Origin of the sequence: Bacteroides sp. AF25-5LB (genome assembly GCF_003602965.1) — a bacterium.
In the GTDB taxonomy this organism is placed as follows: domain Bacteria; phylum Bacteroidota; class Bacteroidia; order Bacteroidales; family Bacteroidaceae; genus Bacteroides; species Bacteroides uniformis.
The window spans coordinates 374,977-432,647 of the sequence record NZ_QTMC01000001.1 but is presented as its reverse complement, the minus strand read 5'-3'; the positions used below and the strand labels follow the sequence as shown (position 1 = coordinate 432,647).

Sequence of the window (57,671 nt, the reverse complement as noted above, 5' to 3'; positions counted from 1 at the left end):
CGGTGCTTATTACGGTCCCGACAAGCAAGTGCACCGTGCGGAGAGCTGGACAAATTACAGTACTTTCTCCTTGTGGGACACTTACCGTGCGGCTCATCCTCTCTATACCTTTATTGAGCCGGAACGGGTGAACGATATGGTGAAGTCCTTCCTCGCCTTCTTCGAACAGAACGGTCGCCTTCCCGTATGGAATTTTCAGGGGAGCGAGACAGATATGATGATAGGTTACCACTCTGTACCAGTTATTGTAGATGCCTATCTGAAAGGTATTGGGGACTTCGATGCGAAAAAGGCCTTGGAGGCTTGTGTAGCTACTGCCAATATCGATTCTTATCGTGGCATTGGGTTATATAAGAAATATGCTTATGTTCCTTATAATGTGACGGATCAGTATAATTCGGAAAACTGGTCACTTTCTAAAACACTGGAATATGCATACGATGACTATTGTATAGCCCGTATGGCAGAGAAACTGGGCGATAAGGAGGTAGCGGACGAGTTTTATAAGCGTTCCCGTAATTACCGGAATGTTTACAATCCGGTAAGTTCTTTCATGCAGCCCCGTGATGACAAGGGAGAGTTTATCCGGAACTTCTCGCCGGACGACTATACTCCGCACATCTGCGAGAGCAACGGCTGGCAGTACTTCTGGTCTGTACAGCAGGATATTGACGGCTTGATAGCTTTGACCGGAGGTAAGGAACGGTTTGCCCAGAAGCTGGACAGTATGTTTACCTATAATCCTTCTGCAGATGATGAGCTGCCTATTTTCAGCACCGGAATGATTGGCCAGTATGCACATGGAAATGAGCCTAGCCATCACGTCATTTATCTGTTCAATGCTGTGGATCAACCTTGGAAAACCCAGAAATATGCAGCCCGGGTGATGCATGAACTCTACCTGAACACTCCTGCCGGTTTGTGTGGCAACGAGGATTGCGGACAGATGTCTGCTTGGTATGTGTTCAGTGCGATGGGCTTTTATCCGGTAGACCCGGTTGGCGGAAAATATGAAATCGGTACCCCCCTATATCCGGAAATGAAGATGCACCTGCCTGGTGGAAAGACCTTTAAGGTACTGGCACCGGCGGTGAGCAAGGAAAATTGCTACATTCAATCTGTCAAACTCAACGGTAAGAGCTATGACAAAAGTTATATTACGCATGAACAGATAATGGATGGAAGTGTTTTCGAATTTGAAATGGGGGATAAGCCAGGTGATGCATGGTACAGCCCCCGATAACCGGCTAAAATATGGATGAACATTTCGACTTGACATATAAATCCCTTTTCCGCAGGTATTATACCAATCTGCTGTTCTACGCCACACGCATTGTGGGGGAAGAAGATGCGGAAGATGTGGTGCAGGATGTTTTCGTGGAGCTGTGGAAGCGGAAAGATACCATGAAGGTGGGAGAGCAGATTCAGGCTTTTCTGTATAGGGCGGTGTATACCCGTGCCTTGAACGTTCTGAAGCATCGGGACATTGTAAGTGGCTATGAGGCTGTCATGCTCGAAATCCATAAAAAGAGGGTTGAGTTCTATCAACCCGACAGCAATGATGTGGTGAAACGGATAGAGGATGCCGAACTCAGAAGGAAGCTGTCCGATGCCATCAATGAATTGCCGGACAAGTGCCGGATGGTATTCAAACTCAGCTATTTGCATGATATGAAGAATAAGGAGATAGCTGATACGATGGGAGTGTCATTGCGTACGGTGGAGGCTCACATGTACAAAGCTTTGAAGTTGCTGCGCGATAAACTGGGGTATCTGAACCTGATGTTGGCTCTGTTTTTCATCGGGAAAGTAAGTGTTTTTGCGAGCAGCGTTGTTTTATTATCATAATGAAGGAAAGAATGAATAAGTTGAATGAGGAGATATTGGCCAAGTTCCTTATGGGTGAATGTACGGAAGATGAACTTCGTGAGGTGAACGCCTGGCTGGAAGGGTCGGGTGAGAATGCACGCGAATTGTTCAGGCTGGAGGAGATTTACCACTTGGGGAGACTGGGGGATACTTCGAATGCACAAGACATAGAAAAGGTCGAAAAGCGATTGTTTAAAAGGTTGGAACAAGAGAAGACGAAACAATACAAGGTACGGAGGATGGTTGGATGGATGCGGTATGCGGCCGTATTTGTGGGCTTCTTCCTTTTGGGTACTTTCGGCTATCTTTTTTATCAGACTTATAGCCAGCCGGAAACATTACTGGCTGTCACCACTCATGATAAGATTAAGGAACTGAAACTGCCGGATGGCACAAAAGTCTGGCTGAATAAAAATACTACCTTGAAATATCCGTATGAGTTTGCAGGGAAGGGAAGAAAGGTTTATCTGGAAGGAGAAGGATATTTTGAGGTAATGAGGAATCCGGAAAAACCGTTTGTCGTACAGAGTGAGGCCATGCAGGTCAGAGTATTGGGAACTGTTTTCAACCTCAAGTCTGACAAGGCTAAGATGTCTGCAGTAGCTACCCTTCTGAAAGGCGAAGTAGAGGTGAAAGGCAATCATGGCGAGGGTATGATTATCCTTGCCCCCGGACAGAAAGCCGAGCTGAACGGAATGACTAGGCGTCTGGTGGTGAAGCAGGTGGATACGGGAATCGAAAACTGGCACAATAATGAGTTTGTCTTTGAGAAGGCTGACCTATACACCATTGCGCGTACATTGGAGAATTCGTATGGGGTGAGGATAATTCTGGCACCGAACATAGATGTAAGCAAGACCTACTCGGGTACACTGAAGAAAAAAGAGAGTGTGGGGGCTGTGCTGAATCTGATAAAGAATGCCATTCCATTGGAGTATAAAATTGTGGGGAACAGTGTTTTCCTCTCCTCAATGAAGTAGGAAGGCCGCACAAATCCGAGATATGACGAGAAGAATTTATTTAATACTAACAACTTTCTAATATTATGCGAAAATTAATCCTATTGTTTCTTTTTGTGAGCAGTTCCTTGTGGCTGCATGCCAAGGACTTTACCCAGTATGTCAGTCCTCTTGTCGGCACGCAGTCTACTTTCGAGCTTTCCACCGGTAATACCTATCCTGCGATCGCACGTCCCTGGGGTATGAACTTCTGGACTCCTCAGACTGGTAAGATGGGTGACGGCTGGCAATACGTCTATACCGCGAACAAGATCCGTGGTTTCAAGCAGACACACCAGCCCAGTCCCTGGATTAACGACTACGGGCAGTTCTCCATCATGCCGGTGGTTGGCAAGCCCGAGTTTGATGAGGAGAAGCGTGCAAGCTGGTTCTCCCACAAGGGCGAAGTGGCACTTCCTCATTATTATAAGGTATATCTTGCCGAACACGATGTGGTTACCGAGTTCACCCCTACCGACCGTGCCGTATTGTTCCGTTTCACTTTCCCTGAAAATGATCATTCATACGTTGTTGTTGATGCCTTTGACAAGGGCTCTTATGTGAAGATACTTCCGGAACAGAATCGTATTATCGGTTATACTACCCGTAACAGCGGCGGTGTTCCCGAGAACTTCAAGAACTATTTCGTGATAGAGTTCGACAAGCCTTTTACTTATAAGGCGTCTGTAGCCGATGGCGTCTTGACCGAGAATAAGGTTGAGCAGGAAGCCGGACACGCCGGTGCTGTTATCGGCTTCAAAACCCGCAAGGGTGAAGTGGTACATGCCCGTGTAGCCTCTTCTTTCATCAGTTTTGAGCAGGCTGACCGTAACTTGAAGGAGCTTGGCAATGACAATTTGGAAACATTGGTTCAGAAAGGTCAGGATGCCTGGAACAAGGTGCTGGGCCGTATTGATGTGGAAGGCGGAACCCTTGACCAGTACCGTACTTTCTACTCATGTTTGTATCGTTCCTTGTTATTCCCCCGTGCATTCTATGAACTGGATGAGGCGGGAAGTCCTATTCATTACAGCCCTTACAATGGTCAGGTGCTGCCCGGTTATATGTATACGGATACCGGTTTCTGGGATACTTTCCGCTGTCTCTTTCCATTCCTTAATCTGATGTATCCGTCAGTGAACAGGCAGATTCAGGAAGGTCTTGTCAACACCTATAAGGAAAGCGGTTTCTTCCCCGAATGGGCAAGTCCGGGTCACCGTGGCTGTATGATTGGCAACAACTCTGCTTCCGTACTGGCAGATGCCTATCTGAAAGGTGTGAAGGTGGAGGATGTGCAGACGCTGTACGAAGGTCTCATCAACGGTACAAAGAATGTCCATCCCGAGGTCTCTTCTACGGGTCGCCTCGGCTATGAGTATTACAATAAGCTTGGTTATGTTCCCTACGATGTGAAAATCAACGAGAACACTGCCCGTACTTTGGAGTATGCTTATAATGACTGGTGCATCTACCGCATGGCAAAAGAGTTGAACCGTCCGAAGAAGGAGCAGAAACTCTTTGCGGAACGTGCCATGAACTATAGGAATGTGTTTGATAAGGAAAGCAAGCTGATGCGTGGTCGTAATCAAGACGGCCAGTTCCAGGCTCCTTTCTCTCCATTGAAGTGGGGTGACGCCTTTACTGAAGGTAACAGTTGGCACTATTCCTGGTCTGTATTCCACGACCCTCAAGGTCTGATAGACTTGATGGGTGGCAAGGAATCTTTCGTGGAGATGCTTGACTCTGTATTTATTGTTCCACCCTTGTTCGATGACAGCTATTACGGCCAGGTAATCCATGAAATCCGTGAGATGACAGTGATGAATATGGGTAACTATGCCCATGGCAACCAGCCCATCCAGCACATGATTTACCTTTATAATTATGCCGGGGAGCCTTGGAAGGCCCAATATTGGCTTCGTCAGGTAATGAACCGCATGTACACTGCCGGTCCCGACGGTTATTGCGGTGACGAGGACAACGGTCAGACTTCTGCGTGGTATGTCTTCTCTGCACTTGGTTTCTATCCGGTTTGCCCTGGTACGGACGAGTATGTACTGGGCGCCCCTCTGTTCCGTAAGGCTACCCTCCATTTCGAGAACGGTAAGTCCCTGACAATTGACGCTCCGGATAACTCACCGGAGAACATGTATATCGAGTCTCTCAAGGTGAACGGCGTGGATTATTCCAGGAATTATCTGACGCATGGCAATTTGCAGAATGGCGGTACCTTGAGGTTTGATATGGGCAGCCAGCCTAATATGAAGAGAGGTACGCAGCCGGAAGATTATCCTTATTCTTTCTCGAATGAACTGAAGAAGTAAAGAATAGTAATAATATAGTAAGAAAAGGGTTGCCTCGAAAATAAGTTGATATATCATTTTGTTATTTACTATCTGTATTATAGGTGTTTTTCTTGAATCAGGTGGAAATAATTATTTACTTCGTTAGTAATATTGAGCAAAATGATATATCAACTTATTTTCGGGGTAACTCTTTTTTTTTAGGATTAATGATAAAAAAGATACTTTTTCAGTAAGTGTATTTTCATTGTCTGTTGTTTTATATAGGAATGCGAGAGAATGAATCTCTCGAAGTAATTTATTGTATAACCTATAAATTGTGTTTATGAAAGACAATTATGCTTTTCGGAGTTCGACGTTCATGCGGGCTTTATTAGTTTTGTTGTTCATGGCAGTTTCTATCCAGTGGGGCTTTGCCCAATTAAACCTGAATGTGTCTCGCGGCACATTGAGGACAGTCATTGAACAAATCAAGTCTCAATCCAAGTATCAATTTTTTTATGACGACAAACTGGCTGCGTTGCCGGTAGAAAACGTCAAAGTGAACAATGCGTCTATAGAAGATGCTTTGAATGTTATTCTCAAAGGGAAAGACATTTCCTATAAAGTGGAGGATAACATCGTTTATCTTTCTGAAAAGTCTGCTGCTCCTCAAGAGGGCAACCAACAAGGGAAAGAACGGACGATTACCGGAGTCGTGTCAGATGACATGGGACCTCTGATTGGTGTGAATGTATTGATAAAAGGTACCAGCAACGGGTGCATTACCGACCTCGACGGTAACTTTACGTTGACCACTACGGAAGCGAATCCGGTGATCGTATTCTCTTATATCGGTTATACTACTCAGGAAATTCCCGTGAAAGGTAATGCACCGATTAATGTGATGATGGCCGGAGATACCCAACAGCTTGAAGAAGTTGTGGTTACTGCCCTAGGTATCAAGCGTTCGGAAAAGGCATTGTCCTACAATGTACAGCAGGTGAATACAGATGCCATTACTTCCAATAAAGACGCCAACTTTGTGAACTCATTGAGTGGTAAAGTAGCAGGTGTGAATATCAATGCTTCTTCATCCGGTGTGGGTGGCGTGTCAAAGGTAGTGATGCGTGGTACGAAATCCATCATGCAGTCTTCCAATGCACTTTATGTAATTGACGGTGTGCCTATTTTCTCTGGCCGTGGTACTGCCGGAGGTAAGGAGTTCGACTCCCAGGGATCTTCAGAACCGATTGCTGACATCAACCCGGAAGACATCGAGTCAATGTCGGTCTTGACTGGCGCCGCCGCTGCTGCCTTGTACGGTTCGGAAGCTGCCAACGGTGCCATTGTCATCACTACAAAGAAAGGTAAAGAAGGTAAGGTGAGTCTTACTGTCAGCAGCAATACTGAATTCACCAATCCGTTTGTGATGCCGAGCTTCCAAAACCGGTATGGTACGGGAACCGGTGGTGTGATGAGCACTTCAGGAGCCATGAGCTGGGGAGCTCCTTTGTCTGCAGCCAATAATTACAATTACAGTCCGAAAGATGATTATTTCCAGACGGGTATTGTAGGGACGGAAAGCATCTCTTTGTCAACTGGTACAGAAAAAAACCAGACGTATGCATCGGCTGCTGCCGTAAACTCTAAGGGTATTGTTCCCAACAACAAATACAACCGTTACAACTTCACGGTACGTAATACCACTACTTTCTTGGACGACAAGATGACTTTGGACTTCGGTGCAAGCTATATTCTGCAGAATGACCAGAACATGACGAACCAGGGTACCTACAATAACCCGTTGGTGGGTGCTTATTTGTTCCCGCGCAGCAACGACTGGTCGGATATCAGCATGTATGAGCGCTATGACGCTGCCCGTAAGATTTATACGCAATATTGGCCGGTAGGGGACGAAGGTATGGTAATGCAGAATCCTTATTGGATTAACTACCGCAATTTGCGCCAGAACAAGAAGGATCGCTATATGCTGAATGCCGGTTTGAGCTATAAGATTCTGGACTGGCTGACTGTTTCAGGACGTGTACGTTTGGATAACTCCAATAATGACTATACAGAAAAGTTTTATGCTTCTACCAATACTCAGCTCACCGAGAGTTCTTCACGAGGTCTTTATGGTATTACTAAGACGCAGGACAAACAGTTGTATGCTGACTTCCTGGTGAGTATCAACAAATATTTCGGTGAAGACTGGTCACTCCAGGCCAACGTCGGTGGTTCATTCTCCGATATACGTTCGGATGCAATGAAAACACGTGGTCCGATTGCTGACGGTGGTGATGCTTTCGGTGGTGAACCGGTAGGTCTAACCAACTACTTTGCTATCCAGAACCTGAGTGCCAGCAAGACACAGCGCTTGCAGGAGGGATGGCGTGAACAGACTCAGTCTCTCTTCGCTTCGGCTGAGCTTGGTTACAAGAATACTTACTTCTTGACGCTGACCGGACGTAACGACTGGCCTTCACAGTTGGCAGGTCCCAACTCCAACAGTAAATCATTCTTTTATCCTTCAGTCGGTGGTTCTGTTGTACTGTCTGAACTGATGCCTAACTTGAACAAAGATTATCTTTCTTTTATAAAGGTTCGTGGTTCATGGGCATCTGTTGGTAGTGCTTTCTCCAGATACTTGGCTAATCCTCACTACGAATGGAATTCAAGTTCCGGTCAATGGAGTATCACGACTCAATATCCGTTGTATAATCTGAAGCCTGAGCGTACCAATTCTTGGGAAATCGGTTTGAACATGCGTTTCCTCAAAAATTTTGAATTGGATGTGACATATTACAATGCCAAGACTATGAATCAGACATTCAATCCGCAGTTGCCTGTCAGCGGTTGGTCGGCTTTGTATATCCAGACCGGTGCCGTACGTAACTCCGGTATTGAGTTGTCACTGAACTATAAGAATACTTGGAAGGACTTTACATGGGATACTGGTATAACTTTTTCCAGCAACAAGAATAAGATTTTGACACTGGCAGACAAAGCCATCAACCCCGTTACCGGTGAGTTGTTCTCTTTGAGCACGTTGAATATGGGTGGTTTAGGTGATGCCCGCTTCTTGCTGAAAGAGGGAGGAAGCATGGGGGACCTTTACTCTCTGAGAGATATGAAGCGTGATGCCAATGGACAGATTTTTGTAGACCAGAACGGAGCAGTTGCTACGGAAACCATTACCGATCCTGACAAATACATCAAATTGGGAAGTGTACTTCCTAAGGGGAATTTGGCTTGGCGTAACAACTTCATCTGGAAGAATTTCACAGCAGGCTTTTTGATTTCAGCCCGTTTGGGTGGTGTGGTCTACTCACGTACACAAGCCATGTTGGATTACTATGGTGTGTCTGAGGCTTCTGCGGATGCACGTGATTTAGGTTACGTATTGGTGAATGGCAAGGACAAGGTAAATCCCGAAACATGGTATGGTGTAGTCGGTAGTGGTACAGCTGTTCCCCAATACTATACTTACTCTGCTACCAACGTTCGCCTGCAGGAAGTTTCCTTGGGTTACACTATTCCCAAAAAGTTGTTGAACGATGTGTGTGATATCAAGGTTTCGTTGGTAGGCCGCAACTTATGGATGATTTACAGCAAGGCTCCTTTCGATCCAGAAAGTGTGGCTTCTACCGATAACTTCTATCAGGGAATCGACTATTTCATGATGCCGGCTTTGCGTAACATCGGCTTTAGCTTGAGCTTTAAATTTTAATACCAAACGATATGAAAAAGAGAAATATAATAAATAAATTGATTATTGCTCCATTGGTTATGGGCTTTATGTCCTGCACCGGCAATTATATGGATATCAATTCCAATCCTTATCAACCGGGCGATTTGACTCCCGATGATTATGCACTGGGTTCTGCCATGAGTAACTTGGCAAGTACGGTTATTTCGTCAGACGTCAATACGGCACAATTTACCGATTGTTTGTTGGGCGGACCGTTGGGAGGTTATTTTGCCGATTCAAATGCCGGCTGGTCCAATACAATATCCAATTTTAATGCTACGAATGACTGGACACGCGTATTCTTGATGAGTGACCGTATCATCTCGACATTATATGCTAACTTGAGCACAGTGAAACAAGTATCGGAGAATACCAACAATCCGGTTCCCTATGCTATTGCACAAATCATAAAGGTTGCTGCCATGAGCCGCGTGACTGATACATACGGTCCCATCCCTTATTCCAAGATTGGTCAGGATGGCAAGATAACTATTCCTTATGATACGCAGGAAGAAGTCTACAATGCATTCTTCAAGGAACTGGACGAGTCCATTGAGGTGCTGACCGAGAACAGAAACGCGGCGTTGGTCGCTTCTGCAGACTTCGTATACAGCGGTAATGTACAGAAATGGGTGAAATTTGCCAACTCGTTGAAGTTGCGTCTGGCTATCCGCATTGCCAATGTAAGTCCTGCCAAGGCCAAAGAGATGGCTGAAAGCGCAGTGAATCATGAACTGGGCTTGATTGAAACAAATGCAGACAATGCTACATGGAAGTATTTCGGAACAATCAGCAACCCGCTGTTTATGGCAGTGCGTTATAATGAAGAAGCATCAGGCGGTGATACCCATCCTGCTGCTGACATCATCTGTTACATGAACGGTTACAATGACAATCGCCGCGCCAGCTATTTTGAAGAATCCAAATGGGAGGGAGAGTCTTATGTAGGATTACGCCGTGGTATCGATCTCAGCAAAGCGAGGGAATCTTTCATAAATTATTCACGGGTGAAGATTTCCTCTTCAGACCCTGTGCTTTGGATGAATGCAGCGGAAGTTGCCTTCTTGCGCGCTGAAGCTACTGCAGTCTATGGTTTCAGCATGAAAGGAACTGCGGCTGATTTTTATGAACAAGGTGTCCGCCTTTCTTTTGAACAATGGGGAGCTACGGGGGTAGATAGTTATCTGGCTGATGAAAGCAGTGTCCCTGCCCTTTATAAGGATCCTGCTGGTCTTAATACGTATGAAAAGAACCTTTCAAACATTACCATCAAATGGAATGAGGGAGCATCCAAAGAGGAAAAGCAGGAGCGTATCATTACTCAGAAATGGATTGCTAACTGGCCGTTAGGCAACGAGGCTTGGGCTGATTACCGTCGTACGGGTTATCCCAAACTGTTGCCTGCAACCAGCGAAGGCAATAAGAGTAATGGAATTGTTGACAGCGAGAAAGGTGCACGTCGCATGCCTTATCCTTCTGAAGAATATACAAATAATACTGAAAACGTGCAGGATGCAGTAAGCAATTATCTGGGTGGACCGGACAACATGGCTACTGATGTATGGTGGGCACGTAAATAATAACAATAAATGCTGAATAATTATGAAATTATATAAGAAATCATTTAAAGGAATTGCGCTGGCAGCTTTTTCCGTATTGGCATTGTCTGCCTGCTCCGACTGGACAGATACAGAAAGCATCAATTTGGCAGAACCCGGAATCGACGAACAGTCTCCCGAATTGTATGCCAAGTATCTGAAGAACTTGCAGGAATATAAGAATTCTGACCATAAGATTGTGTACGGCTGGTTTGATAATAGTGAGAAAGTTCCTTTCAGTCGTGGGCAACACATGTCAGATGTGCCTGACAGTCTGGACGTAATTATTGTGACTACTCCCGATTTAGTGGAATTCGAACTGAAAGACATTGTAAGTGTACACGAGAAAGGAACAAAAGTATTCTACTCTATCAGTTATGACAATATCTTGAAGGAACATACCGACAAGGTGAAGGAAGGAACGGAAACGTCCACATTCTCGGCTTATCTTTCTGCTGAGTTGAACAGATTGATTGCTCTGGAAGCTCCTTTCGACGGCATTGTTGCTGAATATCGCGGCAGCAATCCTATCTACATGTCCGAAGCTGACAAGGCTGAAGCAAAGGCAAATCAAGATACCTTTTTCAGTGTGATAGCCAACTGGAAGAGCGCCAATTCGGGTAAGAAGCTGGTGTTCCAGGGGTATCCTGCCAACCTGATAGGTCAGTCTGTACTGTCTTCTTGTGACCATATCATCTTGATTACAAATGATGTCACGGATGTTGCCCAACTGGGGATAGAAGCGCTTCAGGCCTTGATGGCAGACGGTGTTCCGGCTGACCGCTTCATTGTATCGGCATCTACCATCTCTCTGGATACAACTGATAAGACTACCGGATATTACAATGCTTTGAGAGCTCTGTCGGAAGCCGCTTATTGGGTGACAGAGCCGTCTGCTGAGTTTATAAAAGCTGGTTTGGCTATTGAGAACATGCAGAATGATTACTACAATGCAACCAATACCTACCAATACGTGAGAGAAGCTATCAATATTATGAATCCTGCTCCTAAAAAATAAAAGAATATCATGAAACTGAAAAGTATATATTTAGTATCGATGGCATTATTGGCAGGTGTATTTGCTGCTTGTAATGATAATGACGTTGAGAATTTCGATAATCAGGTGTATATCAACAGCTCGGCGATGACCAGCACTGTGTTGTTGAAAAACACAGTTTCCGATACGGAAGGTTCATTCCGGATTTCAATGGCTCGCCCTGAATCACGGGACATAACTATTTCCTTGAAGGCGGACCCTTCCTTGGTAGCTACTTATAACGCCACCTATTATGACACAGCCGAGGCGCTGCCGGAAAATTATTATACGGTAGAAACTCCGCAGGCTACCATTTTGGCCGGTGCTGTCATTTCAGATGACATCACTGTCAGCTTCAAGAACTTGACGGAACTGGACCGTGAGAAGGTATATGTATTGCCGGTTACGGTAGACCAGGCAAGTATCGGAGTCTTGAAGAGCTCCGGTACTATGTACTACGTGCTGAAGGGTGCTGCATTGATTAATACGGTTCCTGATATTACCAAGAATCTGGTTTACGTAACTTGGACCAATCCGGATGTAGCCAATAATATGAATAAACTGACGGCAGAAGCGTTGATTCGCGTAAGCAAGTTCGACAAGATGCTGACTTCCATTATGGGTATCGAAGGCAAGTTCCTGCTCCGTATCGGTGATGCCGGAATTCCTCAGAACCAATTGCAGGTGGCTACAAGCAGTGGCAATGTGACTGATGAGAGTCTGGCTATTCCGACAAATGAATGGACACATATAGCTGTGACCTACGATGCGGATGCAAAAACTGTTATAGTTTACATCAATGGTAAGAATATGTTGGAGACTACTTTGGACTGCGGTGCTGTGAACTGGGGGCAGACTATGACTGATGAAGGTAACGGATTCTGGATTGGTCATTCATACAATCGTGACCGCTGGTTGGAAGGTAACATCTCAGAGGTACGTATCTGGAACAAGGTGTTGACATCAGCAGAAATCAATGCAAAGGACCACTTCTACCAGGTAGATCCGGATGCTGACGGACTGGTTTCTTACTGGAAGTTCGATGAAGGTGCCGGTACTGCCATTCATGACTATAGCGGAAATGAGAACAATGCTACTGCAGTTGAACCATTGACTTGGACTGCTGTGGAACTGCCCGCCAAATAATTTAGTTATACCTTAATTCAAATAAAAAGATATTGATTATGAAATATATGAATCATGTAAAATCAGGCTTGCTGGCAATGGCTTTTGCATGTGCAGGAATATGCTTTACCGGTTGTGAAGATGATGTTGTCATCAACACCGGCAACAGCGACAAGCTGGATACTGTGGATGGCGTGTATGGTTATGTAAAGTCTGCCGCTGGTGCACGTGAACTTACTCCGATTTCCGTTTTTGGCGACAAGGTTGCTACCGGACATCTCTATTTTGAACTGAGCAAAGCTGCAGAGCAGGATGTTACGGTGACCTTCAAAGTGGACGAAGACGTTTTGGAAGCTTATAATAAGAAGAATGGAACAAGCTATAAAATGTATCCCGCCGATAAGTTGAGTCTGGCGAACGGTGGAACTGTCATTATCAAGGCGGGCGAACAGAAGTCGGCTTCTGTGGAACTGAATATCAATGCAGGAGGCACAATCGGACAAACTTATGCTGTTGCCGTTTCTGCATCTGCCAATAACGGTGTGGAAGTTTCTACAAACAATCAGGAATATATTTACTTGGTAAAGCCTTTGGCTGCTATTCCTGAGAGTATCAGTAAGGGTGATATACTTACACATTGCTTTGTGGAAGTAAATGACGAGAACATCTTGAATATGGGTGAATATACCATGAAGAGCGACGGAAAGCCTTTCTTTGATGTAGTCAGCATTTTTGCTGCCAATATCAATGTGGATAGCAAGACCGGTCGCGTACATGTTTTTTGCAATGACCAGGTTTCTTTCTTGCTGAGAAATGCGGATAAGTTCATCCGTCCTTTGCAGGCTAAGGGCATTAAGGTGGCTATGACTATTCTTGGCAACCATGATGAGGCCGGTATGGGTAACCTTTCTGAAGCTGCCGCCAAAGACTTTGCCAAGGAACTGAAGGCTTATTTGGATATCTATGGTTTGGATGGCATTGACTTTGATGATGAGTACACCAGTTACAACAACTCCAACCCCAGTCCCGGCTTCGAAAAACGTTCACGTGCCAACTTCGCACGTTTGGTTTATGAGTGCCGCCAGGTATTTGGAGATAAACTGATCGGTGTGTATGAATATGGTTCGCTTGATTCTCCCGATGGCGAGGTAGAAGGTGTGAAAGTTGGTGATATTGTGGACTATATGACCTATGGTTATTACCAGAATCAGAATCCTAATGGAGCTTTTGGCCGTGAAGCGTCTCATTTTGAGAACCTGCCCAAATCCAAGTATGCTCCGCTGCCTTGGAAGATTAATGATGAGTTGAACGGAGGTTGGAATGGATTTGACAAGAGCAAATTCCAAAAAGTGAAAGATGAAGGTTATGGCATTCAGATGTTCTACAATCCCAAACCGCTGATGTATCAGTATTATACGCTGCTTTCGGAAATAAGTAAAGTACTTTTTGATGATGAAGTGGAGTGGAGCGGTAAGTACTGGAACCGTACTGGTGAAGCTTATCAAGGAAAGATGATGGGCTATGAAGATTTGGTCGGTGAATGGAAAGTAACTTCCAGTAACTCCCTCTTTACCTATGTGGATGAAGAAGGCAATCCTCGCTGGTGGGATTGGAAAGGCAGTCAGGATTTTGAGAAGAATGTAATTATAGAGAAAGATGAAGAAGGTACCGGATATGTAGTTTACAACTGGGGTACTTTCCCCGAAATTACCGGTAAGTATCCGATGCATTGCGATTACTATAACGGTGCACTGCTCATCTATCCGCAAACCATTCATGAGGGCGATGCTGAAGACCCTGCTACCTACAAGATGCATTTCGGTACTTATAGTAATGCCTTCCAGTGGAAAGCATATCCTAAGTATGATAATTATTCCATGGATGGCGATATTGCTCCTAACGGTGATATGCGTATCTATGGTTTGGGCAACAGATGGGCTATCAACCCTTATAAGTATGTAGGCGGTGAGATTGAGAACGACATCTTCCCCGATGTTCCTTACTTCGTGAGTGAGAACTATACGATGAAGAAGGTACGCTGATGCCATGTTTTCCGTAAACTGAGGTTTCGGAAAAATGGATGCTTGAACCTTTTCATACATGAAACAAAGGAGGGCTTTGCTCAAAGTAATGGGGCGGCCCTCCTCAAGCATTCTCATATAACAAGATTCTATTATGAAGCTATACACTTACTTATACAATAAACAATATGAAGAAAAACATGAAATCTAGTTCCATACTGTTGGGCGGACTTTTTCTGCTGGGGGCGGTTTGCAGCTGTACCCAGACGGCACCGGACTATGCGTCTTACGTCAATCCGTTCATCGGTACGGGCGGACATGGGCATACCTATCCCGGAGCGGTAGTTCCCAACGGAATGATTCAGCCCAGCCCCGACACGCGTATCTACGAGTGGGATGCCTGCTCCGGATATTACTATGCAGATACTACTATCAACGGATTTTCACATACTCACGTCAGCGGTACGGGTTGTGCCGATTACGGGGATGTGTTGCTGATGCCCACTGTAGGGCGGCAGGATTACCACTCTATGGGCTCGAAGAGCCAGCAGATGGCGTACGCCTCTGCCTTTTCCCACGAGAATGAAACAGCCGAACCGGGATATTATTCCGTATTTTTGGACCGCTACGGGGTGAAAGCCGAACTGACCTCTACCAAACGTGCGGCGATTCATCGCTATACCTTCCCGAAAGCGGAAGATGCAGGCTTTATCCTCGACTTGGATTATAGCATTCAGCGCCAGAAGAATGAACAGATGGAGCTGGAAGTAATCAGCGATACTGAAATCCGTGGACGCAAGAAGACTGTATATTGGGCTTTCGACCAGTATATCAACTTCTACGCCAAGTTCTCCAAACCATTTACCTATACGCTGGTCACGGACTCCATGGCATTGGACGAAGGCGGTCCGCTTCTGCCTACAGCTAAAGCTTTACTGCAATTCCAGACGGAGCCCAATGAGGAGGTATTGGTAAAGGTAGGTGTGTCTGCCGTGGATATGGACGGTGCCCGCAAGAATGTGGAAGCCGAAATCTCCGGATGGGATTTTGACGGTGTGCGCCGTGCTGCCCGCCAGCAGTGGAACACTTATCTCTCCAAGATTGACATCGATACGAAGGACAACGACCAGCGTACCATGTTCTACACGGCACTTTACCACACGGGCATGCAGCCCAACTTATTTACCGATGCCGACGGACGTTACTTTGGTATGGACTTGAAGCCCCATCAAGGCAGGGTGGACGAGCCTGTCTACACCATTTTCTCTTTATGGGACACTTTCCGTGCCTATCATCCGCTGATGACGATTATCGATCCAGAACTGAACGAGGCCTTCATCCGTTCGCTCATCCAGAAGTCCCGCGAGGGCGGCGTCCTGCCTATGTGGGAACTGGCCGGAAACTATACGGGTACCATGATTGGTTATCATGCAGCTTCCCTCATAGCGGATTCGTATGTAAAGGGATACCGTAACTTCGACGTGCAGGAGGCCTATAAGGCTTGCCTCCGTACGGCAGAATACGATACGACGGGCATTATCACGCATCCTTTGGTTGTGCCGCATCTGATGCCGCAGGCCAAGTACTGGAAGAACAAGATTGGCTACGTGCCTTGCGACAAAGACAATGAGTCCGTGGCAAAAGCGCTGGAGTATGCTTACGATGACTGGTGCATCTCTGTACTGGCAGGTGCCTTGGACGACGAAGTCAACCGCGACAAGTATGCTGCCTTTGCCGAGGGATATAAAGTTTATTTCGATCCGAGTACCCGTTTCATGCGTGGACTGGACAGTGAGGGCAACTGGCGTACGCCTTTCAACCCCCGCGCATCCAATCACCGTAACGATGACTATTGCGAAGGCACTGCCTGGCAGTGGACTTGGTTCGTTCCCCACGATGTAGACGGATTGGTAGAACTGATGGGAGGACGCGACGCTTTCATCGGCAAGTTGGATTCTCTGTTCACTGCCGATTCCAAGCTGGAAGGTGAATCGACTTCGGTGGATATTTCCGGTCTGATAGGCCAGTATGCTCACGGCAATGAGCCGAGCCATCACATTGCCCATCTCTACAACTACGTAGGCCAGCCCTGGCGTACGCAGGAGATTGTGGATGAGGTGCTGCATACGCTTTACTTCAACAACCCCGACGGACTTTCGGGCAATGAAGACTGCGGACAGATGTCTGCATGGTACATTCTGAATGCGATGGGCTTCTATCAGGTATGCCCCGGCAAGTCGGTATATTCCATCGGACGCCCGCTGTTCAACGAGGTGACCGTTCATCTGAAAGACGGCAAGTCGTTCAAGGTGATAGCCCACAACAATAGCCGCGATAACAAGTATGTGCAGAGCATTGTGCTGAACGGCAATAAGCTGGAGACTCCATTCTTCACGCATCAGGATATAGTGGACGGCGGTACACTGGAACTGACTATGGGCAGCGAACCGCTGAAGCCGGAAGAGTAAATGGATTATTATGCTCACAAGATTCCCTGATGAGCAATACCTTTAATAAGGTGGAGTCCTACCGGGAAATGAATAGCAGCAGCAACGGCATGTATTCTTTTAGCTCGTTGCGCAGAAATTCCAATGTTTTTTGTTTATAGCGGTTGACTGACTTCACACTAAGGTTCAGCTCTTCCGCTATTTCTGTATGCGTTTTTCCCTTGAAGAAGCTCTCGATGAAGACAATGCGGTAGCTCTCGGGAAGCTTGTTCAGGGTACCGTACAGCATCCGGTACATTTCGTCTAAGGTATATACACTGTCCGGTTCCGTTTCGTAGACAGGGGTTTTCTTTTTGACGACTTCCGCATAATTCCATTCATATTCCTGATGCTTCAGGTAGTTCAGGCAATTGTTCCTCACGCACATCTTGAGGTAACCCAATATCGTTTTCGGGTCTATCTCGAAGTTGTCCATGTTGTTCCATAGGGAGGCGAATACTTCGGAAACAATGTCTTCGCGAGTCTCTTTATTGTCAACAAAACGCTTGGCATACAAGCAGAAGGGGGCATAGTACTCCTCGTAGAGCTGCTTGAATACTTGTTTCTTGCTTTGTTCATTAAGAGATAGTTTCATAATATATCTACAGTATTTCGAAGGCAAATATACAATAAGAAAGTCAAATAAAAGGTTCTTTTTGAAATTTAAAAGAACAAAGCTGTGGCAATAGGCAAGTAGTATTTTGTTATTAAGGACCCAATTGAAAAAACTTTGTTTTAGCTGTCCCTTTTTGATTTCCCGATTGTATTATCTATGTAATTGCAATTATAAATAGGTTATAAGGTTTAGAGATTATGGAAAAATTAGATTCGGATTTATTGTTTCGGAAAGCACAAGCATTGGGAGATGATATCCGGGAAATGGAATCAATTGATGTGGCCAAAGCTTTTGAACGGACACAGCAGTTGATAAGGAAAAAGCGGGGTAGGCAGATGTATGATAGCTTGATGCGCTATGCCGCATTCTTGACGTTACCTTTGCTGATGATTTCGCTGACGTTGGGCTACTTATATTTCAGTGGACCGGAAGCGGTAGACTGCTACGCCGAAGTCACGGCTGCCAAAGGTTCGGTCATCCGTTATGAGCTTCCTGACCATTCGGTGGCGTGGCTCAATGCGGGAAGTACCTTGCGTTATCCCATAGTTTTCAGGAAAGACAATCGGAGCGTGGAACTGAAAGGGGAAGCGTATTTTGAAGTGCAGGCCGACAAGAAACGTCCTTTTTATGTGAACACACTGGATGGATTGAGTGTATATGTATACGGAACGAAGTTCAACGTGGCTGCCTACGAGGATGAAGAACTTATTGGTACGGTGTTGGAGAAAGGTAAGGTAAATGTGGTAACCCCCAATCAGGAGACAATGGAATTGTTACCCGGAGAGCAGTTGCTTTACAATCGGAACAGTCGGAAATGGATTAAAAATAAAGTGGATGTCTACGAGAAGGTGGCTTGGAAAGACGGAAAGCTGATTTTCAGGAATGCGACGTTGGAAGAGATATTCAAAAGGCTTTCAAGGCATTTCAATGTGGATATTGAGTTTGACAATAGGTTGGGAAAGGAATACAAGTACCGGGCGACTTTCCACAAAGAGACCTTGCAGCAGATTTTGGATTATCTGGCAAAGTCGGCAGCCTTGAAGTGGAGGGTGGAAGATGCTGCGCAGCAGGCAGACGATACCCTTACGAAGGCTAGGATTATAGTAAACTTATATTAGTAACCCTTAAAACCATAAAGAGCCTATGATATAGCATAAGAAGAGCAAAAACAAAAAAGGAAGAAAACTGTCCCCACAGCTTTCTTCCCTACTCATTAAAAAACTCACGGATTTTGGTTTAGCAGACAAGAAGCCGTGAATCAAACCTTAGTTCATTTAGTAATAAACTTTAGTTAACCGCAAATGTATGAAAAATAATCATTCATTTAGTGCAGTATGCCTTAAATATACCTTAAAATTAAAACTTCCTTTACCTATGAGGATAAGTCTAATACTACTTTTTGCTGTTGTATTACAGCTTCCTGCCAGTAACGGGTACGCCCAGCGGACGCGAGGCTCCTTTTCTATGTCGAGTGTTTCCATAGAAAATGTATTGAATAAGATAGAGGAGAACTCCGACTATGTGTTCCTCTATAATAACAAGACGATTCAGGCAGACCGCATTGTTTCGGTAAACAGCCGGTCGGGAAAGATAACAGAGATCCTGGATGACATGTTTCGTGGAACAAATGTCACTTATACATTGGTAGACAATCAGATAATCTTGTCCACGAAACAGATAAAGCAACAAGAACCCAAAATCAAGGTGGACGGCGTGGTCAAGGATGCTACCGGCGAACCGCTGATTGGCGTCAACGTGAAGGTGAAGAATACCATTGCCGGTACCATTACTGATTTGGACGGCAAGTTCAACTTGGCGGTAAACAAGGGGGACGTTCTCGAAATCTCTTATGTGGGATATACTACTAAGGAAATCAAGATAATAGACGATCGAATCCTGAATGTGCTGTTGGAAGAAGATTCGCAGAAGCTGAACGAGGTAGTGGTCACTGCCCTGGGTATCAAGCGTGCCGAGAAAGCGTTGAGCTACAACGTGCAGCAGGTGAAACAAGACGAGCTGGTCCGTGTGAAGGATGCTAACTTCGTGAACTCGCTGAGCGGAAAGATTGCCGGTGTAAGCATCAACAAGAGTGCTAGCGGCGTGGGAGGAGCTACCCGCGTGGTGATGCGTGGAGCCAAGTCCATCGAGGGCGACAACAATGCACTCTACGTGGTGGACGGTATCCCTTTGTTCAACACCAATATGGGGAATACGGACAGCGGTATCATGGGTGAGGGCAAGGCCGGAACGGAAGGTATTGCTGACTTCAACCCCGAAGACATCGAAAGCCTCTCCGTGTTGAGCGGCCCTTCGGCAGCCGCCTTGTACGGTAGCAGCGCCGCCAACGGGGTGATTCTGATTACTACCAAAAAGGGCAAGGAAGGAAAACTTTCCGTCCAGTTCTCTTCTTCCACGGAGTTTAGCAAAGCCTACATGACACCGGAGTTCCAGAGCACCTACGGCAATAAAAAGGACATGTACGAAAGCTGGGGAGAAAAGCTGGCTACCCCTTCTGCCTACGATCCGAAGGACGACTTCTTCAATACCGGAACCAACTTCATCAACTCGTTGACATTGACCACGGGCACCAAGCAGAACCAGACGTTCGCGTCCGTATCATCCACCAACTCGGCCGGTATTGTGCCCAATAACTCTTACGACCGTCTGAACTTCACTATCCGCAACACTGCCACCTTCTTCAAGGATAAACTGCAACTCGACCTGGGCGCGTCGTATGTGAAGCAGAAAGACCGCAACATGGTGTCGCAAGGACAGTACTGGAATCCGGTGATGGCTGCCTACCTCTTCCCGCGGGGAGAAAACTTTGAAGACATCAAGACTTTTGAACGTTATGATGACAGCCGTAAGTTTCCCGTACAATACTGGCCGGTGTCCGAACCTACCTACGCTTCGCAGAACCCTTACTGGACTGCCTACCGCAATGTGGCTACCAACGAGAAGAGCCGCTACATGTTCAACGTGGGGCTGACCTACAAGATTACCGACTGGCTGAACGCCGCCGCACGCTTCCGCATGGACGATACGCATGTGCTCTTCGAACGCAAGATTTACGCCACTTCCGACCAGAAGTTTGCCGAGGGAAAGAAAGGACATTATGGCTACAGCAACTATAACGACCGCCAAGAATACGCCGACTTCATGCTGAATGTCAACAAGCATATCCGGGACTTCAGCATTGCTGCTAACTTGGGCTGGAGCTATTCTAACTATTGGCTATTGGAGAGAGGATATAAAGGAACATTGAGCCTGGTACCCAATAAATTCGTGGCAGTCAACATCGACCCGGCCAATGGACGTGTCTCCGAAAAGGGCGGTGATAGCCGCGTGCGCAACCATGCCGTCTTTGCCAATGTGGAATTAGGCTGGAAGAGTATGCTTTACTTGACGCTGACCGGACGTAACGACTGGAACTCCCGTCTGGTGAACACCGACGAAGAGTCCTTCTTCTATCCTTCCGTAGGTTTGTCGGCCATCATTTCCGAAATGGTAGATTTGCCCCGGTTCATTTCTTACTTGAAGGTACGTGGTTCCTTTACCGAAGTGGGCGCTCCAATTTCCCGTTCCGGTCTGACTCCCGGTACGGTGACAACTCCCATTGACGGCGGTACGGTGAAGCCTACCTATATCTATCCGTTTACCGACTTCAAGGCAGAGCGTACCCGTTCGTATGAATTCGGTTTAAGTTTGCGTTTGTGGAACAAGTTGAGTGCAGAAGTCACTTACTACCATTCCAATACCAAGAACCAGACTTTCTTGGGTAACTTGCCTGAATTTACCGGTTACAAGCAGATTTACTTGCAGGCCGGTAATGTGGAGAACCGCGGATGGGAAGCCTCTTTGGGTTACAATGACAAGCTGAAGAACGGACTGGCATTCTCCTCCACATTGACATTTTCGCGTAACGTCAACAGAATTAAAGAAATGGTGGATGGTTACCATACTGATTTGTTGGACGATCCCATCCAGATTTCTGAAGTTGTGAAAGATGGCGGACGTATCATTTTGAGGAAAGGTGGCAGCATTCACGACATTTACGCCAATACCTTCTTGAAGAAAGATCATCAGGGTTATGTAGAGATAAAGAGTGACGGTACGTTTGAACTGGATAATAGCGGTAAGCCCGTCTATTTGGGCAAGACTTCCCCCGACTTCAATATGGGATGGAACAACTCCTTGTCGTACAAAGGACTCGGACTCAGCTTCCTGCTCAACGGACGTTTCGGAGGTGTGGTTACCTCCTCTACCGAAGCATTGCTCGACCGTTTCGGCGTGTCGAAGCGTTCGGCCGAGGCACGTGACAATGGCGGTGCATTATTGCCGGGACAGGGCAGGGTAGATGCAAAGACCTACTACCAGATGATTGGTACAGGAGGTTACGAGACCTCCGGCTACTATGTCTACAGCGCTACCAACATCCGTTTGCAGGAGTTGACACTCAGCTACACCATGCCCAACCGCTGGTTTGGCAACGTACTGAAGGACGTGACGGTTTCCTTCATTGCCAACAATCCCTGGATGTTGTACTGCGAGGCTCCGTTCGACCCCGAACTGACTCCCTCTACCGCCACCTACGGACAAGGCAACGATTACTTTATGCAGCCAAGTGTGCGTAGCTTTGGCTTTGGTATTAAATTCAAATTATAACAGACCGACTTTTAATATGAAAAAGATAAATCAATATAAGCTTTTAGCGGGAATATATGCCCTAGCATTGTTGGCATCCTGCGATTACGAGGAAATCAATACCAATTGGGCTGAAATGAACGAGAAGGAAGAAGCCATGGACGGTGTTGCCGTCGGAGGATTGGTGACAACGATGGAGCAGACCGTCTTCCCGGTAGGGACACAAGCCGACGATACGGACATCATCAACATGTACCAGACCGACTATCATCTGTCTGCCGACTGCTGGAGTGGATTCTTCTCACAAAACAACTCTTGGAACGGTGGTAACAACAATACCAGTTATTATTTGATTGACGGATGGATTAAGGGTACTTATGCACGTTCTTATACCAATGCACTCGACCCGTGGAAAAAATTGAAAGCCGCTTCTGAAAAGAACGACACTCCCGAAGTCTTTGCCTTGGCACAAGTATTGAAGATTTCGGCTTGGCACAAGGCGTTGGAGAGTTTCGGGCCGATGCCTTATTCACATGCAGCCGATGCTACGATGAACATTCCTTTCGACTTGGAGAAGGACATATATGCTGCCATGTTCAAAGACTTGGCCGATGCTGTGGAGGTTTTGACCAAGAAAGCGGATGCCGGGGTGACCATTATGGAAGATTATGATGCGGTTTATGCGGGTGACTCTAGGAAATGGGTGAAGTATGCCAATTCGCTGATGCTTCGTCTGGCGATGCGCGTACGTTTTGCCGATACCGAACTGGCAAAGCGGTATGCGGCTTTGGCCGTGAAACACTCCATCGGAGTGATGACCTCCAAAGACGAAGAGGCGCAGATGAGTTCGGGTGCGGGCATCACTTTCCGCAACAACATCGAGTGGTTGGCCGAGCAGTACAATGAATCGCGCATGGGGTCGTCCATGTTCTCTTACCTGATGGGTTACGAAGACCCACGTCTGAGCGCTTACTTCAAACCGGTGGATGACAAATGTACTTTGGGACAGTTGGCATTCGATGGCAAGAAATATCAAGCCATTCCTGCCGGGCATCTTTACGGGCAGAACGATGTCTATACGACATTCTCAAAGCCGAATATCAAAGGTGACACTCCGACCTATTGGATGCGTGCTTCCGAAGTCTATTTCTTACGTGCTGAAGCTGCTTTGGTGTGGGGAGGTGAATTCGGTAATGCCGACGAACTCTACAAGCAAGGTATTGGGATGTCGTTCCAGGAAAACGGGGTGACAGCTTCGGTCGATGATTACATGAACTCCGGCAATGTACCAATCAAGCATGAGTTCGGTGGTTCTTACTCTTGCAGTTTTTCCGCCCCTCGTGCCGTTACAGTCAAGTTTGAAGGCAGCCGGGAAGAAAAATTGGAGAAGATTATTATCCAGAAGTGGCTTGCGCTCTTTCCCAACGGTCAAGAGGCTTGGACGGAGTGGAGAAGAACTGGCTATCCCGACTTGAATCCGGTGATGGCAAACAGAGGTTCGTTCCAAGGAGCCACCATTGAAAAAGGAGTGCGCCGAATGATTTATCCGACCAGTTTCCATCAGACAACGGAGGACGAGGCCAACTATCAGGTCATCCTGAAGTTGCTCAATAATGGGAAGGGTGGTGAAGACAAATCTTCTACCCGTCTGTGGTGGGATTGCAAGTGATAAACGATGTCTTACGTTAGAAATAAGAAAAATATGAAAAAATTGAAGAAACTATTATATATTGTTCCGTTGCTTGGTTTGATGGCTACTGCCTGCACGGATATTGAGAGCATTGAGATAGATCATATCGGTGGTAACAATACCAAAGATGACGTGGAGAGCGAAGCGTACTATGCCGACTTGCGCGCGTATAAAGAAACCGCCAAGAATTATGGCCGCCCCGTTGCGTTCGGCTGGTTTTCCAACTGGGCGCCGACGGGAGCCATGCGGAGGGGGTATCTCACTTCTGTGCCCGATAGTATGGATATCATATCTATGTGGAGCGGTGCCCCAGGACGTTATGAAATCACTGAGGCGCAGAAGAAAGACAAGGAGTTTGTGCAAAAAGTGAAAGGCATCAGGTTATTGGAAGTCTGCCTGCTTTCACACTTGGGCAAAGGGCGCACCCCTACTTCGGTATACGATGAAGTGGAAAAAAAAGCCATAGAAGAGGGTTGGAGCGAAGCTAAGCTGACAGAAGAAAGAAAGTTTGCTCGCTGGGACTTCTGGGGGTTTACTTCGCATGACTTGAACAACAAGGAAGAGCTGGAACGGGCTCTTTCCAAATTTGCCAAAGCCATCTGTGACTCGTTGGTGACCGGCGAGTGGGACGGATATGATATCGACTGGGAACCGGGTAACGGTTTCAATGATTCCGACGGTACTATCGGCAGCCGTAACATCGGTTTCGTGGTGAAAGAGTTGGGCAAATACATCGGTCCTAAGAGCGACCCGGAGAACAAAGGGCATAAACTGCTATGCATCGACGGGCATATCAATGATTTCTTGCCTGAGATAGAAGATTATGTGGATTACTGGATAGCTCAGGCGTATGGGCAAGCTTCTCCTTATTTGCATTCGCCTGGCAATATCAATGAGAAACTCATTGTCACGGAGAACTTCGAATCGTTTGCTTCCAATGGAGGGCAATTGTTGAAACAGGCCGCCTGGATGCCGGAAGAAGGGTATAAAGGCGGTGTGGGAGCTTATCGCTTTGATAATGACTATGACAATGCACCCGATTATAAATGGATGCGTCAAGCCATACAGATTAATCAGCGTGTGTTCAACGAATGGAAAGAAAGCAAAGGAAAAAATAAGTAGTGAATCAAATTTTAGAATATGAAAGATATGAATAAATATTTGTTGAAATATATGGTGTTTTGCTTCATAGCCATGCTGTCGGTCAGTTGCAATGATAGCGAAAGTGATTTGCTGGAACCTAAGGTCTATTTTGAAGAAAGGGAGTACCGGATAGAGGTGGAAGAGGGCGAAGCGATGACCCATGAGTTGCGGGCACGTGTGTCATCCTTGTGTGCTTCGCAGGTAGAGGTGTCTTATGAAGTGGCCGATACTTCTGTAATTGAGGCTTATAACAAAAAGTATGGAACGGAATATGAGATGTTCGATGCTACTGCCGTAGATTTGGGAAATGCTGTTGCCACTGTTCCTTCCGGAGAGGTGTATGCCGGATCGGTATCGGTGAAATTTTCTAAGTTGGATAAGGTGGAAGAAGGTAAGTCTTATCTGCTTCCGGTGCGTGTACGGTCTGCTTCTCTACCGGTTTCCCAAGGGGGAGATGTGGTTTATTTTATCCTCCACAAGCCCGTGCGGATTATGAAGGTGGCTCGTGTGTATAACAATTATGTGAGGATACCTTTGCTTCCCGGTACCCAATTCACATCCGTTACTTACGAAGCATTGATTTATATTGATTTCTTTGGAAACAACAATACTGTTATGGGATGCGAGGGAACTCTGATTTTCCGTATCGGTGATGCACCTTTGCTGGAGAAAGACCATTTGCAGATTGCAGGCAAATCGGAATACAGCGTTTCTCAGGCTTTGGGAACCGGGAAATGGTATCACGTGGCGTTCACTTACAATCAGCCTACCGGCAAGACTGCCATCTTCATCAATGGAGAAAAAGCTTCCGAAGCGGTTTGGGATATTCCGAGCTTCGATTTCGGTAAGGGCGACTTCTTTATCGGTAAGGTGGCCGGATTCATGTGGGGCGAACGTCCGTTCTATGGTCGCATGAGCGAAGTCAGACTTTGGAATGTGTCGCGCACGGAGAGTCAAATCAAGGAAAACATGATTACGGTTGACCCGAAATCGGAAGGCCTTGCTGCTTATTATAAGTTGAACGGAACCGACCAGTTCCAAGACGGAGAGACGTGGAAAGTGAAAGATGCTTCCGGTCATGGAATGGACGGATTGGTGAATGGAGGCGATAAAGCCCTCGGCATCGTGGAATTGGATGAACCGATAACTATTAAATAGCAGGATTCCGGTTTGGATATGAATGCAAGTTCTTGCAACTACCAATTACAAGAACTTGCATTCTTTCTTTTACCGACATGTCTTTATTCTTTATCCTTCTATTCTGCTAATTAAAATTAAAAAATAATCTGCAGTATTAGTGTTTTTGCCGAGTGAATTGTTTTATTAACCAATAAAAGGCAAAAGAATGTGTCTCAATGAACTTAAATTTAGGATGAAAAACATGAAATCTATTGCATGGCAAGCCGGATGTCTCTTGTGGTTGGGCATGGCGGTATGCAACTGTACTCCGGCTTCTTCAGGGGAAGACTATGCATCTTACGTAAATCCGTTTATCGGTACGGGGGGGCACGGACATACCTATCCGGGCGCAGTGGTACCCAACGGGATGATTCAGCCGAGCCCCGACACGCGCATCTTTCAGTGGGATGCTTGTTCCGGTTATTACTATGCCGATTCCACCATTAACGGATTCTCGCACACGCACCTCAGTGGAACGGGTTGCGGTGATTATGGCGATGTGCTGCTGATGCCCACCGTGGGCCGTCAGGACTATCATGCGATGGGGAAGAAGAGCCAGCAAATGGCATACGCCTCGCCTTTCTCGCACGGGCGGGAGAAGGCAGAACCGGGATATTATTCCGTATTCCTCAACCGTTATGGCGTACAAGCCGAGTTGACCTCTACCAAGCGCGCCGCCATTCATCGCTACACGTTTCCCAAGTCTGGGAAAGCAGGATTTATCCTTGACCTTGACTACAGCCTCCAGCGTCAGAAGAATGAAGAGATGAAGCTGGAAGTCATCAGTGATACAGAAATCCGCGGACATAAGAAAACCGTTTACTGGGCTTTCGATCAATACATAAACTTCTATGCCAAGTTCTCCAAACCGTTTACTTATACAATGGTGACCGATTCCATGGCATTGGATGAAGGGGAACCGCTGCTGCCCACCGCCAAGGTGCTATTGCAATTCCAGACGGAGAAGGATGAGCAGGTGATGGTGAAGGTGGGTGTTTCAGCTGTGGATATGGACGGTGCCCGCCGGAATGTGGAAGCGGAGATACCCGGATGGGATTTTGACGGAGTGCGTCGGGCAGCCCGCCAATCATGGAATGAATACCTTGCCAAGATAGATATCGAGACGGAGGATGAAGACCAGCGTACCATGTTCTATACGGCGCTTTATCATACGGGTATGCAGCCCAATCTGTTTACCGATGCCGACGGGCGTTATTTTGGCATGGATTTGAAAGTGCATCAGGGTAGCGTGGAAGAGCCCGTCTATACCATTTTCTCTTTGTGGGACACGTTCCGTGCCTACCACCCGTTGATGACGATTATCAATCCGGATTTGAACCAAGCCTTCATCCGCTCGCTCATCCAGAAGGAGCGCGAAGGCGGTGTATTTCCCATGTGGGAATTGGCGGGCAACTATACGGGCACGATGATAGGCTATCATGCTGCCTCCCTTGTGGCAGATGCCTATATGAAGGGCTATCGCGACTTTGATGTACAGAAGGCATACCGCGCTTGCCTGCGTGTGGCGGAGTATGACACTACTGGTATTATCACCCATCCTTTGGTATTGCCTCATTTGATGCCGCAGGCCAAATATTGGAAGAACAAGGTCGGTTACGTGCCTTGCGACAAGGATAATGAAGCAGTAGCTAAGGCCTTGGAGTATGCCTACGATGACTGGTGCATCTCTGTGCTGGCCGGTGAGTTGGGCGACACGCTGAACCAACGGAAGTATGCTGATTTCAGCAAGGGCTATCAGAACTATTTCGATCCAGTTACCCGTTTTATGCGTGGACTGGATAGCAAAGGCAATTGGCGTACGCCGTTCAATCCCCGCTCTTCCAACCATCGCAGTGATGACTATTGTGAGGGGACTGCCTGGCAATGGACCTGGTTTGTTCCTCACGATGTGGAGGGACTGGTGGAACTGATGGGAGGCCGTGAAGCTTTTATCGGTAAGTTGGACTCGCTGTTCGTGGCCGATTCTTCACTGGAAGGTGAACTAGTGTCTGCCGACATTTCCGGCCTGATAGGGCAGTATGCCCATGGTAATGAGCCGAGTCACCATATCATTCACTTCTACAACTATGTGGGCCAACCCTGGCGCACGCAGGAGTTGGTGGACGAGGTACTGCAGACGCTTTATTTCAACAATCCGAACGGGCTTTCGGGTAATGAAGACTGTGGGCAGATGTCGGCATGGTATGTACTGAATGCCATGGGCTTCTACCAAGTTTGCCCAGGCCGTCCGCTCTATTCCATCGGTCGCCCGTTGTTCGACAAGGCGACAGTGAACCTTAAGGATGGAAAGAAATTCACGGTGGTGGCCACGGACAACAGTCGTACGAACAAGTATGTTCAGAAGATGTTGTTGAACGGCGAGGAATTGGTACGCCCGTTCTTTACGCATCAGGACATAACGGACGGTGGCACTTTGGAGTTGATAATGGGCGACAAGCCGGTAAAGACAAACAATTGATAACGTGCGATTAGTTATGAATCACAATAATTACCGTAACCCGGTTTCCTGGGTGCCTTCCGTTTATTTTGCCATGGGGCTGCCTTTCATTGCAGTCAACCTGGTCTCTACGTTCATGTTTAAGGATTTGGGCATATCCGACACGCAGATTGCCTTCTGGACTTCTATCATCATGATGCCCTGGACGTTGAAGTTCCTTTGGAGTCCGTTCCTGGAGATGTACCGCACAAAGAAGTTCTTTGTGGTTATCACCCAGTTGTTGAGCGGATTGCTGTTCGGACTGGTGGCTTTTTCGTTGAAGTTCGATTACTTTTTTGCCATTAGTATTTCGACAATGGCAGTCATCGCTTTCAGCGGAGCCACGCACGATATAGCCTGCGATGGCGTGTATATGGCGGAACTGTCACCTGCCGACCAAGCCAAGTACATCGGTGTGCAGGGGGCTTTCTACAACATCGCCAAATTGGTGGCGAACGGCGGACTGGTGGCGATGGCGGGTATGCTGGCCCAGAGTTTCGGGGCGATGGAAGGCCGTTCTATGCAGGAGAACATGTCTGCTTATAAGGAAGCGTGGATGATTATCTTTATCGTCATTGCCGTGTTGCTGTTGCTGTTGGGGGGGTATCATTCACGGATGTTGCCGTGCACGCAGAAGCGGCAGGACGCCAAGCGTTCGGGCGCGGAGGTGATGCGGGAACTGTGGGCGGTGATAAGGAATTTCTTCACAAAGCGCCACATCTTCTATTACATTTGCTTCATTATCCTCTACCGCTTTGCTGAAGGGCTTGTGATGAAGATTGCACCGCTCTTCTTGCGCTCCTCGCGTGAGGTGGGGGGATTGGGGCTTTCGCTTACTGAAATCGGTACGTTGAACGGTGTCTTCGGTTCAGCGGCTTTTGTGCTGGGATCCTTGTTGGCAGGCATCTACGTGTCGAAGCGCGGGCTGAAGAAGACGCTGTTTTCGCTCTGCATCGTGTTCAACTTTCCGTTCGTGGCCTACACGCTACTCGCCATTTATCAACCGGAGAACCTTTATCTGATAGGTGCGGGCATCGTGGCGGAGTATTTCGGTTACGGCTTCGGCTTCGTGGGGCTGACGTTGTTCATGATGCAGCAGATTGCTCCCGGCAAGCATCAGATGTCACACTACGCCTTTGCTTCCGGCATCATGAATTTGGGAGTGATGCTTCCGGGGATGATGAGTGGTTTCTTTAGTGATTTGTTGGGGTACGAGAAGTTCTTCACTTACGTGCTGTTGGCCGCCGTACCGTCGTTGCTGATAACATACTTCATTCCCTTTACGCATGACGATGAGGTGAAGTAAGCTTTGCAGCATGAATGAGACTTGTTGCATAAAAAACTATTGAATAAAAGAATATAATCTGTGCCCATCTGTGTAATCTGTGGTGCAAAGATAAAAATCCAAAATATTATGAACAATAAATTTACTTCAATCCCTTGGGAAGAGCGTCCGGCAGATTGTGCGGACGTGATGTGGCGTTATTCGCAGAATCCCGTTATCGGACGTTACCATATTCCGACGTCCAACAGTATCTTCAATAGTGCAGTGGTGCCTTTTGGCGACGGATTTGCCGGTGTGTTCCGTTGTGACAACCGGGCGGTGCAGATGAATATTTTTGCCGGTTTCAGCAAGGACGGCATCCACTGGGAAATAGAGCATGAGCCAATCAAGTTCAAGGCCGGGAATACGGACATGATAGAGTCCGAATATAAATACGACCCGCGCGTGACATGGATTGAGGATCGCTACTGGATTACGTGGTGCAACGGCTACTACGGTCCCACCATCGGTATCGGCTATACTTTCGATTTCAAGGAGTTCTTCCAGTGCGAGAATGCTTTCTTGCCTTTCAATCGCAACGGTGTATTGTTGCCTCAGAGGTTCGATGGCAAATATGCACTCTTGAGCCGTCCCAGCGACAGTGGCCATACACCTTTTGGCGACATCTACATCAGCTTCAGCCCCGACATGAAGTTTTGGGGCGAACACCGCCATGTGATGGCTCCCACACCTTTCCCCGAAAGTGCCTGGCAATGCACCAAGATAGGGGCGGGTTCGGTACCGTTCCTCACGGACGAAGGTTGGCTGATGTTCTATCACGGCGTGATAACCACTTGCAACGGTTTCCGTTACTCCATGGGGGCGGCTATTCTGGATAAGGACAATCCTGCCAAGTTGCTCTACCGCACCCGTGAGTATCTGCTTGCGCCTGCTGCTCCATACGAACTGGCAGGCGATGTACCCAATGTGGTGTTCCCTTGCGCAGCATTGCAGGATGGAGAACGTGTAGCTGTATACTACGGTGCAGCCGATACGGTAGTGGGGCTTGCCTTTGGCTATATCCACGAGATTCTGGAGTTCACGAAGCGCACAAGTATTTTGTAAGCACCAAGCAGTTGGCAGGCGCTTGGTATTGCTGAAAAAAACGTCTGCCGTAACTGTCTTATACTTAGTGAAATATCACTGCAAAGATACTGCATGCTTTTTGCAGTGATACTGCAGAGCCGTTGCAGCGCCACTGCAAAGCTGATGCAGCGTTACTGCAAAGCTGTTGCAGCGCTACTGCAAAGTAGTTTGCAGTGTCACTGCAGACCGTTTGCAGTAACGCTGCAGAGTGCATGCAATGACACCGGCATGGGTAGCGTGCTCACTAACTAATAAAGAACAAATCCCTACTATATTATGAAACGACTGATTACTTTCTGTATCATCTCCTTTGGAATGCTCACGGCATCTATGGCTGCGGAGAAGCAACCGACGGACTATGTGAATCCTTTTATTGGTACCACCAACTTCGGCACTACAAATCCGGGAGCCGTCTGTCCCAATGGAATGATGTCCGTAGTGCCCTTCAACGTGATGGGCTCGGAGGACAACAAATACGATAAAGATGCCCGCTGGTGGTCCACTCCCTATGAGTATCACAATTGTTTCTTCACCGGATATTCGCATGTCAATTTGAGCGGTGTGGGCTGTCCGGAATTGGGTTCTTTGCTGCTGATGCCCACTACGGGAGAGTTGTCCGTGGATTATAAGGAGTATGGAAGCCGCTATAAGGACGAGCAGGCATCCCCCGGATATTACAGCAACTTCCTGACTCGCTACAATGTGAAGACGGAAGTGACGGCAACTCCCCGCACGGGTGTGGCGCGTTTCACCTTTCCTGCTGGGCAAAGCCATGTACTGCTGAATCTGGGCGAAGGTCTGACCAATGAATCGGGAGCTTTTCTGCGTCGGACGGGTGAGTGCGAGTTTGAAGGTATGAAGCTGCTGGGTACTTTCTGCTATAATCCGCAGGCCGTTTTCCCCATCTACTTTGTGATGCGTGTCAACAAGCAGCCTGCTGCTTCGGGCTACTGGAAGAAGCAACGCCCCATGACCGGTGTGGAGGCCGAATGGGATCCCGATAACGGACGCTACAAACTTTACACCGGCTACGGGAAAGAGCTGGCAGGAGATGACATCGGCGCTTACCTTACATTCCATACTGAAGAGGGCGAGCAAGTGGAAGTACAGATGGGAGTCTCTTTTGTGAGTATAGAGAATGCCCGGCTCAATTTGGATATCGAGCAGCAGGGAAAGAACTTCAGCCAAGTGCTGGAGGAAGCCCGTCGTTGCTGGAACGATGACCTCTCGCGCATCCTTGTGGAAGGAGGTACGGAAGAGCAGAAAACCGTTTTTTATACGGCACTCTATCATACGCTGATACATCCCAATATCCTGCAAGATGTGAACGGGGAGTATCCCGCTATGGAGAGTGACAAAATTCTGACCACCAAAGGCGACCGTTATACCGTCTTTTCCTTGTGGGACACTTACCGCAATGTGCACCAGCTTCTTACGCTAGTATATCCCGAACGGCAATTGCAGATGGTGCGCTCCATGCTCGACATGTACCGCGAACACGGCTGGCTTCCCAAATGGGAACTCTACGGCCGTGAGACGCTGACCATGGAAGGTGACCCTTCCATCCCCGTCATCGTCGACACCTGGCTGAAAGGTCTGCGCGACTTTGACATAGAACTGGCCTACGAGGCCATGCGCAAGGGAGCCACCCTGCCGGGGGCGGAGAACCTGCTCCGTCCGGACAATGACGACTATGTGTCATTGGGATATGTGCCTCTGCGGGAGCAGTATGACAATTCCGTTTCACATGCCCTGGAATACTATATTGCCGACAATGCCTTGTCGCGCATAGCTGCTGCGCTTGGCAAGAAGGAGGATGCCCGTCTGTTCCACGAACGTTCGCTGGGCTACAAGCATTATTACTGTAAGGAGTACGGTACTTTCCGTCCCATCTTGCCGGACGGAGAATTCTATGCTCCTTTCAATCCTATGGAAGGTGAGAATTTTGAGCCCAGCCCCGGCTTCCACGAAGGCAATGCTTGGAACTATACTTTCTATGTTCCCCACGATGTGAAAGGGCTTGCCCGGCTCATGGGTGGAAAGAAGCCGTTTGTAGACAAGCTTCAGCGCGTGTTCGACGAAGGGCTGTACGACCCTGCCAACGAACCGGACATTGCATACGCCCATCTTTTCTCTTATTTCAAGGGTGAGGAGTGGCGCACGCAGAAAGAGCTGCACCGCCTTTTGCAGAAGTATTTCAAGAATGCCCCCGATGGAATTCCCGGCAATGATGATACCGGAACGATGTCCGCTTGGGCTATCTTCAATATGATGGGCTTTTATCCGGATTGTCCCGGAGAACCGGCATATACGCTATCTACTCCGGTATTTGATAAAGTAACCATAAAGCTCGACCCTAAGTATTGGGGACGCGACCAACTGGTAATAGAGACGGAACGTCCGTCGGCAGAATCTCTATATATCCGCGAGATGAAGCTGGGAGGAAAAAAACTGTCCCGATATCGTATCACTCATGAAGAACTGGTGCAGGGAGGTAAACTGCAGTTTAGTCTTCGATAGGTATTGTGAGTCAGGATAACATCGGTGATGGTTTAGGTTGCCCGCTGTTGACAGAGTTCATGTCAGTGGCGGGCTTTTCTATGCAGGTTGGCTTCCGGCAGGTTGATAGGGTATTTCGAACCAGAATTCGGAACCTTTCCCCGGAATAGAGCTGACACCTACTTTTCCGTTCATTTTCCCGGCAATCATGGTGCAGATGGAGAGTCCGAGGCCCGTGCCTTGTTTAAAGCTGTTTAGCTTGACAAAGCGTTCGAATACATCCTTTTGCTTTTCGGGAGGAATGCCGCACCCGGTATCACGGACAAAGAAGCGAATCCTGTCTTCTTGCGGCAGGTGATAACCAATGTCGATGAAACCTTCTTCCGTATGCTTGAGGGCGTTTGACAGATAGTTGTTCAGTACTTGCCTTACCCGCTTGGGAATGGTATGAATGCTACAGCAATCCGTACCGGGGAGGAGACGTATGCAGACTTTGGGCGGAAGTTTCAGTTTTGCCATCGTCTGCATTTCATCAAGCGTCTTGTTTACATCCATATCTCCTTCTGTGAATTCGAGAATGCCGGCTTCGATGCGTGACAGGTCGAGAATATCATTAATCAGTTGCAGCAGCAGTTGGGTGTTTTCTTCGATGATATGTATGTATTCCTTTGTATCTTCGTCTTGTATATAATCGGAAAGTATGGAGGAGAATCCGACAATGGCGTTTAGTGGAGTACGTATCTCGTGGCTCATATTGGCAAGAAAAGCCGATTTCAGGCGGCTGGCTTCTTCTGCTTTCTCTTTGGCTGCCAGTAGTTCGGTGATATCCAGTGCAGAACTGACAATCCATCTCTCTTTTCCTTTGTTGTAGGACACCAGCGTTTTGTGAAACGACAGAACATACTCTCTGCCTTTGGGATTGACAAAGTGTTTGATGTAGGACTGGGGAGTTTCCGACTCTTCGACTTCTTTGTCTGTCTCCTGAATGAAATTATCTTGCATTAGGGGTTTGAACTCCTCTTCATAGTGTCCCACAATATCCTCAGCGGGGACTTCCATCATCTCTGCCGCTTTTTTGTTCCATATCAGGTAGCGTCCTTCGTTGTTTTTGTCTTTTACTGTAGTGGCGATGGGGAGGTTCTCCAGAATACTTTCAAGGAAGAAACGGTATTTTTCGTTTTCCCGGCGTTGGACTTCATCTTCCGTAATGTCGCGTATGAAGGCCATGGCATAATTTCTGTTGAGGTAGACCATGCGCACTGCGATATATAGTTCTTCACTACTTTCCACTCTTATCTTTAGGATCAGGCTGTCCGAAGTGCGGGTATTCAGTACGCGTAACAGCGACGTCATGTATTTCCGGCATTCATCGGCGTCTGTCACTAAATTATTGATATTTAGAACTCCCGAATTCAGAAATGGAAGTCTGTTCGCCTTTTCGGTAGGTGTATTAAGTAGTTTTACGACAATACCTTGTCGGTTCAGCAGATATACTGGAATGTCTATTGCCCGGATAATCTGTCTGTTCAGACTTTTGTATTTATGATTTATCCAGTATAGAAAGCTTGCAGATGTAACGGCAATTAACAGAAATAACTGTACTTCTCCAAATAATGTAAGATGCATACGCGGTGTCTTTCATTTCGTCTGTCCTCATTGACGAAGGTTATTATATAAAAAGCGCGAGGACTGTTATTGTCTATCTGCATTCGAGGCTCTGGAAAATGCCCACACCGTTAATAGACAACAGCCCCCACGCCTAAGTATATAATAACATAGACGTAAAGAAACTGTTGCTATTATCCTGCGGTGTTTAAGAGAATTTTCCAGATTCCGAATAGCAGGGATAATAACTTTCGCTTCTTGCGTTCTTATCGAATCGAGTCAAAAGTGACGTTATCACTATAACAGCCAAGACTTTGGTGCAAAAGTAGTATATTTTTCGGGATGTACAGTATGATGAGGACAATAAAGTGTATATGCAAACAAAGCGTGATGGTATTTGACCGTCACGCTTTGTATAGCCTGCCATTAAAAGTTGTTGTTAGAGAGAATTGTTAGAGGATTTATTTCATGGCTTCTATGGTATATCCTTGTTGTTTCAGAAGGTTCAGCACTCCATTGTCTCCGGGCAGGTGTCCGGCACCGACTACGAAAAGGGTGGGGGCTTCCGTCATGATGGCAGGCATCTTTTCAACCCATGCCTTGTTGCGGTTGTCCAGCATGGCTTCCATCTCTCCGGGCAGCGGGTCGCATGAATTGCCGTCGCGCTCTTCCATCAGTTGCAGCATGGCATCCAGATCCTGCTTTTCATAAGCGGCAATCAGGCGCTTGCTTTGCTCGATACCTTTCTCGATGTCACTGATAGCGCAGTAGAGGAGGTTTGCCTGGCGTTGCAGCGTCTGGCTGTTGAACAGAATGTCTATTTGTGACTGGGCTGTTTCCAGACCGCCAACTTTCTTGCCTTGCTGTCCGGCCTGCTGCTGGAAGTAAGTGTCGAGCTGTTCTTGCGGGTTGAAGCCCGGAGTATGTTTCATGTAGAGCAGGACGACAAGCTGCTGGTTGATGGCAGCCGGTTTCAGTTGAGCAAGCATGGCGATGTCTACCATCATATTCTCTTTTACAACTTTACCCACTTCTTCGTATTGCTCGGGAGTAAAGAGGCTTTGCAGCGTGGTGTCTTTGGGCATCATCATCTGCTGTTGCATGCTTTGCATGAAGGTGGGAGTCGCCATTTCGCTCATCACGACCTCACCGTAGACTTGGGTGGTTTCGTTCATGGCCTGCGGCATGGCGGCGATGCTGTCCTTGATGCTGAGTGGAGAGAGATGGTAAGTACCGAAAATATAGGATGGTTTCTCTAATCCTTTACCGGATACTTTCCATAAAAGTTGTGCATTGGCACTCAGCGCAATGCTGATGAATACGAGGATGCCTAAAAGTTTCTTCATTGTTTTCTTCTTTTAATTGTTTCTGGACTATCAGTCGGGAAAGAGTAAAGAAAATCACAAGAAGGGAAAAAATTAGTATCATTTTATTCTTCCTCCGCAGAGCCAGTGTTGGGTGTAATATTTTTCCCGGAGGTTGCTGACTATGACTCCCTGGCTGGTACTGGCATGTATAAATTTGCCGTCCTTGAGGTAGATACCTACGTGTGCCACTTTTTTGCGGGAAGCACGGCTGGTGAAGAACACCAAATCTCCCTCACGCAAGTTGCGGCGGGAGATTTTGCTGCTCTCTTTCAGTTGCCCGTCTGTGCTTCTCGACAGACGGGTGTGGTAAACTTTCTTATACAGTTGCGATACCAGTCCGGAGCAGTCTGTCCCCCGCTTGCTGTCGCCACCAGCACGATAGGGGGTGCCTATCCATTCGGAGGCATGGATGTACAGCTTGTGGTTGTCCTGCAGTTCAATATCCACTCCCAAACGGACGGATGCCTGTGCCAGGGCTTTGTAGTCCAGGCGTGGCGCGGAGGTATGGCAGGAACTTAGACCTATCAATATGATGGTAAAGGCTACTATATAAGAAAGATATTTTTTCATGCTTCCGAGTTTTTTTCTTCTACCGTTTTATCTTCTTTTTCCGTTATTTCTTCTACGGCTGCTTCTGCTTCTTCTACCGTTTCTTCTACCACGGCTTCTTCCTCCACGCCGACGTTGAAGTAAGCTTCCAATTCCTGTTCGGCAGAGTTGTTCTCATTTCGTATATCGCGGATAATAACACCGTTTTCTAACAATGCAATACGCGGGCAAACGTCCACTGTGTGGTTCAGGTTATGGCTGGAAATGATGACAGTGGCTCCGTGTTCTTCATTGTATCTTTTCAGCAAGTGTTTGATTACGGACTGTGAACTGGGGTCAAGGAAGTTGAACGGTTCATCCAGAATCAACAGTTGCGGATGGTGGAGCATGGCGGAGATGATGCCGATTTTCTGCTTGTTTCCGGCAGAATAGTTGCGGATGAATTTCTTCTGGCCCATTACCTCGCCGTTCATGAAGCGTTCGAAGGGAAGCAGGCGTTCGTCTATCTCCTCTTTCTTCAGACCGTACATCTTGCCGATGAAATAGAAGTATTCTTCGGGAGTGAGGTAGTCTATCAGGAAACCGTCGTCTATAAAGGCTCCCGTGAAGTTCTTCCAGTCCTCACTTTTGCTGACGTCAATGTCATTGATGGTTACATTGCCCCGGTCTGCCTGTAGTAAGTCAAGAATAAGGCGGAAGAGGGTGGTCTTGCCTGCACCGTTGTTGCCTACCAGTCCCAGCATATCGCCTTGCCCGATGGTGTAGTTCTCTATATCTACGGCTTTTTTTGTGCCGAAATTCTTTTGTAAATTGTTGATGCGTATCATGTTAGTGATTGATGTTTAATGATTTCTATTTCTGTCTACTGTCCCTGAAGCCTTCCATATTCTTGTAGCGGCGTTTCATGAGTCGGTGATATACATTCATCAGCCAGAATTTGGAAGTGGCGATGAATGCCACGCCGATGCCGATAAGTATCCAGGGGGTGACCTCTTTGCCAAAGATGGCATTCAGTGCAAAAAGCAGCAGTAAAGGTATGCCGAAAGCACCTCCTGAAATCAGATTCTGCAGACCGGTGCCTATATTCTGCCGGCTGGTCATCTTTGAATTCAGGTCGGTAGTCTTGTTGTTGTAGACTGCCAGTTGGAACAGACAGCAGTATACGGCTCCCGGAATGAATATCAGCCATGCAATGCAACCGAGTACGGATACCTTCCCGGTAACCATACCGGGAATCATCAGAATCGTAGGAATGAGCAATGCAATGCTGTACAGTATGTATTTGGCACGCAGCAGCGAGTAGATAGATTCCTTGCGGCTCATCAGTCCGTCAATGTAATTGCCTTCGTAACCCATCAGTGTGCTGAGGAACATGATGCCGAAGATAATGTAATTATAAAGGACGAAGAAATCTCTCAGACCTCCGTCATACACATCGGAAAAGCTAATGATACTACTGAACATTATCACTACACCGGTGATGGAATAGAGCGAACGCTTACAAATCTTGTTGCGTAGCAATAACTTGAGTTCCAGTCTCATGTATTCGCCTATTTCGCCGTAGCGGTCGAGGAATTTGTATTCGGATACATGTTTTATCCGTGTATCTTCCACTTTGTTCAGTTCATTGTAGATGAGTTTCTGCATCAGGGTGCGGTTGATGAACCACATGAGGGCGATGGCAGCCAGTACACCGATGAATGACAGTATATTGCCGGTGATGAACCCTTCTCCCAGATTGACAAAACAGTCGAAAAGCGGACTGTTGTCCGGAATGAATAGTGCGGCGGCAATGCCACCATATACTACTACCGGTAGTGCCAGCCACCAGATGCGCTCACCCATCAGTGTGCGGCACAACAAGAACCAGTAGTTATTGAATACCATCAGCAGCCAGATGCCGATGCAATAGGTCAGCACACCACTGATTCCATAGAATTTGGTGACGGTGATGATGGAAAACGGAACAAACAGAAACAGCCAGAACAGATTGAAGCCATCCAGTCCGGAACGGATCAGCAGGAAGTCGATAAGACGATTCCGCTTGATGGGAAGCAGCAGGTAGGGCTTCACTTCCTGGGTGGGTGTTTTTTGGAAAGGCAGGCGTATCAGGAAATCCAGCACAAGGACAAATATCAATCCGGAGTTCATTACGTGATAGGCTTCTGTGGCACCACCGTCAAAGGCGAATGCAAAGGTCGTACCGAAGAATATCAGGTAACCGGCCCAGAAGACAAACATGAAGTACATCCAGAATTTTCCGAATTTACTTTTTTCGTACATCGGATTTCGTTTTTCTGCCAGTTTTCCGTGCTTGCGCAAATCTAAGAAAAGACTCATAGTATTTGTATATATAGAGTTTGTATAAAAAAAGCTGCGCTGCCTTTCATCGAACAACGCAGCCTTCTGTGTGTATGGCTCTCTTATTCTTTGTCAGGAGTTTCAGGACTGATCATTGATACCTCAATCTCATTCTTCTGCTTGAACAAGTCGTCGGTGAACTTCTGGATGTCCTTCACGGTAATGCTGTTGACTATCTGTTCGTAATCCTTTATCGGATTCATACCGGTGAACAGGTATTCGTCAATACTTCCCAGCCAGTAGCTGTTCTCCTTCAAGTCTTCGGCGTGTTTTTTCAGCATGAACTCCTTCACTTTATTCAGATCTCCTTCCGACGGACCTGCTTTGGCGATGTTGTCGAGTTCTGTAAAGATAATCTGCATCAACTTTTCTCTTTTTGCCGGAGCGGTTTCGAATATAATCTGCAGAAGGGCCTTTTCTTTCGGATATTTGCTTAACTGGCCGCCTACATATACACCGTAAGTGCCACCTTCGTCTTCACGTACCTTGGCTGTATAAACCAAGTCAAGAATCTGGCTGGTCATATCCAGCAGGATGTCATTTTTCAGGTCGTACTTGCAGTCACCGCTCAGCAGGACAAAATTCGACGCTTTAGCAGTTTCCTGCTTCCTTACGAACTCATTCTTGTAAATTCCTTGGCGCATGTCGACTTTATTGTCCTTGAATGTTTCCTTGCGGTTGATGGCAGGCAGTGCACCCAGGTACTCGGCGATGAGCGGTTTCATTTCCTCCACATTCACATTTCCTACAAAGATAAAGGTAAAATCGCTGGCATCTTTGTAGCGGTCTTGATACATAGACAGAATCTTGTCATAATCCATCTTGTCAATCATGTCCGCCTTTATTCTAGCTCTTCTGGGATGGTGCATGTAAATACCGGCCGAGACAGAGTCACTGAACGCCACCTGGGGATTCATTTCCATATTTTGCAAAGCAGCTTTGTTGCGGTTCTTGTAGGATGCAAAGGCATCGTCGTCACGGCGCGGGGCGGTGAACGTCAAGTAAGTGAGCTGCATCATTGTCTCGAAGTCTTTCGGTGAACAGCTGCCATTGACGGTTTCTGTCTTGTCACCGATACCATAGCTGACGGAAGCTTTCTTGCCAGCCAGAACTTTTTCCAGGTCTACGGCACTGAAATTACCCAGACCACCGACACTCACTGCATCCAGTCCGTTGATGTTGATGATTTCCGAGTCGGGGAACAAGGAACTGCCGCCCAGGCTGACTCCCTTCATGCGGATTTCGTCTGCCTTGAAGTCTGTCTTCTTGATAATGACCTTGACTCCGTTGGAGAGTGTCAGCGTTGTAGTGCTGAATATATCGTCTGTCTGCTCGGATACAATCTTTCCGCCTTTCGGGGCTTCGGCCATCAAAGGTTCATCCGATACCTTGTCTACGTAGGCAGTCAGTTTTTCAGCTTTAATATCTTTCAGTATCTTCTTGATTGCATCTTCTGTCGGCATTTTCAATCCTTCCTTATCCGGACCGAGAATAGCGACTACCTGGTTACTGTCTGTCACGAGGGCTTGCATCATCTGGTTCAGTGCGGCAACCGGAATGGCGGGAGCTATCTGATTGATGATGGCGTATTCGTTTTCGATGCCCGGAATCGGTTCGTTATCGAGGAAATGACGGACATATTCATCCACGTACTCTTCATTCTTGCGTTTGTCACGCTCGTTATAAGCAGATTCCAGTTGGCGCAGATATTCGGCACGGGCACGATTGTATTCCGTTTCCGTAAAGCCGAATTGGCGGGCGCGTTCTGTTTCGCGCAGGAGAGTGGCTATTCCATTTTCTATGGCATCTTCCTTGCAGACAACGATACCGGTGAAAGCATCTTTGGTTTTGGCAACGAAGAAATCATCGTCGTAAGTGGCAGCATATATATAGGGGGGATTGGCAGTCTGTACCAATTCGTTCAGGCGTGCATTCAGCATATTGTTGATGAGCGTGGTTGCATAATTCTGTACCAGATAGCCCATATCGCCTTTCTGCTCGTCAGGAGTGGCTTCATGCTTGTTGAAAATGAGGGCCTGTACATTAGGCTGTTCCTTATCCTGATAAACCAATACGATAGGCTCCTTGTTGTCGTTTACCGGATAGTACTCACGTTTGGCAGCATTGGGCTGGGCGGGAATATCAGAAAATATTTTCTTGATTTGGGCTTCGATGGCATCCACGTCTATATCGCCAACTACCACAATACCCTGAAGGTCCGGACGGTACCACTTTTCATAGTAGTCTCTCAAGGTTTGCGGTTTGAAGTTCATAACGACCTCCATCGTTCCGATAGGGAAACAAGTGGCATACTTCGTTCCTTCGAACATGACCGGAAGCATCTTCTCCTGGAAGCGTTGTATGGCGCTCATACGGGTGCGCCATTCTTCGTTGATGACTCCGCGTTCCTTGTCTATTTCCTTCGGGTCCAGAGTCAAATCGTTACTCCAATCGTGCAGAATCAGCAAGCAGGAGTCGATGGCTCCCGGAGTAGTGACCGGCACATTGGAAATGTTGTATACGGTTTCGTCTACGGAAGTATAGGCGTTCAAGTTCTCACCGAATTTCACCCCGATACGCTCCAGGTATTGTTTCAGTGCATCACCGGGGAAGTGGGTCGTTCCATTGAAACACATGTGTTCCAGGAAATGGGCAAGGCCGCGTTGGTCGGCTTCTTCTTGAATGGAGCCTACCTTTTGGGCAATGTAAAAGTCGGCCCGGTTTGCAGGCTGGCTGTTCTTGCGGATATAATAGGTCAATCCGTTGTCCAACTTTCCGATACGGACATTTTTGTCGACCGGGATAGGCGGCATTTGCTGTGCAAATACCTGCTGAAAATTGCAGCAAAGAATTAACGCTACAATCCATAAACCGCGTAATAGATGTTTCATATTATTATGAATTTAAATTGTTCTTGAACTATCTGTCGGACAGCCCTTAGATAAATCACAACTTCTGTTGTTTTTTTCGGATTCCATTCCGGATAAATGGAATTTATCTGACTGCTTCCCGGATGCGGACCAATTTGGTCAGCAGGTCTTCCAGCAGGTCGAGTTTCAGCATGTTGGCGCCGTCACTCTTGGCTACGGTGGGATTTTCGTGGGTTTCGATGAACAGTCCGTCTACACCTACGGCAACACCGGCTTTGGCTACGGTCTCGATAAGTTGCGGCATACCTCCCGTGACACCACTGGTCTGGTTGGGCTGTTGCAGGGAGTGGGTTACATCCAGGATGACAGGGAAACCGAAGGTCTGCATTTCGGGGATGCCGCGATAGTCGATGACCAAATCCTGATAACCGAAAGTAGTTCCGCGTTCCGTCAGCATGACGTTCCTATTGCCTGCTTCCACTACTTTATCAGCCGCAAAGCGCATGGCAAGCGGAGAGAGGAACTGCCCTTTCTTGATGTTGATGGTTTTTCCGGTTTTGGCGGCGGCTACAAGCAGGTCTGTCTGCCGGCAGAGGAAGGCGGGAATTTGCAGAATATCCACATATTCGGCAGCCATGGTGGCTTCTTCGGCGGCATGAATATCGGTTACGGTAGGTACTCCGAAAGTGGTGTGCACTTTTTGCAGTATCTTCAGCGCCTTTTCGTCACCGATACCCATAAAGGAATCCAGGCGGGAGCGGTTGGCTTTGCGGTACGACCCTTTGAATACATAGGGGATTTGCAGTTTTTCGGTGATAGTCACGATACGTTCGGCAATGCGCATTGCCATTTCTTCTCCTTCGATGACACATGGACCTGCCAGTAGGAAGAAGTTTCCGGCAGGATTATTCTTTAATTCAATCATAGGTTGTTACTGATTAAGTATTTTCAATTGGGTATAATCAATGTTATTGCTTCATGCAGTACGCTGATGTCCAGTGGAAAATGACGGTCGAGAATACGTCCGTCCAAATCGACAGAGGCATTTTGCGCACGCAGCACTTTTACTTTTTGCGTACGGTAGGGCATCACTACCTTATGGTTCAGAATCCGCCCTTGGATAAGCATCCACAATCCCGACCATAGTTGCAGCAATTCGGGACGGTAAATGACGGAAACATCCAGCCAGCCGTTATAGGGCACTGCACTAGGCGCCTGGCCGTATCCCCACGCACTGCCTATGCAGACAGTCATGATGCGTCCGCGTATATGCTCGCCGTTTATCTTGAGATGCATGCGGTACAACTTACGTTCGAAGATAATGGATAGCAGTGCCATGAAGTAAGAGAGGAACTTCACTCCCCAAAAACGCTTGCACTGGTCGGTGATTTTCACGATACGGGCTCCCAGACCTATGTTGATGGCATTGAGAAAGTAGCGTGTCAGATGCTTTTCACCGTCGTAATAATAGCAGGTACCCACGTCTATTTTCCGGCGGCGGTTGTTGATGATGCAATCCACCGCTTTCTTGTAGTCCGAACTCATTTCCCAATAGTCGGCAAAGTCATTTCCTATACCATTGGGGATGATGCCGATGGCTATATTCTCCTTGTCCGGTGCATTGGAAAGCATGATGCCGTTAATGACGTCATTCAGTGCGCCGTCACCGCCTACTACAACAATGGTGCGGTAGCCGTTGTTGGCAAGGATACCTGCCAGACGCTCTACCGAACCGAACCCTTCGGACTGCACATAGTCGTAAGGCACACCTTTGCTGTCCATGTATTCTTTGATTTCTTTCCACCGTTTCTGCACTTTCCGCGTTCCGGCCTTGGGGTTGTATATTACTCCCAACTTTTCGGGTTCTGCACTCATGATTCTATTTACAATTTGACTATTTACAGTTTACGATTTAAATCACCCGGTTCTTCATCATTTCATCATCCTTCCAACTTCTTCTTTACAAAAGCTATCTTTTCTTCCATCGGCCATCGGGCATTCATCCAATGGATGGTAAATCCACGCCGTTCCATACCGCGGAACCAGGTCATCTGGCGTTTGGCAAACTGGTGGATGGCTGTTTCCAGTTGCGTGAACATCTCTTCATAGGTCAGCTTGCCGATGACATAAAGTGTCAGATACTTGTATTCCAGTCCGTAATAGATGAGGTCATCCGGTTGGATGCCTTGCTCTATCAGACGGCGCACTTCGTCTATCATTCCTTCTTCCAGACGCTGGTGCAGGCGTCGGGTGATTTTCTCCCGACGCAGTTCCCGGTTGATGTCCACACCAATGATGAGGCTGTTCAGCTGGGGGAAGGAGCGTTCGTCTACTGGGGTATGGGCATAATACTCTTCGATTTCGATGGCTCGTATGGCACGTTTGGCTGTGTCTACGTCCGTAGTATTGTGCAGGCTTTTGTAACCTTTCAGTATGTCGGTCAGTTCTTCCAGCGATTTGTCTGCCAGACGGGTGCGCAACTCGGGATTCTCGGGTACGGGCAGCAGACGGTAGCCTTTCAGCACTGATTCGAGATACATTCCGGTTCCTCCACATACAACGGGCAGGCAACCTTTTTGTTTAATAGTCTCGTAAGCATTCAAGAAATCACGCTGATACTCGAAAACATTGTACTTATAGCCCGGGTCGGCTATGTCGATGAGGTGATAGGGAATCTGTTTCCCGTCGACGGTATAGTCGGCAAGGTCTTTGCCGGTGCCCAGGTCCATTCCCCGATAGATTTGCCGTGAATCGGCACTGATGATTTCCGTATGGAGTTCGGCGGCCAAGGCGGCTGCAAATGGAGTCTTTCCTGAGGCGGTAGGCCCTAATATGGCGATTAAATCATAGTCTGGCATATATAAGTTCTTGTTAATCTCACTACAAAGATAGTGCAAACCGAATGCAGAATAAAATGAACTCGTTCATTTTTTATGCTGAGGTGCAGCTTATCTTCGTGTTAGTGCAAAGATAATGCAAACTGGGAGTATAATGGAAAGAACTTGCTCATTTTTTTACGTGATGCTATACCTTCTTTTCTACTTTGAAGCAGAAAAAGTGAAAAAGGACGTGAAAACGAGCATTAATCTTATTAAAATGTGTTATGAAACATGCTTTTTTTCTTGGAAAGTTTGTCAATGTCCCAAAATTCCGTACATTTGCAATGTGTTTTTCATAGTATTAGATTTAAGGTTAACAAAGGTTGGAGTACAGCGGTACTCCTTTTTTTATGCCCTAAACTGAACTTTGGCACTTTTTTTCTATATTTTTGCACTATATATTGAATGAACAAACATGTTCACCTCTTATGAAGCTCTGTATATAGCTACGCTCAACGAATAGCCCTGCTTGATAAAGCTATTCAGCTATCTGGCAAACGATGACCCGTTTGCCACAGAGATTGTGTATCCTTTTATTCATGAATTTGCAGGATGGCATGCTGTACTTGTACAGTGTGTTGTTTTGTGCTATTTTATTGTTGAGCAATGCATTATACATATAAACAGATATGGCTTATCAACTTTCCGGTAATGATGAGCATTTTGATGGAGCAGCTGATAAATATAACCGATGCTGTTTTCTTAGGTCACGTTGGCGAGGTGGAATTGGGAGCATCTGCCATTGCGGGGATTTATTATTTGGCGGTCTACATGCTTGGGTTTGGGTTTAGTATCGGATTGCAGGTGATGATTGCTCGAAGGAATGGAGAATGTGGCTATGGTAAGGCTGGAAAGATATTCTTTCAAGGTTTCTTCTTTTTATCGGGATTGGCCATTTTGCTTTGTCTGCTGATGCAGGCAAGTTCTCCTTTCATATTGGGAAGGTTGATTTCCTCGCCGGAGATTTATCGGGCTGTAATTCAGTATCTGGACTGGCGCAGTTTCGGTTTGCTGTTTTCGTTTCCGTTTTTGGTTATCCGTTCTTTTCTTGTGGGAATAACATGCACTCGGGCATTATCGTGGGCTGCTGCCGTTGCAGTAGTGATTAATATTCCTTTGAATTATATTCTGATATTCGTTGGAGGACTGGGAATATCGGGAGCTGCCATTGCTTCTTCTCTGGCAGAGATGGGTTCTTTGGTGATGCTTCTTTTCTATGTATGGCTGAAAATAGATAAAGGGAAATATGGATTGAAACCGGTATATGACGGAAAGCTGTTGGTGGATGTGCTGAGCTTGTCGGTATGGAGCATGCTTCATGCCTTTATCAGCGTGGCTCCGTGGTTCTTGTTCTTTGTGGCGGTGGAACATTTGGGTAAAACGGAATTAGCCATTTCCAATATTACGCGAAGTGTATCTGCTGTCTTTTTTGTAATAGTCAATTCTTTTGCGGTCACTACGGGTTCGCTGGTCAGTAATGCGATTGGGGCTGGAGAAAGGAGGGCTGTTTTCATTATCTGCCGTAAGATACTGAGGTTGGGCTATTCTGCTGGATTTCCACTGATAGGGGTAGCTGTATGTTATAATCGCTTGATAATAGGAATCTATACAGATAACGAACTGTTAACAGAGCAGGCTTTCATCCCTTTTGTTGTGACGTTGCTGAATTATACCTTTGCCTTGCCAGGCTATGTATATCTCAACGCAGTTGGAGGAACCGGTAAAACCCGGATTACTTTTCTTTTCCAAGTGACTACCACTGTCGTGTATCTGGGGTATCTTTATTGGTTAAGCGCTTGCACTCATGCATCCTTGGCTATTTACTTAACGGCAGAATACCTTTTTGTGATTTTGCTGGCACTGCAATCGGTTTTCTATTTAAGAAGTAAACAATATTAGAAACATATCGAATTATGATGACTAAAATATATCCGCGTACGGGAGATAAGCAAACCGTATATCTTAATGCTGTTGTAAAGGATCCTCGAATAGAGGTTGGTGACTATACTATTTATAATGATTTTGTAGCTGACCCTTTGTTGTTCGAGAAAAACAATGTGCTGTATCATTACCCCATCCATCAGGAGAGGCTGGTTATTGGTAAATTCTGTTCCATTGCTTGTGGTACGAAATTTCTGTTCAACTGTGCCAATCATACGTTGAAATCTCTGTCTACTTATACATTTCCTTTATTTTACGAAGAGTGGGGATTGAAGAAATCGGACATAACGGATGCATGGGATGACAAAGGAGATATTATAATAGGTAATGATGTTTGGATTGGTTATGAAGCGGTGATAATGGCTGGTGTTCATATAGGAGATGGGGCGATTATTGGTGCACGTGCTGTTGTGACTAAAGATGTTCCCCCTTATACAATTGTAGGGGGAACTCCTGCCAAAGAAATCAGGAAACGTTTTGATGAGGATGTGGTGAAGAAATTATTGCGGCTGCAATGGTGGGATTGGTCGATTGATGAGATACGCTGTTACTTGCCGCATCTTGTACAAGGCTGTTGGGATAGATTTCCTTAATAATCCATCATCAGTGAGTTGCCGGTCTTGCCTCGTGAAATGTCAAGGTTAGGCGGTGCATAGCTCTGGTTACAGCTACATAAAGCATACTCTTGTCAATCTCCGAACGGTAATTTCTCTCATCCGTCTGTGGAATAATGACTTCGTCAAACTCAAGCCCTTTTGCCATGTGGGCAGAGGTGATGACGATGCCTTGCACAAATGCGGAGCTTTGACTTGATAGGAAGCTGATATCATTGGCATATGATTTCAGCATGTCTGCCATCTTCCTGGCTTGCTGTTCCGTCTTGCATATGATGCCAAGAGACTTATATCCGGATTTCCGGTAAGTGGAGATTAGCCCCATAATGCCGGACAGTTCTTCTACGGCACTGCCGAACTGCAGGATTTGTGGCTTTTCTCCATGCCGGGCAACCGGTTCCAGCTCTGCGTTAGGATGAATCTTTTGCGCAAAATCCGTAATCTCGAAGGTGGAACGATAACTCTTACACAATTTCATGATTTCACTTGCAGTAAGTGACTTTTGGATAGTTTCTGCTGTGGATGAGCCATAAGGATTCACGGACTGTCCTGCATCGCCCAACACGGTTTTCCGGCATGGAAAGAGTTTCTGTATTACCTTGTACTGTATGGGCGAATAGTCCTGCATCTCATCTATCAACAGATGTTTGACTCTGCATGGCTGGTTCCCGTTTCCCTCCAATGCCAAGTGTAGGTATGCCAGCGGTGCCAAGTCTGAGTATTCGAGTGTATGTCCCTTTCGCATTTTGAACATTCCGGGATTATTTGTCCATTTAAAGAAATCTTTGTAGACTTGAATGTCGTTATTACCTGCAAACATTAGTCTGATTTCTTTCTTCAGAAGGTTTCTTCCGGCGGTGGTTACCGTAAAGGCGTATTGTATTTTCAACATATCCAGCATATAATCAGCCATAGCATCAAATCGTCGGCGTATGGGATAACGGTTGAAACGTAGGTACTGTTCTTCGATAAACGGGGCAGGTATGGTGATGTATTTGGTCAGCTTCACGTCTGCTGCCTTGAAGTAGGTGTTCTCTATGTGGAGGATAAACTTGTCAAGCTCTGAAATGAAACCGAAAGAGGCTTTATAGGCTATTCTGTCGATGAGGCTTGAGGATGGCTTCTCTAACAGTTCATTCACTAACCCGAAGTATGTTTGGTACTTGTATTTGTGTTCCAACACTCCGGAGAGTATTTGTTCCATACTGGTTTCGGGCACGGTTTTTTCTCCAAGTTCGGGGAGGACGTTGGAGATGTAATCGGAAAACACTTTGTTGGGGGGAGACAATCAGAATATCTTTTGACGAGATGCTGTCTCTGAAGGTATAGAGCAGGTAGGCTATGCGGTGCAGGGCGATGGATGTTTTTCCAGAGCCGGCCACTCCTTGAATAATAAGCGTGCGGATATCTTCGTTGCGGATAATCCGGTTCTGTTCCCGTTGGATGGTGGCAACGATATTTTTCATCTTGTCATCTGCATTGGAACTTAACTCCTTTTGCAGAATGTCGTCATGGACGGTTAGGGCACTTTCAATCATAAATTCCATTTTGCCGCCCCGAATTCTGTATTGGCGTTTTAGGGAAATTTCTCCTTTAATCTCTCCCGATGGAGACCGATAGCCTGCTTCTCCTAATTCATGGTCATAGAACATGCTCGAAACGGGTGCTCGCCAGTCATGGATAAGGGTAGCTCGACTTTCCGGGTCATAGAAGGTATGGATGCCTATACAGGTAGGCATCACTTTGCTGTTTTCTTTCTTTTCCAAAAAATCAATTCGTCCGAAGTAAGGAATGGCAAGTATCTTGGTGAGCCGCTTACGCTTGTTGATTACACTTTCCCCCAAGGCAAAATGGTTCAGAATGCTTTCGCGCATGGAGCGTATCTCGTGCGGGTCGATGTCTTTGTTGGACCAGATATAGTCTTTGTATTCTGCCAAGGTGTCGACGTGGTCTTTCACTGATGCGTCGGTATTACCGATAACCTTTTTCAGAAAACTGATTATTTGCTTTAAATATTCTTTCTCTTGTTTCTCCGTTTGATTGAATGCCATAATTAGTTGTTGCTAAAAGATAAGACAGTGTGCAAAATTAGTGTATTGTATCGGGAAGGGAAATGGCTATTTATAGCTATATATTGGGAAGTTTTATATCTTTGCACATTCAAAAAAGTGGAGGTAAATGGATATTCATGAGCTTGCAAGGCAGAATCAGCAATCTGCATGGAAAGTATTGGAAGATACCCGTATTATTGAAGCATGGGAGCGCATTGGAGCAACCGTTCATTTGGTGGGCTCACTCCGTACCGGGCTGTTGGCGAAAAGTAGGGATATAGATATCCATATTTATACCGATAGGTTGGATGTAGGAGAGAGCTTTTCGGTCATCCGGGAACTTGCGGAACGGTTGCCTTTGCAGGAAATACAATATAGGAACCTTATCCATACGGAGGAAGAGTGCATGGAGTGGCATGCTTTATATAAGGATAGAGAACAGAATACTTGGAAGTTTGATATGATTCACATCCAGAAAGGTTCCAGGTATGATGGTGTTGTAGAAAAGGTGACTGCCGCTATTGCGGAGCGCCTTACTCCTGAGATTAGGAAAACGATATTGCAAATCAAATTCGATGTGCCGGATGGTGTAACGATTCCAGGTATAGAGATTTATCATGCTGTCTTTACGGGAGGTGTCCGCACTTATAAGGAGCTTGAAGAGTGGCGCAAAACAAATCAGTTGGCGGACAGTCTCGGTTGGCTTCCGTAATCTTAGAGGTAGATACCAAGATTTTCTACTATATGGATGGCTTCCATTATATTGTTGGCATCTAACTTGCTTAGGATGTTTTTCCGGTGATTGTTCACAGTATAGATGCTCACTCCCAGCTGGTAAGCGATTTCCTTGCTTAGAAAACCTTGTCGGATGAGTCGTAATATTTCTTTCTCCCGGTTGGATAATTGTTTGTCGGGAGAAACAGTGCATGTTGGAAGCATCTCTCCCGTTTTTCTGTTCACCACCGTCCGTTTGATTCTTTCGATAGGGGTCTGGTCGGGAAGTATATCCATTACTCCCATAATTATCCAGGCTTTACCATTCCGGTCTGTTTCTATGACTTGTTGCCGGCTGCTTACATTGATATACTGTTGCCGTGCATTCAACATACGGAATTGAAATATTTGCCGGTAGTCATTTCTTTCTTCCGGTGGGAGTGAGTAGATGAACTGTCCATGCTCGATTTGGCATTCTGTGAGTTGAATTCTGTCATCAGGGTGTATTCTCTCTTCCAGTAAATCGCCTTGTTGCCTGATTGTCTTTATCCAAGTGGGATTGTATCCGAAAAGATGGGCAAAACTGTCGGATGCAAAATCGTATCTCTCTTTAAATACGTCAACTGTAAAAATACAGCTCTGGCTCATTTGTGAGAACGCTTGCACGGATATTCTTTTCTTGTTCCACAAATCATAGTCCACATCGGGACTGCTAATCTGCTGTCTTGCTCATGATTCTTTGGGAGTTGTCTTGTTGGTAGTCATGGAACAAAGATAACTGATAATTTTCTTTTGAGCTTTATCTTTTACGGGATAATATTATTTCTAAGAATATGTTGTAGGGTTGGATTAAGTGGCTACCTTTGTAGGCCATGTCATTGGGGACGTCGTGAATGAAAAGCAAACGAGTAATAAATTCAATATGTGATAAGATGAAAGATATACCGGCAGACAGCTTAATAAAGAATTATTTTCCTGTAGATTATATAGATTCTTTTTCTAAAGTGATGGTCACTGGGCAGGCATTGACACCGGAAGATTTTCGCAATCTTGCCTTTAGCCGATTTCCTAAGTGGATTGGTTGGCTCATGAATTTCAGGAATGCGATTGTAAAGCCATTAGGACTGGATACAGCAACCAGATTTACAGATATGGTCTTGGATAAAAATCTGCATGAAGAAATTCTCGGAATGCCGGATAAGCATCTTGATTTCCATGTGTCCATGTGGTGCGGGGAATATCACGAAGGAAAACAAGAACTTCGGATTACTACTGTTGTGAAGTACAATAATTGGCTGGGAAGGGCATATTTCTTTATTATCAGACCTTTTCATGGGATAATAGTAAAGTCTATCTTAAAGCATGTTGCTGGGGATAGGGGGAGTGGGTGTAAATAAATACTCCCATTGAAATATTATCATTTCAATGGGAGTATTTATTTGAGTGGTGCCACCAGGAATCGAACCGGGGACACAAGGATTTTCAGTCCTTTGCTCTACCAACTGAGCTATGGCACCATGTTTATCTCTTTTGCGATTGCAAAGGTAGTGAAACTTTTGGACTATGCAATAGCTTTCATAATAAAAAACGCTGATAATTGGCTATATGGCTAATTATCAGCGTTTATGATTTGAGAAAAAATACTGAAAAAGTTTTATAGTTATGCTTTTTCCGCTTCTTCTTCCTTCAAAGGATTCCATCCTTGTGCTTTGAGTTCAAACTCTTGACCGTCACGGGTAATTAGGGCGCAGCCTAATTCCGGTTTGGTGATATGGCCAATCAGCTTGACGCCTTCCATTTCGGCAACCTTTTCATGGTCGGCAATGGGGACGGTGAACAATAACTCATAATCCTCGCCTCCGTTCAGTGCACAAGTGCTCAGGTTCATATTGAATTCTTCTGCCATTACAGCCGTCTGATAGTCGATAGGAATATGTTCTTCGTAAACTCGGCAACCCACTTTGCTTTGGGTACAGATATGCAGTAATTCCGAAGAAAGTCCGTCCGATATATCCATCATGGAGGTGGGTTGTATACCTTCTTCTGCCAGTTTCTGAATGATGTCACGGCGTGCTTCGGGCTTCAGTTGACGTTCCAGAAGATACTCCTTCCCCGAGAAGTCCGGTTGCAAGTCTTTGTCACCTCCTTTGAGCACCGCCTTTTCGCGTTCCAAAAGCTGTAGTCCCATGTAGGCGGCACCCAAGTCGCCGCTGACGCAAATCAGGTCGGTTTCGCGGGCACCATTGCGGTAGACCACTTTTCCTTTCTCACCCTCGCCTATGCAGGTGATGCTGATGGTAAGCCCAGTATAGGAAGCGGAGGTGTCTCCTCCCACGATGTCAACATCATATTCTTCGCAAGCCAAACGGATGCCGGCATAGAGTTCCTCCATGTCTTCTATACTGAAACGCTTGGATATGCCCAAGGAAACGGTAATCTGCTTCGGTGTGCCGTTCATGGCATAGATATCAGAGAAATTGACTACGGCCGATTTATACCCCAAATGCTTGAGCGGTACATACACAAGGTCGAAATGGACGCCTTCCATCAGCAAGTCGGTAGTAACGAGCACTTCCTTTTCGGCCGGGTAGGAGAGGACGGCGGCATCATCTCCGACACCATATCGGCTCGACTCGTTCTTTAGTTCAATGCCTTCGGTGAGGTGTCGGATGAGGCCGAATTCACCGAGGGTAGCTATTTCTGTTCTCATGCTTTCTTATGCTCTATTAATCAATTCACGCATAATCTCTGTCATTCTCGGTTGCGCCTCGTCCGCAGCTTTCTGCACTTCTTCGTGAGAGACTTCTACGATTTTACCTTCTACCCCCAAGTCTGTAATGACAGATACGCCGAACACTTTGATTCCGCAATGATTTGCCACGATGACTTCCGGCACGGTGGACATGCCCACTGCATCGGCACCCAGAATATGGAACATCTTGTATTCCGCAGGTGTTTCGAATGTGGGACCTTGCGTACCGATATAGACACCGTGCTGAACCTTGATGCCCTTTTCTGCCGCAATGGCGTCGGCCTTACGAATCAGCTCTTTGTCATAGGCCTCGCTCATATCCGGGAAACGAGGGCCGTAAGGTATGTTTTTGCCACGCAATGGATGTTCGGGGAAGTAGTTTATATGGTCGGTGATAATCATCAGGTCGCCGATCGCAAAATCCGGATTTGTGCCTCCACTGGCATTGGAAACGAACAAGGTCTTGATACCCAGTTCGCGCATTACACGTACCGGGAAGGTTACTTCCTTCATGGAATAGCCCTCGTAAAAATGGAAACGTCCCTGCATCGCCATGATGTCTTTATGGCCCAGTTTGCCGAAGATAAGTTTTCCGCTGTGTCCCTCTACGGTAGAGACGGGGAAGTTGGGGATTTCTTCGTACCTTATCTCATACTTTTCAGTGATTTCACCGGCAAGACTGCCGAGTCCGGTACCGAGGATGATTGCTGTCTCAGGCTGGGTGTGCATCTTTCCCTTCAGAAAGGCTGCTGTTTCTTGAATGCGCTCTAACATAGCCAATAATGTTTTGGTTAAATATATATTGTTGATTTTGTAAAATTTCTATTTCTATCGGCAGCACGTAGATGTACGGCTTTAGTGTTTCGTCCAGTGCGGGATGGAGTTTCAGCCTTGCCGCATCTTTCTCCGTGGTGATTATCAGTCTTTTCCACTCTTCCAGGTGCAGGAATTGTTCCTTTATTTGCAATAAATCCTTGGGAGTAAAGTCATGATGGTCATCAAATGACAGCAATTTGACGTGCGGCGTGTAAGATTCCACTTCTTTCTGCAAGGGGGCGGGGGAGGCGATGCCTGTCACCAGCAGTACTTGCTCGTCTCCGGTGAGGGAGGAGAGCACTTCCCAGCTGTTCGTTTTCTCGGGAAATAGCGGGGTCAACATTCCATAGCGGAATCTGGAGAAATACAGTTGTTGGTATGGATAGAGGTGGAGCCGTTTGGCTATGATGTTGAAGTCTATCGGCTTGATGTCATCCGGACATTTGGTGACGATGACCATCTGTGCCCGGTTTTTACCGCTTGAAGGTTCGCGGAGTCTTCCGGCAGGGAGCAAGGCATCATCGCATAGTAACCGGTGAAAATCGGTTAGTAGAATGTTCAGTCCGGCTTTTACATGGCGATGTTGGAAGGCGTCGTCCAGGATGATGGCTTCTACAGTGGGATTTCCCAGTTTCAGCAGTTGCTCAATGCCGTGACAACGGTTTTCGTCTACCGCTACCCGTGCATTGGGGAATTTATTTTTAATTTGATACGGCTCGTCACCTATTTGCCGTACATTGCTCTTGTCATCGGCCAGTACATAGCCTCGGCTTTTACGCTTGTAACCCCGACTGAGGGTGGCTACATTCACTCCGTTTTTTTGTAATAGCTTTATCAGATATTCGGTATGTGGCGTCTTGCCAGTTCCGCCCACAGCAAGGTTGCCCACGCATATTACTGGAACGTCAAAACTCTTTGACCGGAGCCAGCCCCAGTCAAAGAGTTTATTTCGCAAGCATACCCCTATTCCATAAAGCCATGATAGGGGATATAGCCAATGATATATCTTGATAAAGTTTTCTTCCATTTATTGAATATTCAGTTCAAAGGGTACACGTGCTTGTATACGGTCACATTTGTCAAAATTCTCCAGGACGCTGAACTGCTGGTATATCTCGCCCATTGTGCCTTTCAGCATGCGTGCTTTGACGTAGTTACCCGGATTGGTGTTCATCAGGCTTTCAAAGAAACTTTCCTTTTTCGGATAGCTCATCACGGTATAGGCATCTACTCCGGCCTTTGCAATGGCAATGTCCAAAGCTTTGTCCAAACCACCCAATTCGTCGACCAGTCCTAGTTCCTTGGCCTTGCTTCCGGTCCATACACGACCTTGGGCAATTTTATCCAGGTCTTCCTTGCTGATGCCTCGGCCATCGGAGCAGCGGGTGAGGAAGAGGTCATATCCGTTGTTCACATACATTTGCATCAGCCCTTTTTCACCGTCATTCATCGGGCGTGTCAGCATGCCGAAGTCTGCGTATTTATTGGTTTTCACTACATCAAAATTTACCCCGATTTTATCAGTCAGCCCCTTTGCGTTGGGGAACATGCCGAAGATGCCGATAGAACCCGTCAGTGTGGTAGGCTCGGCCACGATGGTGTCTGCATTACAAGAAATGTAGTAACCTCCTGAAGCTGCATAGTCACCCATGGAAACAATGACCGGTTTCTCTTTCTTCAATTCGCTGACGGCATACCATATCTGTTCTGAACCATAGGCACTTCCGCCCGGTGAGTTTACGCGTAATACTACCGCTTTTACATCTTCGTCATCTTTCAGCTTGCGCAGGTCTTTAATCACCTTTTTAGAGTCGATGCCTTCTTCGCTGGAGGCAGAAGATGAACCACCGTCAATTTCTCCATAGGCATAGTATACGGCAATCACATTTCCACTTTTGTCTTTGGGAACGTTCTTCTTTACGTTAATCATGTCCTGCAAACCAAGTACGGGCATGCGGTCGTCTTTGTCGATGCCTACCATCGCTTTCAGGTAGTTGCGCACATCATTCTTATATATTAATGTATCGACCAGTCCGCATTGCACACTTTCTTCTGCGGGATAGAACATCAACATGCGGTCGGCAATGGCGTTCAGTGAGTCTACAGATATTTTGCGTGATTCTGCAACATCATTGGTCACTTGTCCCCAGATGGAGGTCAGGTAAGCGTCGATTTGTTCACGGTTGGCAGGGCTCATTTCGGTAGAGATGAAAGGCTCTACAGCCGATTTGTAGGTACCTACTTTGAATATCTGCATTTCCACTCCGATTTTGGCCAGCAAATCCTTGAAGAACATGGGGGTAGCGGCCAAGCCCCTCCACTCGACCATACCTTGCGGGTTCAGCAACACCTTGTCGGCTACACTTGACAGATAATAAAGACCTTGGGAATAGCTGTCACCATAAGCTACGATGAATTTTCCCGATTCCTTGAAATCCTTCAATGCATTGCGTATTTCTTCGCGTGAAGCAAATCCTGCACCCAGCGAAGTTGCTTCTATATAGATACCTTTAATGTTGTCATTCTCTTTTGCTTTTTTGATAGAGGAGAGGACATCATCCAGGCCATAGGTCTTATAATTGTCTCCCATAAGGGCATCGAACGGATTGTCTTGGCTGCGTTCAGCCAGTGCGCCATTCAAATCCAGCATCATAATGGAGTTCTTGCGTACTTGCGTTTCCGACTCCGAAGATGATACCATGCTGAAAACCACCAGAATACTGATGAAAACTAAAACAACGACTGATACGATGATGCCGGTAATGGTGGCAAACGTAAACTTCAGAAAATCTTTCATTGTACTTTATTGTTTTTAGTATGCTAACTTTTAAAAGCTAACAAAGATAAATAATTAGGTTGATATTTACCCTATCTGTCGCTGAGTTTTTCGGTTTGTCACAGTATTATGGGAGATTTCATTCTCTTTTCTTTTATCTTTGAAGTATGTCATTTCGTTCTTTATGGATAGTTAGTTTGTAAAATGCCAGAGTATAATTGCTGTCTTCTTACTTTCTGAATCTATTTCTCCTAAGAACTAATCTTTCCACACCCGTGTTTCTTTCTTACCACAGCTGTGGTAAGAAAGAAACACGGGTGTGGAAAGAAAGCAACATATCTGTGGTGAGAAAAGTTGTTCATTAGTTCCCGTTTAGTTTCCGTGCTTTCCGGATGTAGCCTTTCGCAGGTTTATTGTCAGTTCTCTTTGTGTTCCGCAAGCGCGGTGCCGGCCGTTCTGTGGTCTATGTCAAGGTATGAATTGGAGCTTGTATTTCTCGCGCGTATATATATAATGTGTCCCTTCCTTT

At 46.6% G+C, this 57,671-nt stretch carries 38 protein-coding genes, 1 tRNA gene and 1 pseudogene (1 of these 40 running past the window's edge); 23 read left to right on the top strand and 17 right to left on the bottom strand.

The window, feature by feature from the left end; translation table 11 throughout:
* The 10 genes from DWY57_RS01780 to DWY57_RS01735 all read left to right on the top strand — a co-directional run.
* A protein-coding gene (locus tag DWY57_RS01780) for a GH92 family glycosyl hydrolase (RefSeq protein WP_117601123.1) crosses the window boundary here: on the top strand, positions 1–1,243 show its 3' portion. 989 nt of this gene lie to the left of the window's left edge; the window shows 1,243 of its 2,232 coding nt (coding positions 990–2,232); its start codon lies off the left edge, out of view; the stop codon is at positions 1,241–1,243.
* An 11-nt stretch (positions 1,244–1,254) separates the two neighbouring features.
* Positions 1,255–1,848: an RNA polymerase sigma-70 factor gene (locus DWY57_RS01775; RefSeq protein WP_117601122.1), complete on the top strand. Its 594-nt coding sequence runs from the start codon at positions 1,255–1,257 to the stop codon at positions 1,846–1,848.
* A gap of 11 nt (positions 1,849–1,859) precedes the next feature.
* Positions 1,860–2,849 (top strand): FecR domain-containing protein, encoded by a 990-nt coding sequence (locus tag DWY57_RS01770; protein ID WP_165491389.1) that lies wholly within the window; start codon positions 1,860–1,862, stop codon positions 2,847–2,849.
* Positions 2,850–2,914: 65 nt separating this feature from the next.
* Positions 2,915–5,191 carry a GH92 family glycosyl hydrolase gene (locus DWY57_RS01765; protein WP_117965937.1) on the top strand — a complete coding sequence of 759 codons (2,277 nt, stop codon included), beginning with the start codon at positions 2,915–2,917 and terminating at the stop codon, positions 5,189–5,191.
* A 304-nt stretch (positions 5,192–5,495) separates the two neighbouring features.
* A complete protein-coding gene (locus DWY57_RS01760; protein ID WP_117965940.1) occupies positions 5,496–8,882 on the top strand; it encodes a TonB-dependent receptor in 3,387 nt (1,128 codons plus the stop codon).
* Positions 8,883–8,893: 11 nt separating this feature from the next.
* A complete protein-coding gene (locus DWY57_RS01755) occupies positions 8,894–10,483 on the top strand; it encodes a RagB/SusD family nutrient uptake outer membrane protein (RefSeq protein ID WP_117965943.1) in 1,590 nt (529 codons plus the stop codon).
* A gap of 22 nt (positions 10,484–10,505) precedes the next feature.
* A complete protein-coding gene (locus DWY57_RS01750; protein ID WP_117965946.1) occupies positions 10,506–11,519 on the top strand; it encodes a glycoside hydrolase family 18 in 1,014 nt (337 codons plus the stop codon).
* 9 nt (positions 11,520–11,528) lie between these two features.
* Positions 11,529–12,683 carry a DUF1735 and LamG domain-containing protein gene (locus DWY57_RS01745; RefSeq protein WP_117965949.1) on the top strand — a complete coding sequence of 385 codons (1,155 nt, stop codon included), beginning with the start codon at positions 11,529–11,531 and terminating at the stop codon, positions 12,681–12,683.
* A gap of 38 nt (positions 12,684–12,721) precedes the next feature.
* Positions 12,722–14,704, top strand: coding sequence for a DUF1735 domain-containing protein (locus DWY57_RS01740; RefSeq protein ID WP_117965952.1), 1,983 nt, complete (start codon positions 12,722–12,724; stop codon positions 14,702–14,704).
* Positions 14,705–14,871: 167 nt separating this feature from the next.
* Positions 14,872–17,151: a GH92 family glycosyl hydrolase gene (locus tag DWY57_RS01735; RefSeq protein WP_119961244.1), complete on the top strand. Its 2,280-nt coding sequence runs from the start codon at positions 14,872–14,874 to the stop codon at positions 17,149–17,151.
* Positions 17,152–17,209: 58 nt separating this feature from the next.
* Here the strand turns inward: DWY57_RS01735 and DWY57_RS01730 are convergent, their stop codons facing one another.
* Positions 17,210–17,764, bottom strand: a complete 555-nt coding sequence (locus DWY57_RS01730) for an RNA polymerase sigma-70 factor (protein ID WP_117588972.1) — start codon at positions 17,762–17,764, stop codon at positions 17,210–17,212.
* Between the two features lie 218 nt (positions 17,765–17,982).
* Here DWY57_RS01730 and DWY57_RS01725 point away from each other — a divergent pair, with 218 nt between their 5' ends.
* The 9 genes from DWY57_RS01725 (at position 17,983) to DWY57_RS01685 (ending at position 33,868) form a co-directional block, all read left to right on the top strand.
* On the top strand, positions 17,983–18,903 hold the full coding sequence (locus tag DWY57_RS01725; protein ID WP_117588973.1) for a FecR family protein: 921 nt from the start codon (positions 17,983–17,985) through the stop codon (positions 18,901–18,903).
* 256 nt (positions 18,904–19,159) lie between these two features.
* Positions 19,160–22,450, top strand: coding sequence for a TonB-dependent receptor (locus DWY57_RS01720; RefSeq protein WP_226791310.1), 3,291 nt, complete (start codon positions 19,160–19,162; stop codon positions 22,448–22,450).
* Positions 22,451–22,466: 16 nt separating this feature from the next.
* The gene (locus DWY57_RS01715) at positions 22,467–24,098 is read left to right on the top strand and encodes a SusD/RagB family nutrient-binding outer membrane lipoprotein (RefSeq protein WP_119961243.1); all 1,632 of its coding nucleotides are present in this window, start codon (positions 22,467–22,469) and stop codon (positions 24,096–24,098) included.
* A 33-nt stretch (positions 24,099–24,131) separates the two neighbouring features.
* Positions 24,132–25,241, top strand: coding sequence for a glycoside hydrolase family 18 (locus DWY57_RS01710; protein WP_117601153.1), 1,110 nt, complete (start codon positions 24,132–24,134; stop codon positions 25,239–25,241).
* Between the two features lie 27 nt (positions 25,242–25,268).
* On the top strand, positions 25,269–26,420 hold the full coding sequence (locus tag DWY57_RS01705) for a DUF1735 and LamG domain-containing protein (RefSeq protein ID WP_117588989.1): 1,152 nt from the start codon (positions 25,269–25,271) through the stop codon (positions 26,418–26,420).
* Between the two features lie 214 nt (positions 26,421–26,634).
* A complete protein-coding gene (locus DWY57_RS01700) occupies positions 26,635–28,920 on the top strand; it encodes a GH92 family glycosyl hydrolase (protein WP_171030415.1) in 2,286 nt (761 codons plus the stop codon).
* 16 nt (positions 28,921–28,936) lie between these two features.
* Complete coding sequence (locus DWY57_RS01695) at positions 28,937–30,244, top strand: MFS transporter (protein WP_117588977.1); 1,308 nt, start codon at positions 28,937–28,939, stop codon at positions 30,242–30,244.
* A 108-nt stretch (positions 30,245–30,352) separates the two neighbouring features.
* Complete coding sequence (locus DWY57_RS01690) at positions 30,353–31,327, top strand: glycoside hydrolase family 130 protein (protein WP_119961242.1); 975 nt, start codon at positions 30,353–30,355, stop codon at positions 31,325–31,327.
* Between the two features lie 297 nt (positions 31,328–31,624).
* Positions 31,625–33,868: a GH92 family glycosyl hydrolase gene (locus DWY57_RS01685; protein WP_117601114.1), complete on the top strand. Its 2,244-nt coding sequence runs from the start codon at positions 31,625–31,627 to the stop codon at positions 33,866–33,868.
* 78 nt (positions 33,869–33,946) lie between these two features.
* Here DWY57_RS01685 and DWY57_RS01680 read toward each other — a convergent pair whose 3' ends face one another.
* The 9 genes from DWY57_RS01680 to miaA all read right to left on the bottom strand — a co-directional run bounded on the left by DWY57_RS01680 (position 33,947) and on the right by miaA (position 45,457).
* Positions 33,947–35,473, bottom strand: a complete 1,527-nt coding sequence (locus tag DWY57_RS01680; protein ID WP_119961241.1) for an ATP-binding protein — start codon at positions 35,471–35,473, stop codon at positions 33,947–33,949.
* A 440-nt stretch (positions 35,474–35,913) separates the two neighbouring features.
* Positions 35,914–36,798 carry a TraB/GumN family protein gene (locus DWY57_RS01675; protein ID WP_117965967.1) on the bottom strand — a complete coding sequence of 295 codons (885 nt, stop codon included), beginning with the start codon at positions 36,796–36,798 and terminating at the stop codon, positions 35,914–35,916.
* A gap of 78 nt (positions 36,799–36,876) precedes the next feature.
* Complete coding sequence (locus DWY57_RS01670) at positions 36,877–37,389, bottom strand: C40 family peptidase (RefSeq protein ID WP_117601111.1); 513 nt, start codon at positions 37,387–37,389, stop codon at positions 36,877–36,879.
* Entirely contained in the window at positions 37,386–38,195 is an 810-nt protein-coding gene (locus DWY57_RS01665) for an ABC transporter ATP-binding protein (RefSeq protein WP_119961240.1), read from the bottom strand. The genes DWY57_RS01670 and DWY57_RS01665 overlap by 4 nt, the downstream gene beginning before the upstream one ends.
* Before the next feature lie 25 nt (positions 38,196–38,220).
* Entirely contained in the window at positions 38,221–39,708 is a 1,488-nt protein-coding gene (locus tag DWY57_RS01660; RefSeq protein ID WP_005835497.1) for a DUF5687 family protein, read from the bottom strand.
* An 83-nt stretch (positions 39,709–39,791) separates the two neighbouring features.
* The gene (locus DWY57_RS01655) at positions 39,792–42,620 is read right to left on the bottom strand and encodes a M16 family metallopeptidase (protein WP_119961239.1); all 2,829 of its coding nucleotides are present in this window, start codon (positions 42,618–42,620) and stop codon (positions 39,792–39,794) included.
* 103 nt (positions 42,621–42,723) lie between these two features.
* A complete protein-coding gene (kdsA, locus tag DWY57_RS01650) occupies positions 42,724–43,524 on the bottom strand; it encodes a 3-deoxy-8-phosphooctulonate synthase (RefSeq protein ID WP_117601107.1) in 801 nt (266 codons plus the stop codon).
* A gap of 23 nt (positions 43,525–43,547) precedes the next feature.
* Positions 43,548–44,474: a YegS/Rv2252/BmrU family lipid kinase gene (locus tag DWY57_RS01645; protein WP_005828845.1), complete on the bottom strand. Its 927-nt coding sequence runs from the start codon at positions 44,472–44,474 to the stop codon at positions 43,548–43,550.
* A 65-nt stretch (positions 44,475–44,539) separates the two neighbouring features.
* On the bottom strand, positions 44,540–45,457 hold the full coding sequence (miaA, locus tag DWY57_RS01640) for a tRNA (adenosine(37)-N6)-dimethylallyltransferase MiaA (protein ID WP_119961238.1): 918 nt from the start codon (positions 45,455–45,457) through the stop codon (positions 44,540–44,542).
* A gap of 627 nt (positions 45,458–46,084) precedes the next feature.
* Here miaA and DWY57_RS01630 point away from each other — a divergent pair.
* Together DWY57_RS01630 and DWY57_RS01625 are read left to right on the top strand one after the other, a co-directional pair.
* On the top strand, positions 46,085–47,377 hold the full coding sequence (locus DWY57_RS01630; RefSeq protein WP_119961237.1) for an MATE family efflux transporter: 1,293 nt from the start codon (positions 46,085–46,087) through the stop codon (positions 47,375–47,377).
* A gap of 14 nt (positions 47,378–47,391) precedes the next feature.
* Complete coding sequence (locus DWY57_RS01625) at positions 47,392–48,012, top strand: CatB-related O-acetyltransferase (RefSeq protein WP_005828836.1); 621 nt, start codon at positions 47,392–47,394, stop codon at positions 48,010–48,012.
* A gap of 10 nt (positions 48,013–48,022) precedes the next feature.
* Here the strand turns inward: DWY57_RS01625 and DWY57_RS01620 are convergent.
* Positions 48,023–50,084, bottom strand: a pseudogene (locus DWY57_RS01620) (3'-5' exonuclease).
* Positions 50,085–50,211: 127 nt separating this feature from the next.
* On the opposite strand from DWY57_RS01620, the gene DWY57_RS01615 reads away from it, so the two are divergent.
* A complete protein-coding gene (locus DWY57_RS01615; RefSeq protein WP_119961236.1) occupies positions 50,212–50,796 on the top strand; it encodes a nucleotidyltransferase domain-containing protein in 585 nt (194 codons plus the stop codon).
* A gap of 2 nt (positions 50,797–50,798) precedes the next feature.
* On the opposite strand, the gene DWY57_RS01610 is transcribed toward DWY57_RS01615, so the two are convergent.
* Positions 50,799–51,515: a LuxR C-terminal-related transcriptional regulator gene (locus tag DWY57_RS01610; RefSeq protein WP_243634633.1), complete on the bottom strand. Its 717-nt coding sequence runs from the start codon at positions 51,513–51,515 to the stop codon at positions 50,799–50,801.
* Between the two features lie 215 nt (positions 51,516–51,730).
* Between DWY57_RS01610 and DWY57_RS01605 the strand changes: the two genes are divergently transcribed.
* A complete protein-coding gene (locus DWY57_RS01605) occupies positions 51,731–52,195 on the top strand; it encodes a DUF2867 domain-containing protein (RefSeq protein WP_005835508.1) in 465 nt (154 codons plus the stop codon).
* A gap of 47 nt (positions 52,196–52,242) precedes the next feature.
* On the opposite strand, the gene DWY57_RS01600 is transcribed toward DWY57_RS01605, so the two are convergent.
* The 5 genes from DWY57_RS01600 to sppA form a co-directional block, all read right to left on the bottom strand.
* Positions 52,243–52,315 (bottom strand) — tRNA-Phe (locus DWY57_RS01600).
* Positions 52,316–52,458: 143 nt separating this feature from the next.
* Positions 52,459–53,508, bottom strand: a complete 1,050-nt coding sequence (thiL, locus tag DWY57_RS01595; protein ID WP_005828671.1) for a thiamine-phosphate kinase — start codon at positions 53,506–53,508, stop codon at positions 52,459–52,461.
* A 6-nt stretch (positions 53,509–53,514) separates the two neighbouring features.
* Positions 53,515–54,324: a purine-nucleoside phosphorylase gene (locus DWY57_RS01590; RefSeq protein ID WP_005835556.1), complete on the bottom strand. Its 810-nt coding sequence runs from the start codon at positions 54,322–54,324 to the stop codon at positions 53,515–53,517.
* The gene (lpxK, locus tag DWY57_RS01585) at positions 54,263–55,393 is read right to left on the bottom strand and encodes a tetraacyldisaccharide 4'-kinase (protein WP_117601100.1); all 1,131 of its coding nucleotides are present in this window, start codon (positions 55,391–55,393) and stop codon (positions 54,263–54,265) included. Before lpxK ends, DWY57_RS01590 begins: the two co-directional genes overlap by 62 nt.
* Positions 55,394–57,163: a signal peptide peptidase SppA gene (gene sppA, locus DWY57_RS01580; RefSeq protein WP_005835560.1), complete on the bottom strand. Its 1,770-nt coding sequence runs from the start codon at positions 57,161–57,163 to the stop codon at positions 55,394–55,396.
* Positions 57,164–57,671: the final 508 nt, after the last annotated feature.

Excerpts from the sequence above, each read along its gene's own strand:
- thiL (WP_005828671.1), bottom strand. The coding sequence starts at position 53,508 with ATGAGAACAGAAATAGCTACCCTCGGTGAATTCGGCCTCATCCGACAC.
- DWY57_RS01630 (WP_119961237.1), top strand. The coding sequence starts at position 46,085 with ATGCATTATACATATAAACAGATATGGCTTATCAACTTTCCGGTAATG.
- DWY57_RS01765 (WP_117965937.1), top strand. The coding sequence starts at position 2,915 with ATGCGAAAATTAATCCTATTGTTTCTTTTTGTGAGCAGTTCCTTGTGG.
- DWY57_RS01615 (WP_119961236.1), top strand. The coding sequence starts at position 50,212 with ATGGATATTCATGAGCTTGCAAGGCAGAATCAGCAATCTGCATGGAAA.
- DWY57_RS01685 (WP_117601114.1), top strand. The coding sequence starts at position 31,625 with ATGAAACGACTGATTACTTTCTGTATCATCTCCTTTGGAATGCTCACG.
- lpxK (WP_117601100.1), bottom strand. The coding sequence starts at position 55,393 with ATGGAAGAAAACTTTATCAAGATATATCATTGGCTATATCCCCTATCA.
- DWY57_RS01770 (WP_165491389.1), top strand. The coding sequence starts at position 1,860 with ATGAATAAGTTGAATGAGGAGATATTGGCCAAGTTCCTTATGGGTGAA.
- DWY57_RS01680 (WP_119961241.1), bottom strand. The coding sequence starts at position 35,473 with ATGCATCTTACATTATTTGGAGAAGTACAGTTATTTCTGTTAATTGCC.
- DWY57_RS01750 (WP_117965946.1), top strand. The coding sequence starts at position 10,506 with ATGAAATTATATAAGAAATCATTTAAAGGAATTGCGCTGGCAGCTTTT.
- DWY57_RS01670 (WP_117601111.1), bottom strand. The coding sequence starts at position 37,389 with ATGAAAAAATATCTTTCTTATATAGTAGCCTTTACCATCATATTGATA.
- DWY57_RS01605 (WP_005835508.1), top strand. The coding sequence starts at position 51,731 with ATGAAAGATATACCGGCAGACAGCTTAATAAAGAATTATTTTCCTGTA.
- DWY57_RS01755 (WP_117965943.1), top strand. The coding sequence starts at position 8,894 with ATGAAAAAGAGAAATATAATAAATAAATTGATTATTGCTCCATTGGTT.
- DWY57_RS01775 (WP_117601122.1), top strand. The coding sequence starts at position 1,255 with ATGGATGAACATTTCGACTTGACATATAAATCCCTTTTCCGCAGGTAT.
- DWY57_RS01690 (WP_119961242.1), top strand. The coding sequence starts at position 30,353 with ATGAACAATAAATTTACTTCAATCCCTTGGGAAGAGCGTCCGGCAGAT.
- DWY57_RS01715 (WP_119961243.1), top strand. The coding sequence starts at position 22,467 with ATGAAAAAGATAAATCAATATAAGCTTTTAGCGGGAATATATGCCCTA.
- miaA (WP_119961238.1), bottom strand. The coding sequence starts at position 45,457 with ATGCCAGACTATGATTTAATCGCCATATTAGGGCCTACCGCCTCAGGA.
- DWY57_RS01730 (WP_117588972.1), bottom strand. The coding sequence starts at position 17,764 with ATGAAACTATCTCTTAATGAACAAAGCAAGAAACAAGTATTCAAGCAG.
- DWY57_RS01745 (WP_117965949.1), top strand. The coding sequence starts at position 11,529 with ATGAAACTGAAAAGTATATATTTAGTATCGATGGCATTATTGGCAGGT.
- DWY57_RS01695 (WP_117588977.1), top strand. The coding sequence starts at position 28,937 with ATGAATCACAATAATTACCGTAACCCGGTTTCCTGGGTGCCTTCCGTT.
- DWY57_RS01655 (WP_119961239.1), bottom strand. The coding sequence starts at position 42,620 with ATGAAACATCTATTACGCGGTTTATGGATTGTAGCGTTAATTCTTTGC.
- DWY57_RS01740 (WP_117965952.1), top strand. The coding sequence starts at position 12,722 with ATGAAATATATGAATCATGTAAAATCAGGCTTGCTGGCAATGGCTTTT.
- DWY57_RS01720 (WP_226791310.1), top strand. The coding sequence starts at position 19,160 with ATGAGGATAAGTCTAATACTACTTTTTGCTGTTGTATTACAGCTTCCT.
- DWY57_RS01665 (WP_119961240.1), bottom strand. The coding sequence starts at position 38,195 with ATGATACGCATCAACAATTTACAAAAGAATTTCGGCACAAAAAAAGCC.
- sppA (WP_005835560.1), bottom strand. The coding sequence starts at position 57,163 with ATGAAAGATTTTCTGAAGTTTACGTTTGCCACCATTACCGGCATCATC.
- DWY57_RS01710 (WP_117601153.1), top strand. The coding sequence starts at position 24,132 with ATGAAAAAATTGAAGAAACTATTATATATTGTTCCGTTGCTTGGTTTG.
- DWY57_RS01700 (WP_171030415.1), top strand. The coding sequence starts at position 26,635 with ATGAAAAACATGAAATCTATTGCATGGCAAGCCGGATGTCTCTTGTGG.
- DWY57_RS01660 (WP_005835497.1), bottom strand. The coding sequence starts at position 39,708 with ATGAGTCTTTTCTTAGATTTGCGCAAGCACGGAAAACTGGCAGAAAAA.
- DWY57_RS01645 (WP_005828845.1), bottom strand. The coding sequence starts at position 44,474 with ATGAGTGCAGAACCCGAAAAGTTGGGAGTAATATACAACCCCAAGGCC.
- DWY57_RS01625 (WP_005828836.1), top strand. The coding sequence starts at position 47,392 with ATGATGACTAAAATATATCCGCGTACGGGAGATAAGCAAACCGTATAT.
- DWY57_RS01590 (WP_005835556.1), bottom strand. The coding sequence starts at position 54,324 with ATGTTAGAGCGCATTCAAGAAACAGCAGCCTTTCTGAAGGGAAAGATG.
- DWY57_RS01735 (WP_119961244.1), top strand. The coding sequence starts at position 14,872 with ATGAAGAAAAACATGAAATCTAGTTCCATACTGTTGGGCGGACTTTTT.
- kdsA (WP_117601107.1), bottom strand. The coding sequence starts at position 43,524 with ATGATTGAATTAAAGAATAATCCTGCCGGAAACTTCTTCCTACTGGCA.
- DWY57_RS01675 (WP_117965967.1), bottom strand. The coding sequence starts at position 36,798 with ATGAAGAAACTTTTAGGCATCCTCGTATTCATCAGCATTGCGCTGAGT.
- DWY57_RS01760 (WP_117965940.1), top strand. The coding sequence starts at position 5,496 with ATGAAAGACAATTATGCTTTTCGGAGTTCGACGTTCATGCGGGCTTTA.
- DWY57_RS01705 (WP_117588989.1), top strand. The coding sequence starts at position 25,269 with ATGAATAAATATTTGTTGAAATATATGGTGTTTTGCTTCATAGCCATG.
- DWY57_RS01725 (WP_117588973.1), top strand. The coding sequence starts at position 17,983 with ATGGAAAAATTAGATTCGGATTTATTGTTTCGGAAAGCACAAGCATTG.